The sequence below is a fragment of the Geminisphaera colitermitum TAV2 genome, assembly GCF_000171235.2.
Classification (GTDB): Bacteria; Verrucomicrobiota; Verrucomicrobiia; order Opitutales; family Opitutaceae; genus Geminisphaera; species Geminisphaera colitermitum.
Map to the genome: position 1 here is coordinate 55,985 of NZ_ABEA03000176.1, position 54,689 is coordinate 110,673.

53 protein-coding genes, 21 tRNA genes and 3 pseudogenes (2 of these 77 running past the window's edge) are annotated in these 54,689 nt (G+C 59.6%); 31 read left to right on the forward strand and 46 right to left on the reverse strand.

Annotation, left to right across the window (positions count from 1 at the left end; genetic code table 11):
* A pseudogene (locus OBACDRAFT_RS27020) lies at positions 1-14 on the forward strand (IS5 family transposase); it begins 750 nt to the left of the window's first position.
* A 302-nt stretch (positions 15-316) separates the two neighbouring features.
* Positions 317-1,567: a ThiF family adenylyltransferase gene (locus tag OBACDRAFT_RS20225; protein ID WP_052362304.1), complete on the forward strand. Its 1,251-nt coding sequence runs from the start codon at positions 317-319 to the stop codon at positions 1,565-1,567.
* A gap of 354 nt (positions 1,568-1,921) precedes the next feature.
* Here the strand turns inward: OBACDRAFT_RS20225 and OBACDRAFT_RS20230 are convergent, their stop codons facing one another.
* The 6 genes from OBACDRAFT_RS20230 to OBACDRAFT_RS20255 form a co-directional block, all read right to left on the reverse strand.
* Entirely contained in the window at positions 1,922-3,253 is a 1,332-nt protein-coding gene (locus OBACDRAFT_RS20230; protein ID WP_043588721.1) for an IS5-like element ISOpb2 family transposase, read from the reverse strand.
* 170 nt (positions 3,254-3,423) lie between these two features.
* Entirely contained in the window at positions 3,424-5,295 is a 1,872-nt protein-coding gene (locus tag OBACDRAFT_RS20235; RefSeq protein WP_043588722.1) for a DUF2357 domain-containing protein, read from the reverse strand.
* Positions 5,292-7,025 (reverse strand): McrB family protein, encoded by a 1,734-nt coding sequence (locus OBACDRAFT_RS20240; protein WP_157837221.1) that lies wholly within the window; start codon positions 7,023-7,025, stop codon positions 5,292-5,294. Before OBACDRAFT_RS20240 ends, OBACDRAFT_RS20235 begins: the two co-directional genes overlap by 4 nt.
* A 4-nt stretch (positions 7,026-7,029) precedes the next feature.
* On the reverse strand, positions 7,030-8,337 hold the full coding sequence (locus tag OBACDRAFT_RS20245) for a DNA adenine methylase (RefSeq protein ID WP_198529956.1): 1,308 nt from the start codon (positions 8,335-8,337) through the stop codon (positions 7,030-7,032).
* The gene (locus tag OBACDRAFT_RS20250) at positions 8,334-8,639 is read right to left on the reverse strand and encodes a hypothetical protein (RefSeq protein WP_043588725.1); all 306 of its coding nucleotides are present in this window, start codon (positions 8,637-8,639) and stop codon (positions 8,334-8,336) included. Before OBACDRAFT_RS20250 ends, OBACDRAFT_RS20245 begins: the two co-directional genes overlap by 4 nt.
* A gap of 55 nt (positions 8,640-8,694) precedes the next feature.
* Positions 8,695-8,958, reverse strand: a complete 264-nt coding sequence (locus OBACDRAFT_RS20255; protein WP_157837222.1) for a hypothetical protein — start codon at positions 8,956-8,958, stop codon at positions 8,695-8,697.
* Between the two features lie 333 nt (positions 8,959-9,291).
* Between OBACDRAFT_RS20255 and OBACDRAFT_RS31135 the strand changes: the two genes are divergently transcribed.
* Positions 9,292-10,421, forward strand: a protein-coding gene (locus tag OBACDRAFT_RS31135) for an IS630 family transposase (protein ID WP_112787792.1) whose coding sequence is annotated in 2 segments (ribosomal slippage) — positions 9,292-9,718 and positions 9,718-10,421 — 1,131 coding nt in all. Because the reading frame shifts where the segments join, the coding sequence is not laid out codon by codon here.
* A 183-nt stretch (positions 10,422-10,604) separates the two neighbouring features.
* On the forward strand, positions 10,605-10,934 hold the full coding sequence (locus OBACDRAFT_RS20270) for a hypothetical protein (RefSeq protein WP_043588731.1): 330 nt from the start codon (positions 10,605-10,607) through the stop codon (positions 10,932-10,934).
* Positions 10,935-11,007: 73 nt separating this feature from the next.
* Here the strand turns inward: OBACDRAFT_RS20270 and OBACDRAFT_RS20275 are convergent, their stop codons facing one another.
* From OBACDRAFT_RS20275 to OBACDRAFT_RS20380, 28 genes are all read right to left on the reverse strand, one after another.
* Positions 11,008-12,540, reverse strand: coding sequence for an RtcB family protein (locus OBACDRAFT_RS20275; RefSeq protein ID WP_043588733.1), 1,533 nt, complete (start codon positions 12,538-12,540; stop codon positions 11,008-11,010).
* 234 nt (positions 12,541-12,774) lie between these two features.
* On the reverse strand, positions 12,775-13,263 hold the full coding sequence (locus OBACDRAFT_RS20280; RefSeq protein ID WP_043588734.1) for a hypothetical protein: 489 nt from the start codon (positions 13,261-13,263) through the stop codon (positions 12,775-12,777).
* A gap of 102 nt (positions 13,264-13,365) precedes the next feature.
* Entirely contained in the window at positions 13,366-13,557 is a 192-nt protein-coding gene (locus OBACDRAFT_RS20285) for a hypothetical protein (RefSeq protein ID WP_043588735.1), read from the reverse strand.
* A 15-nt stretch (positions 13,558-13,572) separates the two neighbouring features.
* Positions 13,573-14,016 carry a hypothetical protein gene (locus OBACDRAFT_RS20290; protein WP_043588736.1) on the reverse strand — a complete coding sequence of 148 codons (444 nt, stop codon included), beginning with the start codon at positions 14,014-14,016 and terminating at the stop codon, positions 13,573-13,575.
* Positions 13,958-14,737 carry a sigma-70 domain-containing protein gene (locus OBACDRAFT_RS25865; RefSeq protein ID WP_198529957.1) on the reverse strand — a complete coding sequence of 260 codons (780 nt, stop codon included), beginning with the start codon at positions 14,735-14,737 and terminating at the stop codon, positions 13,958-13,960. Before OBACDRAFT_RS25865 ends, OBACDRAFT_RS20290 begins: the two co-directional genes overlap by 59 nt.
* Before the next feature lie 69 nt (positions 14,738-14,806).
* A complete protein-coding gene (locus OBACDRAFT_RS30195) occupies positions 14,807-15,208 on the reverse strand; it encodes an HNH endonuclease (protein ID WP_232767457.1) in 402 nt (133 codons plus the stop codon).
* A gap of 21 nt (positions 15,209-15,229) precedes the next feature.
* Positions 15,230-15,439 carry a hypothetical protein gene (locus tag OBACDRAFT_RS30200; protein WP_232767459.1) on the reverse strand — a complete coding sequence of 70 codons (210 nt, stop codon included), beginning with the start codon at positions 15,437-15,439 and terminating at the stop codon, positions 15,230-15,232.
* A gap of 265 nt (positions 15,440-15,704) precedes the next feature.
* Positions 15,705-15,778: transfer RNA gene (locus OBACDRAFT_RS20305), tRNA-Gln, on the reverse strand.
* A gap of 94 nt (positions 15,779-15,872) precedes the next feature.
* Positions 15,873-15,946: transfer RNA gene (locus OBACDRAFT_RS20310), tRNA-Ile, on the reverse strand.
* 188 nt (positions 15,947-16,134) lie between these two features.
* Positions 16,135-16,210 (reverse strand) — tRNA-Arg (locus tag OBACDRAFT_RS20315).
* Between the two features lie 164 nt (positions 16,211-16,374).
* A tRNA-Thr gene (locus OBACDRAFT_RS28640) sits at positions 16,375-16,450 on the reverse strand.
* 99 nt (positions 16,451-16,549) lie between these two features.
* Positions 16,550-16,626 (reverse strand) — tRNA-Glu (locus OBACDRAFT_RS20320).
* Between the two features lie 5 nt (positions 16,627-16,631).
* Positions 16,632-16,716 (reverse strand) — tRNA-Leu (locus OBACDRAFT_RS20325).
* 6 nt (positions 16,717-16,722) lie between these two features.
* Positions 16,723-16,811: transfer RNA gene (locus OBACDRAFT_RS28645), tRNA-Leu, on the reverse strand.
* 2 nt (positions 16,812-16,813) lie between these two features.
* Positions 16,814-16,902, reverse strand: a tRNA-Leu gene (locus OBACDRAFT_RS20330).
* Between the two features lie 4 nt (positions 16,903-16,906).
* Positions 16,907-16,992: transfer RNA gene (locus tag OBACDRAFT_RS20335), tRNA-Leu, on the reverse strand.
* A gap of 84 nt (positions 16,993-17,076) precedes the next feature.
* Positions 17,077-17,163 (reverse strand) — tRNA-Tyr (locus tag OBACDRAFT_RS20340).
* A gap of 376 nt (positions 17,164-17,539) precedes the next feature.
* Positions 17,540-17,614, reverse strand: a tRNA-Gln gene (locus OBACDRAFT_RS20350).
* 84 nt (positions 17,615-17,698) lie between these two features.
* Positions 17,699-17,773: transfer RNA gene (locus OBACDRAFT_RS20355), tRNA-Asn, on the reverse strand.
* Position 17,774: 1 nt separating this feature from the next.
* Positions 17,775-17,849, reverse strand: a tRNA-Val gene (locus OBACDRAFT_RS20360).
* Between the two features lie 151 nt (positions 17,850-18,000).
* Positions 18,001-18,076: transfer RNA gene (locus OBACDRAFT_RS20365), tRNA-His, on the reverse strand.
* 83 nt (positions 18,077-18,159) lie between these two features.
* A tRNA-Pro gene (locus OBACDRAFT_RS28650) sits at positions 18,160-18,234 on the reverse strand.
* An 86-nt stretch (positions 18,235-18,320) separates the two neighbouring features.
* Positions 18,321-18,396: transfer RNA gene (locus OBACDRAFT_RS28655), tRNA-Phe, on the reverse strand.
* Positions 18,397-18,405: 9 nt separating this feature from the next.
* Positions 18,406-18,480 (reverse strand) — tRNA-OTHER (locus OBACDRAFT_RS28660).
* An 82-nt stretch (positions 18,481-18,562) separates the two neighbouring features.
* Positions 18,563-18,637 (reverse strand) — tRNA-Ala (locus OBACDRAFT_RS28665).
* Positions 18,638-18,642: 5 nt separating this feature from the next.
* Positions 18,643-18,718 (reverse strand) — tRNA-Cys (locus OBACDRAFT_RS20370).
* A gap of 82 nt (positions 18,719-18,800) precedes the next feature.
* Positions 18,801-18,876, reverse strand: a tRNA-Lys gene (locus OBACDRAFT_RS20375).
* A 7-nt stretch (positions 18,877-18,883) separates the two neighbouring features.
* Positions 18,884-18,957, reverse strand: a tRNA-Gly gene (locus OBACDRAFT_RS20380).
* 901 nt (positions 18,958-19,858) lie between these two features.
* Here OBACDRAFT_RS20380 and OBACDRAFT_RS20390 point away from each other — a divergent pair.
* The gene (locus tag OBACDRAFT_RS20390) at positions 19,859-20,770 is read left to right on the forward strand and encodes a LysR family transcriptional regulator (protein WP_043588737.1); all 912 of its coding nucleotides are present in this window, start codon (positions 19,859-19,861) and stop codon (positions 20,768-20,770) included.
* 43 nt (positions 20,771-20,813) lie between these two features.
* The gene (locus OBACDRAFT_RS20395; RefSeq protein WP_043588738.1) at positions 20,814-21,563 is read left to right on the forward strand and encodes a metallophosphoesterase family protein; all 750 of its coding nucleotides are present in this window, start codon (positions 20,814-20,816) and stop codon (positions 21,561-21,563) included.
* Positions 21,564-22,228: 665 nt separating this feature from the next.
* On the opposite strand, the gene OBACDRAFT_RS20400 is transcribed toward OBACDRAFT_RS20395, so the two are convergent.
* Positions 22,229-23,107 (reverse strand): AraC family transcriptional regulator, encoded by an 879-nt coding sequence (locus OBACDRAFT_RS20400; protein WP_043588797.1) that lies wholly within the window; start codon positions 23,105-23,107, stop codon positions 22,229-22,231.
* A gap of 180 nt (positions 23,108-23,287) precedes the next feature.
* On the opposite strand from OBACDRAFT_RS20400, the pseudogene OBACDRAFT_RS20405 reads away from it, so the two are divergent.
* Together OBACDRAFT_RS20405 and OBACDRAFT_RS20410 are read left to right on the forward strand one after the other, a co-directional pair.
* Positions 23,288-24,150: pseudogene (locus OBACDRAFT_RS20405) on the forward strand (oxidoreductase).
* A 136-nt stretch (positions 24,151-24,286) separates the two neighbouring features.
* Positions 24,287-24,787: a nuclear transport factor 2 family protein gene (locus OBACDRAFT_RS20410; RefSeq protein WP_043588739.1), complete on the forward strand. Its 501-nt coding sequence runs from the start codon at positions 24,287-24,289 to the stop codon at positions 24,785-24,787.
* A gap of 63 nt (positions 24,788-24,850) precedes the next feature.
* Here OBACDRAFT_RS20410 and OBACDRAFT_RS20415 read toward each other — a convergent pair whose 3' ends face one another.
* Together OBACDRAFT_RS20415 and OBACDRAFT_RS20420 are read right to left on the reverse strand one after the other, a co-directional pair.
* Positions 24,851-25,336 (reverse strand): VOC family protein, encoded by a 486-nt coding sequence (locus OBACDRAFT_RS20415; RefSeq protein WP_043588740.1) that lies wholly within the window; start codon positions 25,334-25,336, stop codon positions 24,851-24,853.
* 55 nt (positions 25,337-25,391) lie between these two features.
* Complete coding sequence (locus tag OBACDRAFT_RS20420) at positions 25,392-25,733, reverse strand: YciI family protein (protein ID WP_043588741.1); 342 nt, start codon at positions 25,731-25,733, stop codon at positions 25,392-25,394.
* 137 nt (positions 25,734-25,870) lie between these two features.
* Here OBACDRAFT_RS20420 and OBACDRAFT_RS28670 point away from each other — a divergent pair, with 137 nt between their 5' ends.
* The gene (locus OBACDRAFT_RS28670) at positions 25,871-26,272 is read left to right on the forward strand and encodes a hypothetical protein (RefSeq protein ID WP_157837223.1); all 402 of its coding nucleotides are present in this window, start codon (positions 25,871-25,873) and stop codon (positions 26,270-26,272) included.
* Here OBACDRAFT_RS28670 and OBACDRAFT_RS25870 read toward each other — a convergent pair.
* Positions 26,254-26,880, reverse strand: coding sequence for a type IV toxin-antitoxin system AbiEi family antitoxin domain-containing protein (locus OBACDRAFT_RS25870; protein ID WP_052362307.1), 627 nt, complete (start codon positions 26,878-26,880; stop codon positions 26,254-26,256). The genes OBACDRAFT_RS28670 and OBACDRAFT_RS25870 overlap by 19 nt on opposite strands.
* Before the next feature lie 213 nt (positions 26,881-27,093).
* On the opposite strand from OBACDRAFT_RS25870, the gene OBACDRAFT_RS20430 reads away from it, so the two are divergent.
* The 3 genes from OBACDRAFT_RS20430 (at position 27,094) to OBACDRAFT_RS20440 (ending at position 30,184) form a co-directional block, all read left to right on the forward strand.
* Complete coding sequence (locus tag OBACDRAFT_RS20430; RefSeq protein ID WP_043588742.1) at positions 27,094-28,143, forward strand: IS630 family transposase; 1,050 nt, start codon at positions 27,094-27,096, stop codon at positions 28,141-28,143.
* Between the two features lie 491 nt (positions 28,144-28,634).
* Positions 28,635-28,931 carry a helix-turn-helix domain-containing protein gene (locus tag OBACDRAFT_RS20435; protein ID WP_043588743.1) on the forward strand — a complete coding sequence of 99 codons (297 nt, stop codon included), beginning with the start codon at positions 28,635-28,637 and terminating at the stop codon, positions 28,929-28,931.
* A complete protein-coding gene (locus OBACDRAFT_RS20440) occupies positions 28,928-30,184 on the forward strand; it encodes a type II toxin-antitoxin system HipA family toxin (RefSeq protein WP_052362308.1) in 1,257 nt (418 codons plus the stop codon). The genes OBACDRAFT_RS20435 and OBACDRAFT_RS20440 overlap by 4 nt, the downstream gene beginning before the upstream one ends.
* A gap of 253 nt (positions 30,185-30,437) precedes the next feature.
* On the opposite strand, the gene OBACDRAFT_RS20445 is transcribed toward OBACDRAFT_RS20440, so the two are convergent.
* Positions 30,438-30,863 (reverse strand): hypothetical protein, encoded by a 426-nt coding sequence (locus OBACDRAFT_RS20445; RefSeq protein WP_112787791.1) that lies wholly within the window; start codon positions 30,861-30,863, stop codon positions 30,438-30,440.
* A 407-nt stretch (positions 30,864-31,270) separates the two neighbouring features.
* On the opposite strand from OBACDRAFT_RS20445, the gene OBACDRAFT_RS28675 reads away from it, so the two are divergent.
* The 3 genes from OBACDRAFT_RS28675 to OBACDRAFT_RS20455 all read left to right on the forward strand — a co-directional run bounded on the left by OBACDRAFT_RS28675 (position 31,271) and on the right by OBACDRAFT_RS20455 (position 33,475).
* Positions 31,271-31,468, forward strand: coding sequence for a hypothetical protein (locus tag OBACDRAFT_RS28675; protein ID WP_157837224.1), 198 nt, complete (start codon positions 31,271-31,273; stop codon positions 31,466-31,468).
* A 159-nt stretch (positions 31,469-31,627) separates the two neighbouring features.
* Positions 31,628-32,632 carry a type IV toxin-antitoxin system AbiEi family antitoxin gene (locus OBACDRAFT_RS20450; protein WP_157837225.1) on the forward strand — a complete coding sequence of 335 codons (1,005 nt, stop codon included), beginning with the start codon at positions 31,628-31,630 and terminating at the stop codon, positions 32,630-32,632.
* Between the two features lie 303 nt (positions 32,633-32,935).
* Positions 32,936-33,475 carry a hypothetical protein gene (locus tag OBACDRAFT_RS20455; protein ID WP_043588746.1) on the forward strand — a complete coding sequence of 180 codons (540 nt, stop codon included), beginning with the start codon at positions 32,936-32,938 and terminating at the stop codon, positions 33,473-33,475.
* A gap of 328 nt (positions 33,476-33,803) precedes the next feature.
* Here OBACDRAFT_RS20455 and OBACDRAFT_RS20465 read toward each other — a convergent pair whose 3' ends face one another.
* The 4 genes from OBACDRAFT_RS20465 to OBACDRAFT_RS20480 are packed head-to-tail and all read right to left on the reverse strand — an operon-like array spanning position 33,804 to position 37,126.
* Positions 33,804-34,157 (reverse strand): metal-sulfur cluster assembly factor, encoded by a 354-nt coding sequence (locus OBACDRAFT_RS20465; protein WP_043588748.1) that lies wholly within the window; start codon positions 34,155-34,157, stop codon positions 33,804-33,806.
* An 18-nt stretch (positions 34,158-34,175) separates the two neighbouring features.
* Positions 34,176-35,522, reverse strand: coding sequence for a hypothetical protein (locus tag OBACDRAFT_RS20470; RefSeq protein ID WP_043588749.1), 1,347 nt, complete (start codon positions 35,520-35,522; stop codon positions 34,176-34,178).
* Positions 35,523-35,571: 49 nt separating this feature from the next.
* Positions 35,572-36,156 carry a DUF2249 domain-containing protein gene (locus OBACDRAFT_RS25875; protein ID WP_052362321.1) on the reverse strand — a complete coding sequence of 195 codons (585 nt, stop codon included), beginning with the start codon at positions 36,154-36,156 and terminating at the stop codon, positions 35,572-35,574.
* Positions 36,157-36,211: 55 nt separating this feature from the next.
* Entirely contained in the window at positions 36,212-37,126 is a 915-nt protein-coding gene (locus tag OBACDRAFT_RS20480) for an SCO family protein (RefSeq protein WP_052362310.1), read from the reverse strand.
* Between the two features lie 86 nt (positions 37,127-37,212).
* Here OBACDRAFT_RS20480 and OBACDRAFT_RS27025 point away from each other — a divergent pair, with 86 nt between their 5' ends.
* The 14 genes and pseudogenes from OBACDRAFT_RS27025 to OBACDRAFT_RS27030 all read left to right on the forward strand — a co-directional run.
* Positions 37,213-37,767: a plastocyanin/azurin family copper-binding protein gene (locus OBACDRAFT_RS27025; RefSeq protein WP_043588750.1), complete on the forward strand. Its 555-nt coding sequence runs from the start codon at positions 37,213-37,215 to the stop codon at positions 37,765-37,767.
* Between the two features lie 41 nt (positions 37,768-37,808).
* A complete protein-coding gene (gene nosZ / locus OBACDRAFT_RS20490) occupies positions 37,809-39,725 on the forward strand; it encodes a Sec-dependent nitrous-oxide reductase (protein WP_052362323.1) in 1,917 nt (638 codons plus the stop codon).
* Positions 39,726-39,771: 46 nt separating this feature from the next.
* A complete protein-coding gene (locus OBACDRAFT_RS20495; protein WP_081722231.1) occupies positions 39,772-40,401 on the forward strand; it encodes a hypothetical protein in 630 nt (209 codons plus the stop codon).
* Positions 40,398-41,771 carry a NosD domain-containing protein gene (locus OBACDRAFT_RS20500; protein ID WP_052362311.1) on the forward strand — a complete coding sequence of 458 codons (1,374 nt, stop codon included), beginning with the start codon at positions 40,398-40,400 and terminating at the stop codon, positions 41,769-41,771. Before OBACDRAFT_RS20495 ends, OBACDRAFT_RS20500 begins: the two co-directional genes overlap by 4 nt.
* Entirely contained in the window at positions 41,768-42,541 is a 774-nt protein-coding gene (locus tag OBACDRAFT_RS20505) for an ABC transporter ATP-binding protein (protein ID WP_081722232.1), read from the forward strand. Before OBACDRAFT_RS20500 ends, OBACDRAFT_RS20505 begins: the two co-directional genes overlap by 4 nt.
* Complete coding sequence (locus tag OBACDRAFT_RS20510) at positions 42,538-43,353, forward strand: hypothetical protein (protein ID WP_052362312.1); 816 nt, start codon at positions 42,538-42,540, stop codon at positions 43,351-43,353. The genes OBACDRAFT_RS20505 and OBACDRAFT_RS20510 overlap by 4 nt, the downstream gene beginning before the upstream one ends.
* A 232-nt stretch (positions 43,354-43,585) precedes the next feature.
* Entirely contained in the window at positions 43,586-44,209 is a 624-nt protein-coding gene (gene nrfH, locus OBACDRAFT_RS20515) for a cytochrome c nitrite reductase small subunit (RefSeq protein ID WP_081722233.1), read from the forward strand.
* Positions 44,206-45,711, forward strand: coding sequence for an ammonia-forming cytochrome c nitrite reductase (gene nrfA / locus OBACDRAFT_RS20520; protein WP_043588751.1), 1,506 nt, complete (start codon positions 44,206-44,208; stop codon positions 45,709-45,711). Before nrfH ends, nrfA begins: the two co-directional genes overlap by 4 nt.
* A 40-nt stretch (positions 45,712-45,751) precedes the next feature.
* Positions 45,752-47,119, forward strand: coding sequence for a cytochrome c biogenesis ResB family protein (locus tag OBACDRAFT_RS20525; RefSeq protein ID WP_043588752.1), 1,368 nt, complete (start codon positions 45,752-45,754; stop codon positions 47,117-47,119).
* A complete protein-coding gene (locus OBACDRAFT_RS20530; RefSeq protein WP_043588753.1) occupies positions 47,109-47,915 on the forward strand; it encodes a cytochrome c biogenesis protein in 807 nt (268 codons plus the stop codon). The genes OBACDRAFT_RS20525 and OBACDRAFT_RS20530 overlap by 11 nt, the downstream gene beginning before the upstream one ends.
* A 69-nt stretch (positions 47,916-47,984) precedes the next feature.
* Complete coding sequence (locus OBACDRAFT_RS20535) at positions 47,985-48,452, forward strand: MarR family winged helix-turn-helix transcriptional regulator (RefSeq protein WP_081722234.1); 468 nt, start codon at positions 47,985-47,987, stop codon at positions 48,450-48,452.
* Positions 48,453-48,457: 5 nt separating this feature from the next.
* Positions 48,458-48,925, forward strand: a complete 468-nt coding sequence (locus OBACDRAFT_RS20540; RefSeq protein WP_043588809.1) for a DUF488 domain-containing protein — start codon at positions 48,458-48,460, stop codon at positions 48,923-48,925.
* A gap of 17 nt (positions 48,926-48,942) precedes the next feature.
* Entirely contained in the window at positions 48,943-49,683 is a 741-nt protein-coding gene (locus OBACDRAFT_RS20545) for a Crp/Fnr family transcriptional regulator (protein WP_043588754.1), read from the forward strand.
* Between the two features lie 235 nt (positions 49,684-49,918).
* Positions 49,919-50,164, forward strand: a pseudogene (locus tag OBACDRAFT_RS27030) (IS481 family transposase); the annotation flags it as partial.
* A 164-nt stretch (positions 50,165-50,328) separates the two neighbouring features.
* Here OBACDRAFT_RS27030 and OBACDRAFT_RS20550 read toward each other — a convergent pair.
* The 3 genes from OBACDRAFT_RS20550 to OBACDRAFT_RS20560 form a co-directional block, all read right to left on the reverse strand.
* Positions 50,329-51,669 carry a type II toxin-antitoxin system HipA family toxin gene (locus OBACDRAFT_RS20550; protein ID WP_043588755.1) on the reverse strand — a complete coding sequence of 447 codons (1,341 nt, stop codon included), beginning with the start codon at positions 51,667-51,669 and terminating at the stop codon, positions 50,329-50,331.
* Between the two features lie 12 nt (positions 51,670-51,681).
* Positions 51,682-51,972, reverse strand: coding sequence for a helix-turn-helix domain-containing protein (locus OBACDRAFT_RS20555; RefSeq protein WP_232767467.1), 291 nt, complete (start codon positions 51,970-51,972; stop codon positions 51,682-51,684).
* Positions 51,973-52,234: 262 nt separating this feature from the next.
* A complete protein-coding gene (locus OBACDRAFT_RS20560) occupies positions 52,235-53,641 on the reverse strand; it encodes an ATP-binding protein (protein WP_043588756.1) in 1,407 nt (468 codons plus the stop codon).
* Positions 53,642-53,675: 34 nt separating this feature from the next.
* On the opposite strand from OBACDRAFT_RS20560, the gene OBACDRAFT_RS20565 reads away from it, so the two are divergent.
* Both OBACDRAFT_RS20565 and OBACDRAFT_RS20570 read left to right on the forward strand, forming a co-directional pair.
* Positions 53,676-54,062 (forward strand): hypothetical protein, encoded by a 387-nt coding sequence (locus OBACDRAFT_RS20565; protein WP_043588757.1) that lies wholly within the window; start codon positions 53,676-53,678, stop codon positions 54,060-54,062.
* Positions 54,037-54,689, forward strand: the 5' portion of a protein-coding gene (locus OBACDRAFT_RS20570; RefSeq protein WP_052362263.1) for a hypothetical protein. Its footprint extends 409 nt past the window's final position; 653 of the gene's 1,062 nt are visible here — the first part of the coding sequence; its start codon is at positions 54,037-54,039; its stop codon lies beyond the right edge, outside the window. Before OBACDRAFT_RS20565 ends, OBACDRAFT_RS20570 begins: the two co-directional genes overlap by 26 nt.

Sequence of the window (54,689 nt, forward strand, 5' to 3'; positions counted from 1 at the left end):
CTTCAATCTCGTGACTACATGCTCTAGTCCGTGAAATTGACCTCGGTCCCAAATACTCGCCGCAAAATGTGTGGGTAGGATTTCAGATCGTCTTCCAGTATCCGTTTGCGGACGTGTATCCGCATTATTTCCCGGCCGAACTTCGCAGGACAGACGGAAACGGTTTGGGCGAAGGGTTTCACGCCAACAACACCTTCACACGGCCCTCGGGCAGCGAGACTGCCATGATGGTATCCCGCCGTTCCAACAAGCGCGATCCGGCGACGGAGACCGCAGCCATTAAATTAGCCAAAGTCATTGATTGGATCCGTTCCCGATGAAAACTCACGAGTTTCGTATTTCGCAGGTAATGTTTGATGAGCTTAGCGCTCATCTCTTCCCCGGTGACCATGATGAACATGGCGCCGTAATCGCTGCCGGCATCTGCCGCAGCAAACGAGGAACCCGTTTTCTTGCCCGTAAGTTATTTCTTGCACGCGAGGGGATTGACTATGTCCCAAGTAAATATGGTTATCGCGCGCTTAGCGCAGAATTCGTGGCCCGCGTTTCGGGTTACTGCTCGCAGCACAAATTGGCTTACTTCGCCATTCACTGTCACGGTGGCCGTGACGAAGTGGCCTTTTCTAGTGTGGATTTGGAGTCCCACAAACGTAGCTACCCCGCACTCCTTGATATTACCGAGGGAGTTCCGGTCGGAGCACTGGTATTTGCGACCAATGCAGTCGCTGGAGAAATCTGGACGCCAGACGGAATCGAGCGGTTAACCAGCATGGTTATTGTTGGGATGAACCATCGCCGACTTTACCCGCAGTTACCCCGCGTTCCCGAGGTGCTAAGTGAAATATATCATCGGCAGTCGTTGCTTTTTGGAGCCCGAGGACAAGCGATTCTAAAAGGCACCAAGGTCGGAGTGATCGGCATGGGCGGTGTTGGCTCCCTCGTGAGTGAGTGGTTGGCACGTCTCGGTGTTGGGGAGATAGTCGCCATCGACTACGACAAGTTGGAGCCAAGCAACCAATCCAGAGTCATGGGAGCCCGCTGGTGGGATGCGCCGGAATTTTTGCTGAATTCACGCCTTCCGCTTTTGAGAAAACTCGGCACAAAACTCTCGACCTATAAAGTCAGTATCGGCGAGCGTGTAGCGCGAGCCGCGAATCCACGCGTCAAATACCAAGCGATTATTGGCAGCATCGTCACCGAGGAAGTCGCGCTTCAATTGAAGGATGCGGATTACATCTTTCTGTGCGCAGACTCGATGCAGAGTCGGCTGGTTTTTAATGCATTGGTGCATCAGTTCTTGGTTCCTGGGGTGCAGATCGGTTCGAAGGTTTCCGTTGATCGAGACACCGGCGACATTACTGACATTTTCTGTGTTACGCGCCCGGTGCTACCTCAAGCGGGAGGAGGGTGCCTGTGGTGCAATCAACTGATCTCTTCCAGCAAACTCCAGGAAGAGGTCATGTCCGTCCGATCAATTGAAGCGTCAGCAGTATGTCACGGACCCCGTGGTGAGCGCACCAAGCGTCGTGACGCTCAATGCCGTTGGCTCTGCCCAGGTCGTAAATGAATTTTTTTTATCGATGGTGGGGCTTCACGACGATGATGGCACCACCATCGGAGGCCGACTGGCTTCGCCAAGAGCTCGCAAATGGGTGAAAGTGGCAAACTCACATGAGCCAAATTGATTACATTGCGGAGAAAAAGTGGGGGCGACCTTGGGCAAGGGTGACTTGGTTATGCTTCCCTGCACGAAATAGTCGGTAATCTGCCGACGCGTCGTAGGCGGAACCAGCTCAGGTCTATACTCCTTTCCAATTTATTTGCTCCTGCTTCCAAAAGAACCAGATCGCTTCTCCTCCAACCCTCACCACCTCTTCCCGGGACTAAACAGTGACATAGTCGGTGCTGAGGAAGGGCGGTATTAAGCGAGTTTGAAGCATGGCGAGGTGCGCAAGGCGGGAAAAAGCGCGAGCAGAAGGCGGGAAAAAAAGGCCAAAAGAAAAGCCAGGAGCTTTCCGAAGTTCATCGCGGCGGCGCTGAGGATGGCATTGACCTTGTCTCCGATCAATCCGCGTAACTTGTTGCGCTCCATACGACGTTCATTCTTGAGATGTCCGATTGCCGGCTCAATGGCGGCACGGCGTTTCATCCAGCGCCAGACTCGTTTGGGGATTTTCCCTCGCCTGCGTTTGTCCACGATCACCTCCACCGGCCCCTCATAATTGTGCCCTCGATAACCCATGTCCACGTGCGCCGTTTTCGACCCCTGTTTTTCAATATAGAGCCGTTTTACCTGCTCCATTTGCGCTTCAAGCGTGTGCCCATCATACGGATTGTCTGGCATACATAACGCTCCCAACAGCCAACCTCCCTTGCTCGTCGATGCCACACTTACCTTCTGTCCAAATTCATATTTCTTTCCCGATTTCCCTTTCGATATGCATTCCACCTTTGGCTCATGCACACTATACACTTTGTTTTTGTCTGCTGTCTTTTGTTTGTAAATTTGCTTGCTCGTCTCCAGCAACCCTTGCAATGCCGCCACAGGCTTTTGTCTCTCTATCTCTCGTATCACACGGCCCAGATTCGTCCTCAGTTTCCTGACACATGCCTTCGCTCTCTTCATCTTTCGGCTATGCATATAGCGCCCGGCCATCATCAATAATCCCCTCCCTACCCGTTCATAACTCTGCTTCACTTTCAGCCCGGCTTTCCGCGCTTCCTTCACCAGCCTCTCCCTCGCCCGATCATACGATCTCGCATCGGTCGGATAATAACGTATCTCCTCGGTTTGCACCGTCGTGTCAACGTTGATATGCACCACCTGCACCGGCTTTAACCCCTTCATCCTCACCGCGCTCTCTATCGTCTGCTTGAGCATCTGTTCGGCTCCACTCTCCCCCAATCTCTTCCTCCACCTCGTCATGCTCGACGAGTCTATCGGCTTCTCATGCTCAAAATACTGCCTCCCCGATAAATATTGCCAATATGGATTCTCCACCCAATGCTCCAGCACCTCTTCGTCGCTCAGATCATATTGATACTTCAAATAGTGTAACGACACCATCAACCTTGTCCCCAACCCGGGCTGCCCCAACCTCTCATGATACGTCGGCCCCAAATGCTTGTCAAACTCGGCCCAGTTTATATTCCCGGCCAGCTTCACCATCGGATGGTTCATGTTCACCAACATTATTAACTCCATCTTGAACATTTCCCTCTGTCTCTCGTGCTTGTTTTCCTTTGGCTTCATCTTTTTCCCAGATTTTCTTTATAAATTGCCCTTTTCTGGGAAAATCTCACTCCAGTCTCAAGCGTTAAATTGCTCCTTGATAGGAAATTAAATGGTTCTTCAGCACCGACTACTTAGTTTCCTTAACCCATACCTCTAACGATAGTTCAGGCTTGCATTGAATCGAGGTTTCAAAACCTAAATCCTTCTTCTTCCGAATAGCTCGATGCTGTGACGACGGTCTCTAAAAGCTGGGCCATGTAGGCTACTAATTGTGATAGATCTGTCGAACCATCATCACTAGGGATCAATCCGAACGCTCCGACACCGGGCCCGGGATTTGAATCCCGGTATTGAGAGTCTATGTGACGGACAAAAATTTCTGGCTGTGCTTGTCCCGGATATAGAATGAAACTGCCGCGTGTGCCCAAGAGTGCATCACGGTAACCATGCATCGTGTGGAGATCTTCACCCTTATATGCATGGGTTTCTTTGTCGTTAGCATCCAAGGCAGCTCTCCATTTGGTGATATCCAATCTATATTTTGCATCGAAATGTACCCAGTGAGTCATCTCTTTACACCGAATTTCAATACTGAAATCAGGATGGAATAACGTGGAGTAAGATTCTGTCCAGTTTTTGCTTGAGGAGTCGATACGCCAAAAATTACGGTTGTAATAGAGGTTCACGACAACCGGCACTTCTGAATATGTGCATGGATACTTTACCGCCGAACCGGTTCCTTTTTTAAGATCCACCCGGTAGTCCTTTTCCGTGATGATATGGCTCAATGTTGGACGACCTTCACTCTTGCAGGTAGCTTCGATAGCTTTGCGAAGTTGGAAGTAGCACCACAACTCGTATAAATCGTGGACCGGCTTTAGGTCTCCCGATGTTGGGTCGTATTCCCCCACTGTCGTATTGAGGAGCAGACCGAAATCGAACACCAAGATGTTGCGGACGAAGTCCCGATATCCATGTCTCCGTTGCAATGTCATGGAGTTGGGCAAGGAGTCTGTGTAACCGACATTCTCCCAGAGGGGATTTTGCAAGATCTCCTCCAGTTCTCTCGACCACCGGGCGAGCGCAACATGTGTTGCTGCATATTTCTCAGGGATTCTGAGGTCGAGACTCGCGATGCGAGCGTGAAGCAAGCGAAGCGATGTCTTTACGAATCGATTTTCGATGGTGTCGTAAGTCCTCTCGATTGTATGGGCCGGCATCAGCTCCGGGGTGAATCCGCGAAAGACAGCGGCCAGAGGCCCATCTGGCTGCCATTGGCAATCTGCTGGATTAGCCGCCATCTCGACGAGATCCGGATCCGTCACAAAGGCGAGGGGATTGGTTTTACGGTGGTTCCTATACTTGAAATGCGGTTGGGACAGGATCGCGGCCATCGACTGAGGAAGGCAGGATTCCCGGAAAAGGCGCCGCAGATGGAATATCTGCATTTGGTCCGATGCTGCCTGATCCAAGTTTTCCCGCAGGACAACCTCGGTCGCCCCATCCATATTCAAAATGATCTCCGCATGGATGTCTGCCAGCTGCTCAAGCAATTTTTGGAACTCGGTTTCATACCCGATCTTGGTAGAGACAACATCCACCAAGAGCTCGATGCCCAACCCATCGACAAATGATAACTCCGCCTTGCCCGCATAACCACGAAAATTGATTCTCCCCGTCAGGCGATATCGTCCGCCGGGGAGGACGGTGCATGCGTCTTCCCCATTAAATGAAAGTGAATTCGCAAGTTTATCCGCCCTGAATGGATAAACCGGATTGGTCGCCCTCTCGCGAGCAATCGCCTCCTCACTCGAGCGAAGCGTCGCGGTGAAATCATACTCGGTGTTCTCCCGGAGCCGTACGGGTTCGAACAGGCCGATTTCCGTATCTTCGATCGCAAGCGGCGGTATGGCTTCCCCCTCAACGCCTGCATCGCGGACTGCGATCCCTGCGATGCCGGGAATGGGAAAGGGGGGGGCAGCCGCTCGCGAACCGCTGTTTGGTGCCAACGTTAACTCGCTGGCTCCTGTCCGTAGGGAGATTTTGGCGACGGGGATCACGCAAAATAGTTGGTGAATCCCAAACTTTTCAACGTGCCAAGCATCGTATCGATCTTCGTCGTCGAAAGCAGCAATTTGTTAGCCGCCGAATACTTCGAGAGCTCGTCAAGAACAGCTAGGATTTGCGAACGATTGCCGTGCAATTTCGGAAGCACTTTTTGCATGCTCAGCCGGTCGAGGATCGCCTCATCTTCGGCAAATTTTCCCGGATGCTTCCCTATGGTGGCCAGCTTCCTACTCGCGGCAATGTAGCGGTGGCATTCGGTGGTCACGCGGGGACCGAATCGATAGCGGCCAAGGAGCGCGTAAATAGCGTCGAGTTTCTCATCAAAGCTCCTGTCGGGCTCGTTCGTCCTGCCCTTCAGAAGGAATTGGGCGAGTTCCTTGGCATCAATCGCGGAGCGGTCTTCTTCCGGCAAGGCGAAGGATGTCCCCGTCTCCGACGGCTTGATCGCCGGGCACTCCAAGACAAATGCGCGATCCAGCACTTTCGGTGAGAACATGTGGGTCGTCTCGTCTACATTGACTGTGCCGATGATGAAGACGTTGCGCGTCAGGAACAGTCCCCTCTGATCCAGCGCCGACTTGGCGTAGGTCGTCACGACTGGGTCGCTCATGCTCGCTGCGTGCAGGAGCTCCAACTCGTATTCTCCCAGCAGCGATTCCGGCGCACTCCCTGCCGTTTCCATGACAGACAGGAACCGAGAAAAATACATTTCCACGTGAGAGAGATTCATTTCATCCAAGATTACGAAGAACGGGATGGATGCATAATCAGGATAGTTAGCCTTGAGAAGCAACTGAATGAGCGGGGTAGAACTGTAGGTCTCGCCGCTTTTCCCGAACGGATTTTTATAGCCCAAGAGATGTCGTCCGTCCATCCAGCCGGCTTCAACGGGGATAAAGACATGATTGAACGAGTCCGGCACGCCATCGGGTTTCAGGTTAGATGCGAGCTGTCGGGCGGTCATGGTTTTTCCCGTCCCAGTCGGTCCAGATATGATGACAAACGGCTTTGCGGCCAAGGCGGTAATCAGGGTGGTGCTCACCGTGGCAGTCCGTGGTGATAACACGGCTACTGGTGGTTTCTCGTATTCGACAGTAAGGCCTTCTAGCCAGTCATGAAACTGCTTCGGCGAGATCGCCAACGTGTCATGAAATCCATAGAATGCGCATTGTTCGTAAAAATCGCGCAGGAATATATATCCTTCCGCGGGCTCTTTCCATTCGGTTTTTTCCAGTTTGAGTTTGAGAAGTCTTTTGGCGAGCGGACCAATTTGGAGCTCTCGAAAAAGCGGGGCCAAATTATAAGGAACCTCCGTTGCTCCGTTTTTTACAGTACACAGTCCCATGGATCCCATGGAATAAACAAGATTGGTGAAGACTTTCTCACCGTAATCCTCGCGCCTGAGAACTCCCTGCATCTCTGCGGTTCGCGATCTTGCCAAGCCCGTGATCAACGTATGGTGGCTGAAAATGATCGAGATGAAGGTGAGCGCTCGAATAGCTTGGGGACCCATTGCCCGGACCTCATTCCAGAGCTCGGGCAGCCTGTTGCTTGCATCTGCCGATAGCATGTTAGCCACTTGGGAATCGGCAAGGCGCACATCCTCAATCTGCCCCCCTAAATTCGAAAGAACTTGATCTGCAGGAACGGCTTCCAGCACCTTGGCCACTTTGAAATAGCCGTTTTTGGTCAAAGAGACAATGAGATTTTCTAGTCCGGGCATGGCGTTATTTTTTTCTGGCCGTAATCAGGCACTCCTTAACGTTGCGTTGCCGATCATTCCGACGACCCATTGTCATGTGAATATGATCGAAGTCAACCACTTCAATCTTGTAAGATTTTCCCAAGATGTTGCTTGCGATGGACTCAAGCTCGCTCAATCCTATCATCCCAGTATTGCTGTAGCTGAGGACCAGATTCGAGCCTGAACTCTGAATTCCCCGAAACATGTCAGCAAAGGCGCCGCGCACCTGCGTTTGGATGCAGAAAGGGGATTGGTGACGGTATTCGCGATATCGACCCTTCACGAATTTCCCCTTTTCCCGTTGAATGGGTGGAAAGTCATAAAGAACCAAGGTTTCCAGCGCGTGGTAAAACCGGCTGTAGTGGACGAAACAGTAAGGCGGATCAGCGTAAACGGTAGCAGGCGGGATGCTGGCCAGGCATTCTTTGTAGTCCAACACGGAAATGGCATGTGGATGGTCCGGTGCTCGCGTGGGTAGGGCAGCAAAGGCAACCGAGTATTTTTTTAGGAAATAATCTCGCAAGCTGCGTGCGCGATAGACCGCGATGTCTAACATGGAGGATTGAGAAGTGGCGTTGCGGAATTGAGCGTAATGCCCCGTCCCTTGGCTGACGTATGCCATCGCGTGCATGAGCGAGGTGAGAATGACAGGGTAAAAAGGCTGCTGCCGATGTTGCTCTGCAACCTCTCGTAAGGCGTCAATCCACAGGCATTGCTCTGCGGACCACCAGGTGCCCGCGTAATATTTTGTAAAAAGATGGTAGTGATAGCCGAACGTAGCATCCACGAGTTGCCGGTTGCGGTCCTCGCAGGCATTGAAGTCTGAGATTGTCCGGGTGTGCCGGGTTGAATCCAAATCTTCAGGGAGGTACCCGATTCGCTCGTTCACGAGAGCCTCGGCGGCTGATACAATCTCCTCGGGCGAGCCTCCCGTGCTGTTTTCCCGATGTGCGGTAAGGTAGGCGGCGGCTAGGATGCCGGAATATGCCTGGATATCATTGGAGATGACCGGCACTGCATGTCCAATGGCACCCGATAGACTGCAGGAACCCGCAAAAAGATCGCAGATGGGACGTCCCGGCTTGTGCATCGCGGCGATTCCCTGAACCACAAGGGGTAATAGCTTCGACTTGGAACCCATGTACTTAACATACTGTGGATAGTCACGGATCGTCAGGTTAAATGGATCCTTCTTTTTGCGCTCAGCGCGCTGGTTGGTTACGGCTTTGGGCCCGACATGCATACATTGCGTCATCGAAACAACTGAAAGTAAAACAAGGGGGGAAATCAACGTTCCCGGAAAAGATCGTGTCTGTCAGAGAGCGAGGACACCGAATTCAGCGTGGAGTCTATTCTCACCGGCTTCCCGGACCTGACGCGTACGCTCGCGTGAGACACCGAGTTCGACGGGCGGATCTCGTCGGGCGTGGCGTCTTCCGGGTAGTAGCGGCGAAGCGCCAGTGCTTGGTTGGGCGTCAGGCGCTCGAACGCCGCGTCGAGGCTGTCGCGGACGTCGTCGAGTTCGACGACTTCGGCGGGCGAGGGCAGTGCGCAAGTTCTCGTCCGACCGGAAGCTGACCAGTTCGCCCGCATCGATGCCTGAAAAGCGGGAGGGGGGCATGAAATAGAATGGGTGGGTCGGCGCGAGCTATACGGCCAGCGACCGGAGTAGCGAGGCTTTCTTGGTGCCCGGATTGCCGCTGAGAATCGAGGGGCCGTAACGACGGTCGTTCAGTTTTTCGATCCAGCCATCGATCCAGTCGGTGATGGTGTCTCTGCAGTAGAGATGCGTGTCGTGGCGTGGGACGATCTGTGTTCCCGCTGGCGGGAACGCGGCCGATTTCCAGCGAACCATAGTTGAATTGAGCAGACCGATGCATGGGCCGGCAGTACCTGCGTCGTGCTGGCGCATGGCGAGAAAGCGCCACCGCATCCGGACGAGAAGCGCACAGGTCTCCGCCATACGGGGAGAAAAAATACGCGGGCGATAACGCGGGAGCGGATCGAGGTCGTTGTTGCGGAGCCGGATGAGTTGGACGAATGCGTCCTGTTCCGGCCAGAAGCCGGCCAGCGAGAGGGAGCTTGGGGTCGCGAATTACCCTCGTTATCTCCGTTGTCGGACGCGAAGAAGCTGAGCCAGAGGCGTCCGGAACCGATGTGCGCGGCGATGCGAGCGGCATCCTAGTATCTTGTAACACAATATATTTCGTATTGATCTCGGAGTCAGAAAGCAATTATGTCCGGCATGGTCAACCGATACAAAGTCACGCTTACGCAGGCGGAGAGGGATCAGCTAACCGAGCTTGCCCGCAGTGGTAAATCCACGGCGGCAAAGTTCATCTACGCCCGGGCGTTGCTGCTATGCGACGAAGGGAAGCGTGATGATCCCTGGAAGGTTGGGGACGTGGCCGCTGCCCTGGGTGTGAGCACGCGTACCATCGAGCACCTCAAGCAGCGCTTCGTCGAAGAAGGATTGTCGGCGGCGCTCGTACGCAAGCCGCAGCGCAAGCCCAGGGCGGCGGCTTTTGATGGTGAGTTCGACGCCCGTCTGACTGCCTTGGCCTGTTCGCAGGCTCCGAGCGGATACCAACGGTGGACCGTCAGGCTTCTGGCCGATAAATTGGTCGAGCTAAAGATTGCCGATTCGGTTTCCGCGATGACCGTGCACCGGTCGCTAAAAAAAACGAACTGCAGCCTCACCTGAGCAAGTATTGGAAGATTCCGCCGGACAACAATGCGGCCTTCGCCGCCGCGATGGAGGATGTCCTGGAGGTGTATCGCCTGCCGCACGATCCACGCTTTCCGGTCGTTTGCATGGACGAATCAAGCAAGCAGATGGTCGGCGAGGTAAAGCCGCCGATCCCCGCCGCACCCGGGCACGCGCAGATCATTGATCACGAGTATGTGCGCAACGGCGTCGCCAGGCTTTTGGTGGAAGTTGAACCGTTGACCGGCCGCCGCCACGTCGAGGTGAGCGAACGTCGCACGCAGCAAGACTGGGCGCGCTTCATCAAGGGCATGCTCGACGAACGATACCCCAAGGCGGCCAAGGTGCGTCTGGTTGTGGATAACCTCAACATCCACAGCATTGCCTCGCTCTACGAAACGTTCCCGCCTGCCGAGGCTCGTCGCCTCGCCGAAAAACTCGAAATTCACTACACCCCCATCCATGGCAGCTGGCTGAACATCGCCGAGATCGAACTAAGCGCCTTGAGTCGTCAGTGTCTGGATCGCCGCATCCCCGACATCACTGCCATGCGCCGCGAAGTCGCCGCCTGGCAACAGCACCGCAACCAGCGCGGCGCCCCCATCAACTGGCGTTTCACCACCGAGGACGCTCGCATCAAACTCATTCGTCTTTATCCGAAACTTTAACTGTTACAGGATGCTAGGCATCCTCGACATCGCAGAGTTCCTCGTAAGCGGAGGCCGGCAATGGTTTGGTTGATTTCAGGAGGGATTCTGAGTTCATGGGCTTGGAGGAGGAAGCGCGCGCGCCGCTCATCTGCCCGATCAGTCGGCGGCCGGATAGTTTCGTGGAGCACGCCTCCCTCCGCATTGCGCACGGACTTTTTCCCGGAGTTGATCAACCTTCATGGCATCCTCGGGTCCAAACACGATGTCATTGGGACGTTCCTCGATATAAAGGAATCCCGCCTCACCGGTTTTGCGCGGAAACATCCTCAAGCGAAGATAGGTCATCAAATCATCAAGTGCTTCGTTACAGAGGTGAAATTGATAGCGGACTCCGTCACGGTCGCTTCCGTATCCGCACCAGATTTCGACATGGGTCGGAGTCGAGTCACCGAGGGCGCGGTTGGAAAAATCGCAGGAGAGTTCCGCTTTTTCAAAAACATGCCTTTCCGGGCGCAGGAAGGTGTTTCATAAGCTGGGGAATGATTGGATAATGGCAATTAGGGCGACGGTGGCGCACGGCCCGCCGTGCCCGGGATCGTTTTGATCAAAGCTGGGACTCCGCCTGACCTTCGCGGCGCTCGCTCTTGTGGACGGCGCGCTTTTCGCGGCAGGCACGCTGCCAGTGCGGCTCGGGAGCTTCGCCGGCCATGATGCAGCCTTGCGGCTGGATTTCGCCGACCACAGTCGCGAGGCCGAAGCGGGCGATCTGGGCCTTCACTTTGGTCGCGTCTTTGTAGCCGAGCGGGGACTCGGAGAGGTCGGGCGTGCCGTTGAACCAGCGCACGTCGATGCCCTGTGTCACCGCGGAGAGGACTTCCTTCACGCGGGCCGGATCGATCTCGCCATCGGCATCCTTGTAGGGACGCAGCATGGCGGTGCGCGAGAGGTTGCGGCCGGCGCCGTGCGGGCAAAATGACAGGTAGTCGGCGTTGTCCGCGCCGAGCACGAGGAGGATTTCGCGGGCCATGTTGAGCGGGATCAGGCCGAGCAGCAGCCGGCCTTGGCCGTCGCGCCAGGCGGGCGTGGCGCCCTTGCCGTGCAGGAACACGTCACCGCGCTTCCACACGAAGTTATGCTCGTTGCCGATCTGCACGAGGGCGCGCTGGCCGGTGCGACTCAGGAAAGCGTCATGGATCACGGCGTGGTTGGCGCGAGTCCAGCGGGAGATGTATTGCAGCGCTTCCCAGTAGGCCACGCCTTCACGCGAATCGGCGGGCAACCAGACGGCGGCGTCCGGGATGCCCTTGGCGTTCTCGTTGCACCAGGCACGGGCGGCTTTCTGGCCGCGCTTGTAGAGGTCCGCGCCGATACCGCGCGAACCGTGATGGGTCACGAGGACGTTGAACTTGCCTTCACGACGCACGATCCACTCGGCCAGTTCGACGTAGCCGGCGGATTCGAGCACGGTGCGCTGTGTATCTGTGAACTGGATATGGCCGATATAGGCAAAGTGGTTGCCGTCGCCTTGCGTGCCGAGGAAATCTTGGGCGCGGCTGCGCAGGCCGGAGAGGAACGGGTTGTCCCACACCGGCTCGTCGAGCACGGCCGCCGTGAACTGCTGGCCGCGAGGACGACCGCCTACGCCGAAATGCGTCACGTTTTGCAGGTGGTTCATGAGTTCTTCGACTGGATGGTTGTCGGCGAAGAAGGTGGCGAACATCGAGCAGCAGATATCGGCCGAGTGAGCGCCCGGGATGATGGCGTTTTCCACGGCGATGGCACCTCCGACCGGAATGGTCGCGGTGCCGCCGCCGGACGGACAAGTATCGGGCATGAGCACGCCGCGCTGGATCACGGGCATATGCAGGAGTTCCTTCATGCGCTGGCGGGCGGAGGCGACGTTGGCGATTTCCTCGTCGGTCTCGGCTTCGACAGCCTCGGCGAGTGACGCACTGGAGGCACGTGGCAGGATCAGCGGAGGCTGTTTCGGAAACTCCTGTTCGAGCTGGGCGAAGATGAGTGCGCGGTCGAGGCTGGTGGCGTCGAGTTCGCGGGCGCGGCGGAGGGCGGAGCCGAGGCGGTGGCCTTCAAGCCAGCCGGCGGCGAGCAGGTCGCGGGCTTTGATTTCCATGGTCATGATAAAAGAGAGTGGATCGGGACACCAGCCTGAGGCGATGACGGACAGAAACAGGCGGCAAAGGTTTGAGCCTTCAGGTGTGAGGTTTGCTTTTTGAGACGTTGAACGATAACGGTTAACAATCAGGTCGGTATCGTTTGGACAAACGGCTCATGGAGCCGTTCGAAGGCACCCGAGGATGCCGATAATACCTGTGTCGGCCAGCCGTCACTCAAGCCGGGCCCGAAAGTAAAGTTAAACGGCGAGAGGGATGCGCGTGGCCACATTAAATTCGTCGATCTCGTCCTGAAGACGTTCGATTTCGGCTTGGTAGGCCACGGTCAGGCGGTCCACCTCGTCGCGTGTGATCGTGGCGACGTAAACCGTGCGGGTGGCCTCGTCGCGGCTCAGGAAGCCGACGTGCTCGACCTCCTCGCCCTCCTTGGTGTTGAGCGCCTTGATGAAGACCAGCAGGCCGCGAAGCTCGGCCTGGAGGTTGAGCTTGCCGTAGATGCCGTGGTCGAGACCCGTCACGCCGGCATTGGCGGCGGCGAGGGCACCCTTGAAGGCGGCCAGTTCGCGGGAACGGATCACGCTTTCATCGAACGCGGCGCGCACGTCGGCGCGGGCAGGCTGGGTTTCCTTGCGGGAATTTTCGCGCTGCACGATTTCGCGCAGACGGGCGACTTCACCGGCGAGGCGGTTCTTGTGCTTCAGAGCGTGGGACAGGGTGATGGTTTTCATGTTCGTTTGGTTTGGTTGAGTTGGAGAATAGAGATTTCGAAAGGATCGAGGTAGAGGAGAGGGCACAGCATACCTGACTATTTGATCAGGTCTTGTCGGGCCTCACTCATGGAGATCATGTAAAGCCAGTTCATCCCGGACGGGCGCGATTCGTGGATTGTCAAAACGCCACCAATTCCTGCGGCCGTGGAGACGATTGAGACGCTCCCGGCCGCGCATGTGCTCCATGTGTGCATCGATCTCGGCCAGGCGGCGTCGCACTTCGGGAAGTTCGACGCGCTGGTGCGTGATCATTCGTGGCTGAACGTCCTATTCCAACCACCACGGATTGCGGATGGTGAAACCGATATACAGCCGGCGATGGCGAAACCACCGGCGCGGCAGGGTTTCGTCCTCCCAATGCCCGTAGGAGAAGAGATTCCGATGGCTCGCCGGCCAGCCGAGGCGGTTCCATTCGAGCGGCGGAAGGATGCGAGGACGCAGGTTATACGGACGGCCGTCGGGCTGGATGAAATCACGGGAACGAGACCAGATCCGGCGGTTGATGACCGCGAGGACGGTGCGGAACACCGCAACGTCAGCGCGACGGCGGATGTCGTCGCGAAGCACGTAGGTCTTGGTCCAGCCGCGCTGGTAAGGCTCGGCCAGTGGAACCACCGGCGCGTCGTGGAGCGCTTGGTGGAGCTGATCGTATTCACGTTCGAGGCGGAGGAGTGTCTTGTCCCGGGCGGTGTGTTTGTCGAGAAAACGCATGGTGAAAGGCAGCCGGGAGGATCAGTCCCGGCTGCGGTTGACGAAGGATTGCCAGAGGGCGAGGACGACGAAGTCGGTGCGGAGCTTCTTTTCGCCGGCTTCGCGGACCTGACGCGCACGCTCGCGCGAGACGCCGAGTTCGGCGGCGATCTCGTCGAGCGTGGCATCCTCCAGGTAGGTAGCGACGAAGCGCCAGCGCTTGGTTGGGCGGCAGGCGGTCGAGCGCGATACCGAGGCTGGCACGGACGTCGTCGAGTTCGACGACTTCGGCAGGCGAAGGCAGTTGCGTGTCCGGGATCGAGTCCCACTCGATTTCGGTGGCGTCAGCGGCCTGCGCGGCTGCGTCGATTGCCGAGGAGACTTCGGCCATTGTAAGCTGGGTAGCCGAGGCGATTTCGCTCAGGGTCGGAGCGCGGCCGAGGCGGTTGGCCAGCTCGGTGCGTACGCGAGCGATGACGCCGACGCGGTCGCGTTGGCGGCGGCTCAGCGGGTCGAGGCGGCGGAGTTCGTCGAGCATGGCGCCGCGCACGCGCACGTAGCAGTAGGCGCGCACGTCGTCTGGCTCGCCCTGGCGTTGCCCGAGGGCGGCGATGAGCGCGAGTTTGCCGACAGACGCGAGGTCGTCGCGCGTGACGTTGACCGGCAGACGCCGGGTGAGGGTGGCGAGCGCCGTTTCGACGATGTCGAGGCACTCGGCGAGCGCCATGGGAAGGGAGGACACGCAGGTCATGGGTGGGCGGCAGCCCGCAGAGGGAGGAAGGAAATGCGCCTCCTCACCTGCGGGCTGCCGTCAGGGCGTGAGGAAGTGTCGCCAGTCCGGGTGTCGGGCTTCGCGGATCGCCATGGAGGCCGGCAGCGGTGCGGGGGCCTTGGGCCTGCGCAGCAACCGGAGTCCGGCTTCGTGCGGGAGTCGGTTGGCCTTGAGGGAGTTGATCTCCCGCTTGGCCCACACGAGGTTCTCGAAGGTGTCGCGTCCGCCGCGGTCGCGGGGGACGACGTGATCGAGGTTGCCGCCGTGCTTGCCGACGCGTTCGCCGGTGTATTGGCAGACGCCGCCGTCGCGTTCGAAGATGGCCTCGCGCGTGAGCCGCGGAATGCGGATCGGCATTTTCGCGAACTGGGTCGCGACGATGACGGTGGGCACTCGGATGCGGAGCTTCGGCGTGCTGATCGCGAAATCGAAATCGCGCACCGGCAGTTCGATCCACTCGCTCTAGGGAAGCGGGTTGAGGAAGAGCGGGCGGTCGAAGTTCCATGAGCCGTCGTCGAGTTTCGGATACGCGATGTCGAGGCCGAGCGCGGGCGGCAGGTCGGCGTTTCCGCCATTGAGGGCCACGAGGGCCTGCTTGACGGTGCGATGGCCGATAACCTGCCAGACGCGGTTGAGCGACAGGACGATGGGCTTGTCGAGGATGTCAGACATGGGAAGGTGTGATGATGGTGAAAAACGAGGGCTCCTCGCGGGGCACGGTTCGGCCAACAACGGTGTGTGTTCTTTTTTGCGATGGAGCGCGCCAGCGCGGAGATGGCGTAGCCGCGAACTCGCGGAGCGAGTGAGTAGTGAGCAGCGCGGGCGCCCGTGAGCACGGGAGGCGCTGCGAACAAGGTGGATCTCCGCGCCGGGCTTGCGCCGGCCTTTGCGGTTTACGAGACCGCTGCATCGCTGCCTATGCTTGCGGAGAGTGAAGTGGCTGCCGGGGCACGAGTCGCACGTGCATCTACGGATTCAGAGACCGTCGTCCTGCTGCTAGACGACCCGGCAATGGCGGAGGGTTGAGGTCCCGCCCCTCAGCGACAGAGTGTCGCCGCACGCGTTAGCACCGCGGCTTCCGACTTTCGGAATTAACCCTCCAAGATGGTCCCCCCACCTGGAGTCGCACCAAGGTCTGCCGATTATCAGTCGGCTGCTCTGCTATTAAGCTATGGGTGGAAAAATTGGCGGACGGAGCGCGCAGCGCGGAGATGGCGAAGCCCCGAACAAACGTGAGGGGTGAGCCGTGCGGGTGCCTGCGAAGCGGGCGGCACGGCGAACAAAGCGGAGGTCTTGCGCCCCAATCGGGTTGGCCGATCCATCTGTTTTCGAGACAGCGTCCGCGCCTCGGCGGATTCACTCTCCAATGGTCCCCGCGGCAGGAGTTGCACCTGCGTCGGTCCGCTTAGAAGGCGGAGGCCTGAGCTGCTCGGCCACGCGGAGATAGCTGGACCTCGCGGCGGGACTCCCACCCGCAACGTCGCGTTCGAAGCGCGGCATGATATGTTTTTCACCACGCGAGGAAAATGGTCCTCCTGCCAGGACTTGCACCTGGACCTCGACCTTCGCACGGCCGTGTGATGGCTTTTTCACCACAGGAAGAAAACTGGAGCCCGCCGCCGGAGTCGCACCGGCCTCGTCCGGCTTACAAGGCCGGCACGTCGCTGCCTACGTCTGACGGGCACTGGTCGCCGCGCCGGGTAACGCTCCCGGTCCTGGCGCTCATCTAGCGCGATTCCGGGTATAAACCGGACGGTTCACTTTAAACTACACGGCGAAAATTGGTCGCCTCGACGGGATTTGCACCCGTGTTGTCCGCTTGAGAGGCGGGTCTCCTGAACTCGCTAGAGGACGAGGCGAAAAATGGTCGGCGGGACAGGACTCGCACCTGCACGGGCTCGCGCCCACGAGTTTCTGAGACTCGCGTGTATGCATTCCACCACCCACCGAAAAACTGGTGCGGCCGGGGCGACTTGCACGCCCACGCGCCCGGGGGCGCGGCGGTTTTTAGAACCGCCCGGTCTTCTATTCCACACACGGCCGCTTTGGTCGCGGCGGCCGGAGTTGCACCGGCACGGGCGTTGAGCCCAGCGGAGTTTGAGTCCGCCGTGTCTGCTGATTCCAACCACGCCGCGAAACTGGTGCGGACGGAGGGAGTCGCACCCTCATGAGCTTGCGCTCACCGGCATCTCGGGCCGGCGCGTATGCTGTTCCGCCACGTCCGCGGAGAAAATGGATCCGGCACGGAGACTTGCGCTCCGCTCTTCCCGATACCAACGGGATGCGTCGCTTCCTACGCTTTGCCGGTATGGTCGAGACGGAAGGACTTGCACCTCCGCAGTCCGTGAGGACCGCGCGTTTACAGCGCGCTGCAATTGCTGCTCTGCCACGTCTCGAAAAATTGGGGGCTCGGGCGGGATTCGCACCCGCACGGACACGGCGTACGAAACCGTCGCACTGCTGTTGTGCTACCGAGCTGAGATGGTGGGTCGTCCCGGCGAAGCGGAGCGGCCAACGAGCAGGTTGGGGGCAAGGCCCCGAGCGCAAAGCGCGAGTCAAATGCTCCGGGTTCTGCCGGTCAAGAGCCGGTTGCTTCACGGTTAAAGCTTACGACCCGTGAAAATGGTGGAGCCGCGGCAACGACGCGCGGAGCGGCGCACTGTAGGTGCGGGGCGAAGCCCCGAGCTTCGTAATGCGAAGCGAGTCAATCGCACCCGCCTGAATTTCTTCCTGCCAGGAAGACGACCACGCTGCGCAGTCCCAGATCCCGAATGGCTGCGGCGGGAGGATTCGCACCTCCATTCACGGGTTCAAAGCCCGCTGTCCTGCTGGTTAAACGACACCGCAAAAACTGGTCGTCGGCCCGGGAGTTGCACCCGGCCTTCCTGCATGTCGGGCAGGCGTGGTCACTGGCTTACTCGCCGACGAAAATGGCTGCCGGGGTGGGACTCGCACCTACATCTCGCCGCTTAACAGGCGGCTGCTCTGCTGTTGAGCTACCCGGCAATGGTGGGCAGACACGGATTCGCACCGTGATCTCCTCTGTGTGGGAGAGGTGTCCTGACTATTGGACGATCCGCCCGGAACTGGCGCTCGTGACCGGACTCGCACCGGCTGACTTCCCTTCGACAGAGGGCTGATTGGCTCGCTGCGCTCGGGGCCTTTACCCTCCGCCTGCGGCGGCCCCATCTCCGCTGCGCTCCGTCGACTCCTTCATCTCCACGAGCAAAAGTTGGTCAGGTGGGTGGGACTTGCACCCACTTCCCCGGCTTCACGGGCCGGTGCCCCGCTGACTGGGCCACGCACCTGACGAAGCATGACCAGCAGGTCACGCGAAGATGGGCACGCCGGCAGGCGCGGGGCGAAGCCCCGAGCGCCAGCGAGTCAAAAAATGGTCGGAGCGGCGTGATTCGCACACACGTGATCTCGGTCCCAAGCCGAGTGCCTGACTTCTAGGCTACGCTCCGAAAAAGGGGTGCGGGTGCCGGAGTCGCACCGACGGGCATCGTGGCTTATGAGACCAGATGGAGACCTCGCTCTACCCGCATAAAATTGGTGGAGGCTCACGGTTTCGCTCCGCGCTCTCGTGGTCTTCAGCCACGCGCCATCACTAGATCGGCTTAACCTCCGTGGAAATCTGGCAGGCCCTGAGGGACTCGCACCCTCCCGGTCGGATTTGTAGACCAACCCGTCCGCTTGGACATCTAGGACCTATGGTACCCGAGGCCGGTAGCGCTCCGGCTCCTTCTGTTTGGAAGACAGCCGTGCATCTATGGAACACCTCTCGGGCGAAACTGGTGGAGCTGGACGGTAACGCTCCGTCTCCTCCGCGTTGCGGGCGCGGCGTGCTGCTTTTAGCACTACAACCCCAAAAGTGGACACGACGGTGGGACTTGCACCCGCGAACCTCGGCTTTGCAGGCCGGTCCCTTCGCTGCTCGGGCACGTCGTGAGAAAACCTGTGGCTCAGGTTGCTCGGCGTCGGAAGACTTCTCCGGCGTCCGCCCTCAATGACCTGACCACAGGGTAAGTGTTGGTGGAGCCGGCGGGAGTTGCACCCGCACCGTGCGGATTAAAAGTCCGCTGTGCTGCTGTTGACACCACAGCTCCATGAAAATGGTGCGCTCGGGGAGATTCGCACTCCCGACTCCGGACTGGCAGACCGGCGCGTTGCTCCTACGCTACGAACGCATCTGAAATTAACCCCTGCCGGGCTTCGGCCGCCGACTGGCTTCGGTGAAATCCGGCAGGACTCGCACGGACCGGTCCCGGATCAAGAACCGGGCGCTCCTTGTGAAAGAAATGGCCGCCTCGACGGGAGTCGCACCCGCATCCCTCGGCTTGAAAGACCGGGATCCTGAACTGTTAGACGACAGGGCGGAGAAAAATGAAACGCACGGCCGGCATCACCGTTTGACACCCATCGGGTGCACCGTGCGCGTTGATCAGCAGGAACCGTTTGAGACGGCTCCTGCAATTGTTCGGAGCGTCGTCAGCTTTTCGCTGCGCGCTCCGTCGCAAAAAAGAACACACACCGTCGTCCCTTTCGCCCGACCGAGGTCGGGTGGTTTGGACGGCCGCAGGATTTTGTGCGGACGTTGGCTGATTGGCTGGGCTCAGCGATGAGGCCGCTTACGGAATATGGAAAACGAGTATGAACCCGGCTTCCCGGAAGCGGCCTGCCTGAGGCACAAAAAACCCACTTCCGGGGAGAAGTGGGCCGCGTGAGGCTATGAAAAGCCCTCGATGCTAAAGAGCGCCACTTCGATGATTGCCTGCGTAATCGGGTCGAAAACCGACCGGTTCGCTACGCATGGTCGTTTTGCTAATCTGCGGATTCGCACACGACCAATGCCGCTCCGGTTGCCGGAGGACCAAGGCAGTTATAAGTCGTGTGGATTGATTCATGGCAGAAGGCAGAGACGATTAAGTGTTCGTAGAGTTACAACGGTTTCGTCGGTTCTAAAATCAAGAGGGACTTTGAAAAAACCTTTCTCAATCCTGGAACCCGCAAAGAACGTTGTGCCGGCAACCTACCAGAAAGACCGGTGCTTGCCATGTCTGAAGATGCAGGATACCTGACTTTGAAATCATGTTTGAAAAACTCTTTTCCGAACGCGGTCTGTCGCTGGATCGCATGCGTGTATTGGTCGAGGTACACGACGCCGGCAGCATCGCCCAGGCGGCGCCGGGCGACCCGATCCGCCAGAGCCAATACAGCCGGCAGCTTCGGGAACTGTCCGAGTTCTTCGGCTGCGAAGTGGCGCAGCGGCAAGGCAAGCTGCTCAAGCTCACCGGGCAGGGACGACGGTTGGCCGATCTGGCCCGGGAACATTTTCGCTCGCTGGAAGATTTTCGCGCAGAGTGTGCGACCGAGAATCTGGACTACACGATCGCCGCCGGTGACAGCCTGCTGCACTGGCTGGTGATTCCGCGGCTCGGCGCATTGACCTCGGGCAAGCAGCCTGTGCGCTTCGTAACCACGAGCCTGCGAACCAACGATGTCGTGCAACATCTCGCCGACGGTCGCGCCGACTTCGGTGTGATCCGGCAGGACGCCGTGACCGCCGCACTCGACTCGGCCCCGCTGGGAGAACTCGGTTACGTTGCCGTCGTCCCCAAAGCGCTCATCGGTCGCGGCAAGACCCCAACACTCAAAGATGTTATCGGCCAACTGCCGCTGGCATCGCAGACGGCGGACGGGCAATTCACGCAACGTGTCCGCCAGATCGCCGACAGCCTCAAAGTGGAATTCCGTCCGGCACTTGCTTGCCAGTCCTTCCCGCAGACGGTGAGTGCCGTCCGGTCGGGTGGCTTTGCCGCCATTCTTCCGTCGCTGGCCCTCGCTGAATTGCCAGCCGGCACTTATGTCAGCGTAATCGACCCTGCGCTGAAACGATTGAAGCGAAAGCTCGCCCTGGTCTGGAATCCGCGTGTGTCCCAAGTGCGTTCGGGAGCCAGCCGGCTCATCGGACAACTGAAAAATACGCTGCGGATTGAGTGAAGGGTCTTGTGCGCGGCATTGCGGAATCCGTTGTTCAATTTGCATGCGTATTCATCTGCTCAGCGATCTGCACCTCGAATTTGCGCCCTTCGTTTCACCCCGGATCGAGGTCGATTGCGTGGTGCTGGCCGGCGATATCGGTACGCGGGCGACGGGGCTTCGGTGGATTCGGGAGACCTACAGTGGCGTTCCGGTCATCTACGTCTTGGGCAACCATGAGTTCTATGGTGAACGACTGCCTCGCCTGACGGAGAAGTTCATCGAGCAGGCGGCCGGCACGAACGTGCATATCCTGGAAAATAGCAGTATCGAGATCGGTGGCTTCCGATTTTTCGGCGCCACACTCTGGACGGATTTCATGTTACTCGATGCGCCGGTGGAGGCGAGTGCCGCGGCTATAGCCGACATGAACGATTATGCACGGGTTCGCCACTGGCCCTCGCATCGCAAGCTGAGGCCTCATCATACCCGTGAGGCTCATGCGCACTCACGCCGTGCACTGGAGGAGTTTTTAACCACGGGGGATCCGGTGAAATCAATCGTGGTGACTCATCATGCTCCTTCCCTGTCATCATTGCCCGAATACCGCCAGACCGACCTGATCAGCAGTGCGTATGCCTCCCGTCTCGATGACCTCATCCTTCGCCATCAACCGGCGTTGTGGGTTCATGGTCACATCCATCACGCCAGCGATTACCGGATCGGGCGAACACGTGTGGTCAGCAACCCGCGCGGTTATCCGGACGAACCTGTGCCCGGTTTCCAGGCCGACAGGGTTCTCGACGTGGGATAGCGCCCCCTTGTCAGTCCGAAGCGCCCTCATCCTCAAGTATTCGCTATTCTTGAATAGTGAATATCTGGATACGGAAAATTGATTAGGCCATAGCTGGAGGGCGCGGCGGGTGAGTCGGTTGGGAGCCACACCGACTTCACCAATATGCGGCAAGCCGTAGGCGGCTTGCCGGCCCTGCTGCCGTCACGACAGACTATCTCAAAATGGTAAGAGGATTTGACCATCTGTGGGTAGTAACTTGGTTTTACTATCTTTCAGTAGTCTTCCAGCCAGAACCGAATCTGGTGAAAGGTTGGTAAGCCGTTCGCCTCCTGATGAAATCTCCCTTGCTTACGGAGCAACTCGGTTGATCCCCTTGGATCGACCTCTGTCATGATGGGTCGGAACATGCCAGCCCACGTATGCGTATCGGCCTAAACCTACTTTTTCCAGGTGAGCCACTGGGAGATTTGGCCGATGCCCATCGTGATGATGAGGGGCTGCTGATGGAAGAGGAACATTTGCCCGTGCGAATCAAAATCTCATCGAGATCCCTGTGAAGCCGGCTATACTGGGGGGGCTGGTGAGCGACTGCCTGAATATAACAACGCGACAGACCATCAGCACGACAATCGAACGCGAGGAAGTGGATGAACCAGGCCGTTGACCGCGTTTTGCGATGAATCCTAACTCACCGCCATGGGTTCGAGCAGCCGACGGCGCGCCTCGCTCGCGTCGCGCCGCGGCGGGGCGCCGAACATCCGCCGATACTCGCGGCTGAACTGCGAGGGACTCTCGTAGCCCACGTCGAAGGCGATGCTCGCCGCGTCCGCGCGTTCGGCCAGCAACCGCCGCCGCGCTTCCTCGAGTCGCAACCGTTTCTGAAACTGCAGCGGGCTCAGATTCGTGACCGCCCGGAAATGCCGGTGAAACGTCGGCGCGCTCATCCCCGCCGCTTTTGCCGCGCGCCCGACCCGCATCGTTTCGTTGTAGTGCTCGCGTATCCAGTCGATGCCCCGTCGCACCTGCGACAGCGGACTCGCCGGCGCCCCGAGCTGTCGGATGGTGTCGGCGTGCGGCCCTTGCAGCAGGTGAAACAGGATCTCCCGCTCGATCATCGGCGCCATGATCGGAATATGCAGCGGCCGGTCCAGCAGCCGCAGCAGGCGCCCCACCGCGTCGAACAACTCGTCCTCGGCCCGCGCCACCGCCACCGCCTTCGACGGCACGCGTCCCGGATCGGCCTTTGGCAACTTGAGCAAAATCTCCGCAATCACCTCGGGATCGAGCGCGAACGCGAAACCCAGATACGGCGCCTCGATCACCTGCGCCACCAGCGGCAGCTCGGCCGACGTGATCAGGTAATCGCGCGGCCCATAGACGAACTCCTGCCGCCCGAGCCACACCCGCTTGCGACCGCTGGCCAGCATGCAAAAGAGCGGCGCGTAACTCACCGCCGACGGCTCGTTGACAACATCGGACCTCAACAGGGTCAGCTTCGGAATCGGGCTTGTCACCGACTCTCCACTACAATGCCGGCGCAGGATATCCCTCGGTTCGCTCATGTGCCCCATCCTGCGATTCCGCATCGTCGGCGTCAAAACCCTTCCGCGCCCGAAATTCATTTCGTGATCGTTTTAGGCAATTTTGTGAGAGGCCCGTTCTACCGCTTCGCGAAACGCTTCCGCTATTATGGGCACCGTCAGATCACTCAAACCTTCCAACCGCAAAATAAAGGAACACCCATGAATCAGGATACCACCACATCGAAAGTCTGGATCATCACTGGCGCCGCCCGCGGCTTCGGTCTCGAAATCAGCCGTGCCGCGCTCGCCTCCGGCGACACGGTCGTCGCCACCGTCCGCAACCGCCCCGAGGAACTCGCCGCCCGGCTCGGCAATCACCCGCGCCTGCACGTCGCTCTGCTCGACATCGCCGACGAGGCGCAGGCCCGACAGGTCGCCGCCGACACCGTGGCGCGCTTCGGCCGCATCGACGTCCTTGTCAACAACGCCGGCGCCGGCCTGCTCAGCGCCGTCGAGGAAGCCACCAACGAAGAAGTCCGCCGGTCAACGTCTTCAGTCTCCTCAAGGTGACCCGCGCTGTCCTCCCTCACCTGCGCCGCCAGCGCTCCGGCCACATCATCAACTTCTCCTCGATTGGCGGTCTCTCTGCCTCTGCCGGCTGGGGTCTCTACTGCTCCACCAAATTCGCCGTCGAAGGTCTCACCGAGGCCCTCGCCATCGAACTCGCTCCGCTCGGCATTCACGCCACCGTTGTCGCGCCCGGCTATTTCCGCACCGACTTCCTCGAAGGCTCCTCGCTCACCCGGGCCGCGCAGGTCATCCCTGATTATGCCGCCACTTCCGGGCGCATGCGCGAACTCGCCGCGCAGATCAACCACCGCCAGCCCGGCGACCCGAAAAAACTCGCCGCCGCCATCGTGTGCCTCGCCGCCTCACCCAAGCCCCCCGTGCACCTGCCCCTGGGCAACGACACCCTGGCCGCCTACCGTCGCAAGGTCGCGGCCTTCGACCGCGAGATCGCCGAGTGGCACGACATCGCCACCGGCACCGACCACGACGATGTTGCCGCCGACGCCGTCTGATTCCCGATCACATCAAACCTGTCCACCGAACCGACCGCAAGGAAGTGCAGGAGTCGCAAAAACAGACCCTTCGTTTTACGTCTCCTGCGCATCGTTGCGGTGCAAATGCAGATCACCCACCACCACCTCTCTCATCATGAAAACATCCACCCGCCTCCTCTCCCTTGTCCTCCTCGCCCTCGCCGGCCTCGCGCCAGCCGTCACCGCCACCGCCTCGACCGAAACCGAAGCCCGAAACAAGGCCGCCATCCAGGCCGCCTTCGACGCCTGGCGTGCGGGCACCGGCGGCCCCTTCGCGCTCCTCGCGCCCGACGCCGTCTGGACGATCACCGGTAATTCCCTGGCCGCGAAAACCTACCGCTCCCGCGACGAGTTCATCGACACGGTGATCAAACCCTTCAATGCCCGGCTGACCAGGCCGCTCGTCCCCACCGTCCGCAGCCTGCATGGCGACGGCGATACGGTCATCATCCTGTTCGACGGCGAGGCCACCGCGCTCGATGGCAAACCCTATCGAAACACCTACGCCTGGTTCATGAAGCTGCGCGACGGCCGCATCGTCGAGGTCACTGCCTTCTTCGACTCCATCGCCTTCGACGAATTCTGGCGACGTGTGCAGCCCAGGAAAGCTCTCTAGACGGTCGGCACGCGTGCTTCCGGACGCCGGCTGAGGCGCGGAACGGGCAGTCATCGTCCGACTTCACCCACGCCGCGCGGCTTCGATTTTCGCGATGTCGATTTTCCCCATGTCCATCATCGCTTCAAAGGCACGCTTGGCCTCCGCACCGCCTGCCGCTATCGCGCGGGTGAGGGCGCGGGGAGTGATCTGCCAGGACAATCCCCAGCGATCCTTGCACCAGCCACAGGCGCTTTCCCGGCCACCGTTGCCGACAATCGCGTTCCAGTAGCGGTCGGTTTCCTCCTGGGTGTCGGTCGCGACCTGAAACGAAAAAGCCTCACTGTGCGGAAAAGCCGGCCCGCCATTCAGGCCGAGACAGGGAATGCCGAGGACGGTGAACTCCACCGTAAGGACATCGCCCGCTTTACCCGACGGGTAGTCGCCCGGCGCGTGGTGCACCGCGGTCACCTGGCTGTCCGGGAAGGTCGCCGCATAAAAACGCGCAGCGTCCAGAGCGTCCTTGTTGTACCAAAGGCAGATCGTATTTTTGGGGATCGGGTTGTTCATGGAAGAATTTTGGATCACGACAGGCACCAATGAAAAGCTTCCGCTGGGTCTTCCGTCAGTGAAACGGGCGCACCTCGACCGGTGTCCGACAGGCGATGGTGGCCTTGTGCCCCCATGCCAACGCCTCGTCCAGGTCAGCGGCTTCCAGCACCCACAAACCGCCCACGTGTTCCCGGGTCTTCAGGTACGAACCGTCGGTGACGAGCACCTTGCCATCGGGCTGCGCCCGCAGCGATTTTGCACTGTTTGCCGGATACAGGCCGCCAACGAAAATCCTGATACCGGCAGCCACCATCTCGTCGTTGAGCGCGTCGATCGCGCGGTCCATCGCTTCGTCTTCGGCAACGGACGGGTCATAGTTGTCGGGGTGGTAAATGGTCACCAGATACTTCGGCATAAGCTCTCCTGTTACAGTTTCGGGCGGGCCGGTTGCCCTATACGCGCTAACATCTTTTCAATCGCCACGCATTTCTTGAGATTATTTCAGCAGAAAACAGCGATTTTTAGATTTAAAAGGCTGGTTTGAATCAAAAAATGAAGAAAAAAACGAAACATGTTAGCGCGTATAGGCCGGTTGCCCTGCCTTCACTCTCTCAACGAACGGCGGGGCCGCAATTGGACAAATCGTCCAGGAAATTCCGGTTTTTTTCGCGCTTTGGCATACTGGACATCGGTGACCGAACCAGTTGCGACTTTGAAGCCAGGGTTGCATTCCGCTTCCGCGGGAAAACCCTTCGCCGTCGCATCCGCACCATCGTCATGACATTTAAAATACTCGATATGGATATTTCAAATGTGTTTATGCTGCAGGCCTGTTCATCTTCCTTTTCAGGCGTATCGTTGAAGCGCCTCTTTGACGGCGTGGCTGCGCATCGGCAGAGGGACCGCCTTTGCGGCTCCAATGATGTAGTCGATGTTCATGCGGCCTGGAGGTAGGTTGTGAGATTTTCCGCCGCACGGATGAGGCGTGGCTGGTTCCAGCGGCGGGCAAATGCACGCAGGCGATCGGGATTCACGCGTTGAAACGGATCCTGAATACGCCAACGTTCAAACTCCTGCTTGTTCCACTCGCCCTTGTGCCACCAAAAGAAGTCGAGAAGGGCTTTTTCCGGCAACGCGACGCGAACTTCATAGCCGCCGGCATCCGGCCGGACTTCATAGCCGAAGAATCCACGTGGCTGGATGTGCTGGTAGGTGTAGCGGCCAAGCGGTGTGTCGAAGTCCGCGGGGTTGCCGAGGGTAGCATTGGTTACTTCGGTAACACCCTCCGGAATCAGGCCGAACTGGTTCAATAACCAGAGGCCGGTGACATAGGTGTCCTTCCGGATCTGGTTGGCCGTTCTTTCTGCTGTCATGGGATTTTTCGCGATGTCTTCCGGAAACGCGTAAAGACCTCTGCGAAGAGGCAAAATCAGGCCAGCGGTGGCCCAACGATGGAGCGTGACCTTGACCGTGGCCTTCTTCTCCTGCGTAAGCGCCAGCAAATTCGGGAGTTCAAAGAACCCGAACATTCCGAAATGATGGAGGATGTCCGGGTATTTCATAAGAGTATGATATGGGTTTCAGTTATTTGTGCCGGAGGCCGCAGTACAACTTGTATCCCTCTCGTGTTTTGATCCGACTGCCCGCCGGAACGGCCTGCTTGCCCGCCCTCATGAAATAGAAACAAGCAGACCGGTTGTTTTCATTGAAGCCTGATACCAACATCCCGACGCTATTAGACTTTACAGTAGGGGAAGAGAAGATGAACTGAAGGGATGGGACGAACATTACCGCGATTAGGAGAGGAACTGGTGGGGCAGATTGAAAGGGCGTGGGCAAAGCGGCAGGAGCCGTGGGCGCGCAAGCGACTGCAAGTGGTGAGATTAGTGGCGCAACACGAGCTTACGGTGGCGCAAATCATGAAGGTATGCGATGTGAGCAGGCAGACAGTGTTCACATATCGCGACACGGTGGTGAGCGAGGGAGTGGAAGGCCTGCTGCGGCGCAAATGGGCAGGCGGAGTAACACCAGTGCTGAGAGGAGCGTTGGAGGAGGAGTTTGTAGAGAGGTTTGAAGAGGGGAGGTTCAGGCGTGCTGCCGATGCGCAGGCATGGATACGCAAACGCACCCGCAAGCACATGAGCGAAAGCGGAGTGCGAAAAGTGCTTCGGCGACTGGGCGGCAAATTGAAAGTGCCGCGCAAAAGCCACGCCAAGAAAAACAAAGCCAGGATGGAGCAGTTCAAGCAGCAGTTGCCCGCAAAATTAAGCGTCCTGGCGGCCAACGAGCCATCAGTGCGCATATGGGTGCTCGACGAGCACCGTTATGGCTTGCTGCCGGTGATCCGCCGGGTGTGGGCACGACCAGGCACAAGAGTAACAGCCCCCTACCAGACACGCTACAAATGGGGATACCTGCACGAGGCATTGGAAGTGGATGGAGCGCATGCGTGCGAGTTGCTTTTCACACCTTCGGTTGACCGGGACATCCATGCGATTTTTCTGCAACAGATAGCGCAAAGCGATCCGGGGAGCATGCACGTGATCATAGAAGATCAAGCAGGCTTTCATCTGCCCGAAAATGACGCGCGCATACCCGGCAATGTGCGAATCCTGCCATTGCCGCCCTACAGTCCCGAACTCAACCCGGTGGAACGCTTTGGCGGTTTGATCAAGCAAGCGGTGAGCAACCGGCTCTATCCAACGCTTGAACGACTCGAAAAACACATTGAAGCGGCCGCCCGCCAATGGGCAAAGCCCGACAAAGTAGCAGGATTGATTCATCAGTGGCTCGCTGACAAAGCAAACTGTGGCGCTCCAACCTAAAGTCTAATTCCTAAGGGACGTTGGTATGAAAACGGAATAACGACTCCCGCTATTTCCATCATCTGCATTTTGCCACCACCGGGAAAACCGCCAGAGCCTGCGGATCTTGTGCGGCATTCCTGTGCCCAGACTCGGAAGGTGGCTGGCGAATTTGATTCCGCCTTATGTCCGACGAATCCGAAAAACGGATTCTGAGCTACCTTGCGGTCGTCAGGACCGCGTCCTCCCGGGATTTTTAGGTTGCGCCGGAGATGTCCCACGCGATGAGTTGCCCACAAATTGGAACCGCGCCGCGCTGGTAATCTTGCGGCCGTCTCAGGCAAAACGAATGTAGTGCGCAATACCTTGGTTCACTCGACCATGCCGTAGTGACAAATCCTTCCGAGCGCCCCTTGCAAAGTTTCTTTGGGCTGAAATAGCCTTTGAATATACAACTAACATTTTATTTGATATTCTGTTTAATCCCGCATAGCAACTAGTATTTTAATTAAATGATTCTGCTTTCACCCAAGGAGTTCATACGGGACATCGCCAAAAAGGTCCGGGCGCTCCGGCTCCAGCTCGGCTGGAGTCAGCAAGAGCTGGCCCGGAGGGCGGGCATATCCTTTGGCACTTACCAGCTTTTCGAGCAAACCGGCAAGATCACCCTCGAACGGCTCTTCCTCATATCGGTGGCCTTGGGACGCGAGGACGATTTCAAGAACCTCTTCGCCCCTCTTCCGATCCGCGCCATCGAAGAACTTGAAGCCAGACCGGTTCGCAAACGCGGCAGAACCATCAAGCCATGAACCTGAAAGTCACCCTCCACGAAAGGACAGTCGGACGATTTGCCGACGATCCGGCCTCCGGGCGCGTCTATTTCCAGTATGACAAGGACTGGCCTTCGTCAGGGCTGGAAATCTCGCCCCTGCAACTTCCTGCTGCCAAACAGGGACCCTACACGCACCCGGCCCCGACCTTTTCCGGGCTCCCCGGCGTTTTTGCCGACAGCTTGCCGGATCATTGGGGCCAATCCCTCCTGAATCTCCGTCTGAAAGAGGCCGGGATCGACCCGGAAACCGCGTCCCCGCTCATCCGGCTTGGCTACATTGGCACAAGTGGCATGGGGGCGCTCGAATACCATCCGGCCATCGACTCGTCGTCTTCTCTTTCGCAGGCGGTCACGCTCGCTCAGGTGGACAGGGAGGCCTCCTTCCTGCAAGACGACAGGCCCGTCGTCGGCCCCCCTGCCGCCACCCTTGCCCTTTTTCACTCCGGTTGTTCCGCCGGTGGCGCCAAGCCCAAGGTGCTCGCGGCGTTGCTTCCCGGCGGGAATCTGCGCATCGGCACGGACATCCCCGACGGAGCGCAGGGGTGGCTGATCAAACTTTCGACGGTTCCTTTCGAGAACAAGGACTCCCGGCAGGAGGGCCGGCTGGAATATGCCTATTCGCTGATGGCAAAAGCTTCGGGTATTGAGATGTCCGATACCCGGCTTTTCGAGATCGACGCTCCCAAGGGTAAACGCGGGCTTTTTGGCATACGGCGTTTTGACCGGGACGGTTCCAGGAAACTCCACACTCATTCGCTGTCGGGTCTTTTGCACCAATCCTGGCTGCTGTGCTCCTATGAAGACCTGGCCAAGGTCGCTCACCGGCTCACCCGGGACCACGGCACGCTCACCGCGATATTCCGCCGTCTGTGCTTCAACGTCCTCGCCCGGAACTGCGACGACCACGGGAAAAACTTCTCGTTCACCATGAGCGAAACCGGCCAGTGGACGCTTTCTCCGGCCTTCGATCTGACGCACAGCCCGGGTCCCAACAAAATGGGAGTCCATGCGATGACCGTTCAGAGAAATCGAAACCCCTCCCGCATTGATCTGCTCAGGTTTGCGTCCGAATTCCGGATCAAGGATGCCGCCGCAGTTCTGGATCAGGTCCATCACGCCATCGGACGCTGGCCGGAGTTTGCGAACCAGGCCGGCCTCAAGGAGGCAATCGCTGACCGGCTCGCCCTCGAGTTCGCGGAATCCCTGAAACTCAATGCTGCCTCGCACTAGGCAAGGTCACAGTCCGGGCAGGAGCGGAATGGTATCAGCCATTCCCCTTCGATCGGGATATGATCTCTGTGGTTCAGAATGCATTCACCGGACCGGCAAATTTTGGAGCAAGCCGGTCCGGTCAAGCTGGCGAAGACACCGCCGGAGAAAGATCGGGATGATCCAGCAAGAGATTCACGATGGAACCGCCAGGAAAGGTGTATTCAAGGCCGAGGCTGTCGAGGCGATCCGCCACGGCACGGAGGGACTCGGGTTAGGGGGAGGCATGAACGTTCAGGCGTCGGGTGATTTCCTTTTCAGCGAGCGCGCGTTCGCGGGCCCGCCCGATGCGCAGGGCGTCCACCAAGGCGAGCAAGGCGTAAAGCTCCGGATCGCGGCGGGCGGCGCCGGGCGCGCTTGAGTAGAGCGGCCGGACGGCGGCGCCTTGCACATGGCCATCAGGATCAGGCCAGACCGGCGGGACTTGCTCGGCTACGGTGAATTTGCCAGACATCACCGAAGCAGCCCAGGCCGTCGGCATGCCGCGGGTGACTTCTTTCGGACGTGCGGGAAAGGCGTAGGGCACACCATGAATCAGGAAATTGCGCAGCAGTTCCCGACGGACTTCCCTGGTTTCGGGATCGAGCAAATGAGCCTCGCCCAAACGCCGGACGGCCGCATGGACTTCCGATGCGCTCATACCCAATTCCCGCCCTAACTCGGCGTAGCTCTGCCGACTTCCCTCCAAAGCGAGTTTTAAAGCGACGATGATATCTTATGCTTTGGTAAAGATGAGAATACGCTATTCGCAAATAGCGAATACACAAGCCGGAATAATTCGGGTGTTCCATCGAGCATGCACTCCATTCTGCCAGTAGAACTCAGGACAGATCAAGCGGAGCGGCCAAGACATCGGGGTTGGTCAGCAGCGTGCTGCAACTCGGGCAGGTCGCGGGCAGGGGCATTTTTCGTAACCTGAAGCATAGATGTTCGGGCGCGTTGCGACTGTCGTAATTGCGGGGCTTATTGGGGCCTATTGAGGCTTATTAGGGCTTATTGGGGATAAGCATAATTGATCGGGGAAGTTACCGGGCCGATATTGTCGCCATGACCGCTAAAGCCAAAGCCACTATCAAGCAGTTCCATTCGCGGCAATTTGCGCTACGGGACAAGGTCGCGGCTCGCTCGGCCAGGGCAATTCCCGATGACCGCCTCAGGGTTCTGGTGAGTGCTGGCATTTTGACCAGAGCCGGAAAATTGACTTCCGCGTATCGTCCCGGATCCGTCTCGACCTCCGGGTCGTAACCCGATCGCAAACAGGAACAAACAAGGGCACGCAATAGATTCTTACCCCAAGCAGGCTTTTTATTGGTGGATAAGAGATTGTCTTTTTACTCAAGATACCATCCTTTACTGATCAGTAAGATCATGGTAACCGGTAAGACATCCGCCATTCGACACGAAGTGGAACTCGTCCGCGAGTTTGTAAACTTGGTAGCGCATGACACCCGGATCAAGCAACTTGCGCTGAATTCTCCCCACAATCCCACCGAAGCGCTCCTGCATCTGGATGGCCGCCAGTTTCGCTTCGCCCTCAAGTTCCTGCTTGTTCCGACTGTTGAGAATCTGCTTTCGGCCAAGACCAACGGGACAACACAACCATTGTTCGTGGTACCTCGTCTTACTCCCGCTTTTCTGCAAGCCTGCTGGCAAAACGGGACCAGCGTGGCCGACCTCAATGGGCAGCTTTTTCTCCGCGGCCCCGGCTTGCTCGTTTCGTTACCAGGCCTGCCCGGTCGCCACTTCCGCTTCGAGCAGGAACCGCACAACATTTTCGTCGGGAAAAGCGCCAGAATCGTGCGCGCGCTCCTTTCCGATGTGGAGCGCACGTGGCAACAATCCGAATTGATCAAACGCACCGGGGCAACCTCTGGATTGGTCTCGCGCATCGTCACGTATCTCACCCGGCAAGGCCACCTCAAGAAGGTCGATGCACGCCGGTTTCATGTTGTATCGCCTCTGGGCCTGCTGGATGTGTGGGTTCAGGCTGATGACTTTTCCCGCCGTGCGACTACCTATCGCTTTGCCGCGCTCAACAACGACCCCGTGAGGCTCGCCAGAACCATCCGTAACGTGCTTGCGCATGACAGTTCTCCCTTCGCGTTCACTCAATGGATCGCTGCCTGGCTGCGCCATCCCTATGCGGAGCCCGCGATCGTTTCGCTTTACGTCCAACAATTGCCGACACAGGACCTGCTCGACCAACTCGGCCTGCAGCCCGTCAACGAGGCGGGACGCGTCTGGTTTCACCTTCCGAATGACGAAGGCGTTTTTCAGGAGTGCCGCTTTGTCCAGGATCTTCCTCTGGTCACCGACGCCCAAATTTATCTTGATCTCCTGAAGACCGGCTTGCGCGGTCCGGAGCAGGCCAAAGCGCTGCGCGAATGGTCAGGATTCTGCCGCCCATGAAATACGATACTTATGACGAATACGATCCCCGGGCGGTAGCCCAGACCCAACCGACTTTTCTCACAGTATGGTCGGGCTTGGGCAGTTACCACGACGATCTCGTTCTGCTCGGAGGGCTGGTGCCGCACTATAATCTGTCGGCATCCCTCCGGTAGCTCCTCGCTTCCCCGGCCAGCGACGCTGGATGTCGATTTCGGCGTCGCGCTGGGCGCTTCGGCCGGACAATACGGCAGTCTTTCCAGCGATCTCCGGGCGCAAGGCTTCAAACCGAGCGAGAAATACCCGGGGCGCTTCGAAAAGGTCATGGGTGGCTTCACGCTCTACATCGATTTTTTAGTCGAAGACGGCGTGCATGATCGAGGCACGCGTATGGTGGATGATGTGCCTGCCAGCGTCATGCCGGGTGTGGTGCGGGCCTTGGAAACCGCCCGAAAGATGCCCATTGAGGGCAAGGACCTGTTCGACGCTCAACAGAAACTCACAGCCCGCGTCTGCGAAGTCGGCCCGTTTCTGGTTCTCAAACTCCGGGCGTTCCTGTATCGGCAACAAGGCAAAGACACTTTCGATCTACTCTACACACTACTTCATTATGACGGTGGGACAGAGGCTGCCGTGCAGGCTTTCACCCGGGAAGCGAAGGAGAATAACCCTGCGTTCCCCGATGCCAGGATCTCCCTGGAGACGTTGTTCGCCACCGAAGATAGTCATGGGCCCGTGAAAGCCGCTCACTTTGCCTTCGGGCCGCCGAGCGTTAGCGACAGCGCCGACATTCGCATGCGGCGACTGCAGGTGCAGCAGGATACGTTCGTGGCTGGCCGAACTCTGCGGAAGGCAATTGCTTAGCCGATACAGATATTTTTAGAGTTATGGTACGATTGTATTGAAAGATCCGAATGGAGGGTCCATTTTTCTGTATCCACATGTTCGAACCGGATGCGAGAATTCTGGCGATGAGCCAAACCGGGCTTTTCTCCGTCGGGGAAATTTCCACGTATCCATGTTTGGACTTCCTGATAAATTATCACCTCCCCGCCAGTTTCTGGAGTCTCCGAACTCTGGAGGAGGATCATTAAAATCCTCCACTCTTGTTTTCGTCACACAAAGTAACGGGGTCGAGGCCAACAGGATCGCCCTTCCACAACGGGCGGCCATGCGCCTGCCGGACAAAATCCTACTCCGATGGCGAAGGATCACTCCACCCGAGGTGGCGTCGCGCTTCTTGACTAATGCGGTCGGGGGTCCAGGCCGGCGTCCATACGAGTGACACCTCGGCCCGCATTACTCCCGGAACAGCCTCCGCCGCGGATTGCACGCCGGCGAGAATCACCTCGCCGGCCGGGCAATACATCGATGTGAGCGTCACCTCGATCACCGCCACGCCGTCGCACCCGACAGAAACGCCGTAGATCAAACCGAGAGCCTCAACGCTCACGCCGAATTCGGGATCATACACATGCCGGAATGCAGCACGAAGGGCATCGGCGGACGGCGGAGGCGGATTGGTTTCCTGAATTTTTGTATCCATAGATCAGCGACGTAAAACTTATGGGCGCTGCGGGCGCCACAAGTGGGCGACCACGCGCAGCGTATTGACGAGAAACAGCCCGCCTCCAACTGCCAGCGCCAGGCAGCCGACGGCCATGATGAATGGTGACGAAACGGCGACTCCCGCTGTCATCAGCACGATGCCGGCTAGATGAGCGGCAAACCATCCGTTTTCGAATCGTCGCGAGGCGAGTGACGTGGCGACGGGCACGGGCTGCTTTCCCACTCGCGGCCCGTAAGCGCGCATCCAGACAAGGAAAGGCACGATTTTGCACAACATGCCAAGGATCGTGAAACCCAGCCCGCCTCCGATCACCAGAATCCCGTAAGCAACAACCGCCCGCAACCCCAACTCCGTTCCATCCGGGAGAAACACCAGCGCGAGCCCCGCCATGGCGGCGACTGCAAAGAATCCCGATCCTGTGACGAAAGCCCGGATACCCGGATCCAGTTTCCTCCTCCGCCGTGATGCCAGCGTCGCCCGCAGGGCTTCGCCACTACAGGCCAGACCTCCTGCCAACGCCAGCGTTCCAAGATGCTCCAGACGCTCGATTCGCCAAGCCAGTCCGGGTGCCAGCAACAGTAATCCCAATTGCGTGCCCAGCAGACCCGCCCACACAAGGCGTGGCCGCCGCATCTCGCCCATGGTGAACATCGGGACGAGTTGAAACGCGGTTCCCTGCAGCAGTGTTAAAAAGAAACCGGCCAACCCGAGGTGGGCATGCGCCTGCAGGAGGCCGGTTACGGGCAGGGGCAGAGTCGCCCAAGACCAGCGTCGGGACAGCGCGAGCAGCACGCCGAGCAACACGGTCGCGCCCAGCCAGCTTGCGGCCAGCGGGAAACTCCATGCAGCCGCATCACGCCGCTCCGAGCGAAGGAATGTCCTCCACACGGCGGAGACCATGATGCCAACGCCTGCGGCAACCAGAACGCCGCCGCCGGCCACCCATTCAAAGCGGGCGAAAAGGAATCCCACAACGAGTCCTGCCGCGCCCGCCGCATGCAGACCGAGATGCATCCACAAGGATCGATTCGATGACCGTAACGGACTTCCGCATACAACCGGCATCAATTGGTAGATCGCCCCCAAGCAAATGCTGAGCAGAAACCCCGGCAGCCACAGATGCGCGAGCGCGATCATCCGGGGATGAATATACGGCCACGACAGCAACGACGGCTGCGCTGCCATCCATCCCGAGCCTGCTGCAAACGCGATCAATCCCAGCGCAATGAATGACAGAGGGAGCCGCGCCCCAGCCACCAGCGGCACGCCAGTCGTGATGCGTGGCGCAGGGGCGGGGCGGGGGGGGGGGGGGACGGTTGTGCCGGCGTCGGCCATTGGCATCGCGTGACGGATATGTCTCAAACCGGGGAAAAAGGCTTCCCCGATTGTCTCAGCGCCTGGTCAGTGTGGTTTTCCAGCTTCCGTCGGCTTGCCGGTCACTGAGGTGAGCCACACCCCTTGTATCGAGTTCTGGATACAGGTGAATCGGCTGGCGGTCGGTTAACGCCACCAGACTTTCCCCTGCCGCCAGCGATTCCACAGCCTCGAGGATTCGCAACATCGGCTCAGGCGGTTCCAGCCCGCGGGCATCCACGTCTACCGTTTCCTTTTCTCCGGCGCTCGCTTGATCCTGCTCGCTGCGATGCGAGCAGGCCGGGACTTCCGGCCTCGGCGGAGGCGCGATTGGCGGAACGTCCGGCGAAGCAGTCAGGCGTGTAATCTTGACCGCAAATTCGTCCGGCCCCGCCACCAGGTATTCCCATGTAAATGCACCGGGAAACTGGGCGGCGAACTGGTAGTAGAGCGGCACGGGATCGTGATCGTTCACGAGCACGAAATGCGAGCCGACCGGCAGGGCGGTCCAGCGTTGGAATATCTGCGCGTGCTTCACGCGGCAGGGGATCTTGCGCACGTCGAAACGCGTCAGGTCCACTGTGGCCGCCGCGGTATCGTTGGAGTGAGTCGTGTTGTTCATCGGTTTCTGAAAGATGCAGTATGCCCGGTCGTCCGGCATCACGCCTTGATTTGTATCAAGGCGCGGTGGGGTTCTCCGCATTTTTGTTTCTCACGCATGCGAGAATCTCGTCGGCAGTCCATTTGTTGCCGCGCCAGATTTCAACGATGCGGCCATCCGGGCGGACAAGTGCGGTGGCGAGCGTGTGGTCGAGCATCACGCCATTTTTTTCCCGATACACGGCGAATGCCTTTACAAGCGCGTCGATCTGCGGCTTGTCACCCGTGGCAAAATTCCAGACCGCCGGGTCCGCTCTCATTGCCTCACCGTAAGCCTTCAGGATCTCCGGGCGGTCAAATTCAGGATCGAGCGTGATCGCCAATAGGCGCGTCTTTCCGATGGTCTCCGTCTGCGATGAGATGGCCGATTGGAGTTGTTTGAACTTCAGCGAAATCGCCGGGCAGAATTCCGGCACAGGACAGCGCGTGAAAATAAAAGTCACCACGGTAAATCGTCCCTGCAATGTTTCAGCGGTGAGAGGCTGGCCGCGTTCGTCGATCAACGAGAACGCCGGCACTTCATCGCCCTCGCGCAAACGTCCGGAATATTTTCCGTTCCGTTTCGCGTCCGTCGTAATCGGCGTCGTTTGCGACTTCGATGCAGGAACGCGTGAGATGACGACAAACTCCTCCGCCACCGATCGTCCGCTCCCCACCCGCAGGCGAAACCGCACGCGATCATTCACCACCAGCCCGGCGGCCTCCCTGCTGTCGGTTGGGGAAAACGCCATCGTCATCGCCGGCATGAACCCGGGGATTTCCTCATGTTCGATGACGATCTGGCCGTCATCGAGAAGAGCGCGAATGGCGCCCGTTACCGCGAAAATGCGTTCCTCTCCCTGGGGAGACGCAGGGGCGGCGATGGCGGAAACGGCCAGCGTCACACTCGCAAATATCCAGGAAAACGGAGCAAAAAAAGATTGGGTCTGCATCACGCCAGTATGGCCCGCATTCCCGGACATTTCCTTGATGCACATCAAGGCGCCCCGCATCCGTTCGCGTTATAGTCGCCCCGCTCATGAAAACCATCAACCACCTCTACCACCTGTTCCTGATCGCGGCTGCCGGTGCGGCCCTGATTCTTCTTTCCGGCTGCGGACCATCCTCCGGTCCTCCGGATGCCGGGAAAAACTCGCCGACGCCCGGCGTCCCCGCGGCGTCTTCACCCACCCGTGCATCAGCGCCCGTCACGGGACGTGTTATCGAGATCACCGCCGATGACTCGATGAAATTCAGCGTCACTGAAGTCCGGGCAAAGCCCGGCGAGGCCCTTTCGATCATACTAAAAAACATCGGTACCATGCCCAAGCTTTCCATGGGGCACAACCTTGTGGTGCTCGCGGCCGGCCTCGATCCGGTGACTTTCGCCAACGACGCCGCCCAAGCCGTGAAGACCGATTATATCCCGGCCAAGTACAAGAGCCGCATCATCGCGTCCACCAAGCTCCTCGGTCCTGGAGAAAGCGATACAACGACTTTCAAGGCGCCCAATATGCCCGGACGCTACCCATTCATTTGCTCCTACCCCGGACATTTCCAAGTCGGGATGAGGGGGGAACTCATCGTCGAGTGACAATCACCACCTTCCACCTCAGCTCACATCGCCCACCTGCCATGAAAACACCCTTTGCTCATCACATTTTTCACAGCGACGCGACAACCCTTGCCCTCGCCGCTGTGCTCGTCTCCACGCTCCTTCTCTCCGGTTGCAACCCGCCCGGCTCTTCATCCTCAGGGGCATCCGGGAAGTCCGGCTTCGCCGGTTCCGCCGCCGCCCGCACCTGGGTGGGACCTGGTGAAATGGACGAATATTACCTCTTTTATTCAGGAGGCCACTCCGGCCAGGTGTTTGTCGCCGGCCTGCCTTCCATGCGTCACATCGCCACCATTCCCGTCTTCGCTCCGTATCCGGGAACCGGCTACGGGTATGACGAGGAAACCAAAGGCATGCTCGGAGGCTTCACCTGGGGAGACGTCCATCATCCCGGCCTTTCCCAGACCGGCAGCCTCTACGACGGCCGCTGGCTCTTCGTGAACGACAACGCCAACAACCGCATCGCGCGCATTGATCTCCGCGACTTCAAAACGCACCAGATCCTCGGCCCCATCCCCAATTCCAGCGGCAACCACGGCTCGTCTTTCGTCACTGAAAACACCGAATACGTTCTCGTCGCCACCCGCTTCTCCGTTCCCCTCCCGAAGGGACGTTTTGCCGATCCTGCCGACTACGAAAAGGAATTCAACGGCATGGTCAGTGGCATTCGTGTTGATCCGGCAACCGGGACAATGAGTGTCGGCTGGCAGATTCTCACTCCGCCCTTCAACTGGGATCTCGGCTCCACCGGCAAGGGCCCCAGCAGCGGCTGGGCCTTTTGGACATCTTACAACACCGAGATGGCGCACGAAACCCTCGAAGCCACCTCCACGCAACGTGACCGCGATTATGCCGCCGTGGTCAACTGGCGCGCCGCCGAGGCCGCCGTCCGGGATGGCCGCGCCACGCTTCTCTCCGGAGTGCCCGTGATCGATCCGGCAAAAGTTCCCGGCGTAATCTATTTCCTGCCCGTGCCCAAGTCACCCCACGGCATCGACACCGATCCGTCGGGACGCTGGATCGCAGCCTCCGGAAAACTCCAGCCTGTGACTTCCGTTTTCGATTTTGAAAAACTCCGGGCTGTCATCGACAGGAAGGAATTCGAAACCGAATTTCGCGGAGTGCCCGTCATTCGCTACGAATCGGTGCTCGAAGGCGAGGTGCCAGTCGGCCTCGGTCCCCTCCACACGCAGTATGACGGCCAGGGCAACGCCTACACCTCGCTCTACATCGAGTCTGCCGTAGCCAAATGGAAACTGCCGCCATGGAGTGATGCCGAGCGGGCCGACCTCAACCAGGTCGTCACCGACAAAATCGACGTCCACTACAACATCGGCCACCTTGTCGTCGGAGGCAGCGACACCCGCCAGCCTTACGGCAAATACCTCGTTGCGATGAATAAACTTTCCAAAGGCCGCCACATCTCAGTCGGACCTTCCCAGCCCGAGTCGAGCCAGCTCATCGACATCACCGGTGCAAAAATGGAAATGATCTATGAAGCCTTCACCGAACCCGAGCCGCACTTCGCCCAAATCCTCAAGGCCGACGCCATCAAACCCATCGAGGTTTATCCCCGGGCCGAAAGCACGCACCCGCACGCCATTTGGGATGCCAAGGACGCCTCCGTCACCCGCCGGGTATCCAGTGTTGAAGTCAAGATGATCGTCATTCGCAGCCGTTTCATCCCCGACCGCATCGACGTCAACGAGGGCGATGAACTTGTTATTCACGTGACCAACGTCGAACAGACGACCGACATGATTCACGGCCTCGCCCTCGTGGAGCAGGATGTCAACATCATCATTGATCCCGGCGAGACGAAGACGCTTCGCCTCATCGTGAAAAAGCCCGGGGTCTTTCCCTTCTATTGCACGAACTTTTGCTCCGCGCTCCACCAGGAGATGCAGGGCTACCTGACGGTGAAACCCAAATCCTGATACCTCCCGCGCGTTGTTTTCGCCTGCATCGCATCGTCCGCCCGCCATGATCAAAAAATTCCTCGTTCACGAATACCGTTTCCTGCGTCGTCCGCTCAATCTGGCATCGCGGCTGTTCCTGGTTGCGGTGGCGGCGGTGCTGGTGTCGGCGGCTTTTCTACCGCTCTGGAAAATTCATCTGGTGGCCCCGCAGTACCGCGAAGGTCTCGTTTTGCACATCTACGCCCATAAACTCATCGGCGGCAACGGCGGACAGGATCTCAACGAAATCAACACGCTCAACCACTACATCGGCATGAAGCCGATCTCCCAGGCCGACTTCGCAGAGATGACGTGGCTTCCCTTTGCCTTTGGCATTTTCGCCCTGCTTGCCCTCCGCGCCGCGTTCATCGGCCGCATGCAGAGCCTCGTCGATCTCGGGGTGCTCTTCATTTACTTCACGACCTTCTCCCTCGGAAATTTTTATCTGCGCCTCTACAACTACGGCCACCAACTCGATCCCCGGGCGCCCATGACCATCGAGCCCTTCACTCCGGTCATGCTTGGCAGCCAGAAAATCGCCAACTTCATCCAGACCAGTCTCCCGCAGTCCGGCGCGCTGTGCCTCGCGCTCGTGCCGCTCCTGATCTCCTTCGCCATGTGGTGCTCCCGCCGGGAAACCTTGCCTGAACCATGAGAGCCCTGCGCCGCCATCTGTTGTGCCTGATATTCGGTCTCGTCGCAGGCGAAGGTCAGTCCGTATGTGTCGCCCGGCCCTCAGCTCCGGGGGACGAACTCCGCGCCCGCATCGAAGCCGCCATTCCTGGCGACACCCTTATCGTTGCGCCTGGCGATTACCAGGGACCTTTTGTCATCGAAAAATCATTACGTTTGCTGGCTGCTCCTCCCGCATCTGCCGGTGATGCCCCCGTCATTCTTCGCGGCGACCGCCGCACCCACGTCGTCGCCATCCGCGCGCCGGATGTCGAGATAAGCGGTTTCACCTTTCGCGGCTCCGGGCGCGAGCTTTCCGCCGATCACGCCGCCATCCACATCACCGCCCCGCGTGCATTCATTCATGACAACCGCATCCTCGACAGCCTTCATGGCATTTATGTGCGCAAGGCCGCCGACTGCCGGATCGAAAACAACGTTATCATCGGCGACGGAACCCTTGCCGCTTCCATCGCCGGCGTTGCCGATCCCCTTGCCGCCGGCATCCGGCCCGGCGAGGCCGAACTCTGTGAAATCGAGTCCGTCCAAGACCGCCGTGGCAACGGCATCCATCTTTGGAACTCCGCCGGACACCTCATTGTTGGCAACACCATCAGCGGCACCCGCGACGGCATCTACTTTTCCTTCACCGACGCCACCATCGTGCGAAGCAACATCATTACCGGTGTGCGCTACGGGCTCCACTACATGTATTCTGACGACAACATTTTTGAGCAAAATACCTTTTCGACCAATGCCGCCGGCGCTGCCCTCATGTATTCAAAAAACCTCAGCCTGCGAGGCAACCGCTTCACCGCCAACCGCAGCCATCGCGCCTACGGCCTGCTCCTCCAGTCCGTGGATGACACCCGCATCGAACAAAACCTCATCGAGGGCAACACACTCGGGCTCTTCATGGAAAACTCCAACCACAACACCATCCGAGCCAATCGCATCCTCAACAACTATGTTGGCCTTCGCGTCAGCGACAGCACCCGCGACACTGTGTTTTCCGAAAACACATTTTCGGGCAACATCCACCCCGTCGAGACCAGCGGTCGCAACACCGGCAACATCTGGTCCGTGAACCGACGCGGCAACCACTGGCACGGAGCCGCCACTCTTGATCTCGATCGCGATGGTGTTGCCGACCTTCCCCATCGCGAACCTGATCTCTTCGGCCCGTGGCGGCGTAGCTTTCCCGCCATTGGCCTGCTCTCGGCCAGCCCCGGGGAACGCCTGCTCCGCTTCATCCACAGCCGTCTGGCACTGCCCGGCATCAGCGGCATCACTGATCCCTCGCCACTCACCAGCGCGCCACCGCCAATAGCCGCCGATTCTGCCACGCCATGATTCACACAATTGGCCTCACCAAATCCTTCGGACATCGTCGCGTGCTCCGCGGCCTCGACTTCGCCGCCGAGTCTGGCGCCATCACACTCTTCATCGGCGCAAATGGAGCAGGCAAGACAACCACCCTCCGCCTTCTCGCCGGGTTGAGCGCGCCCGACGCCGGTTCCATCCGCATCGCCGGCCATGATCTGCAAGGCTCGCGGCGTCACGCGCTCGCCTGCCTTTCCTACCTGCCGCAAGCACCCCGTTTCCATCCGCGGCTCACTGTCAGTCAGGTCGCCATGTTTCACGCCCGGCTTCGCGGACGCTCTCCTGGCGCCGCTTCCATTGCGCTCGATGCCTGGGGGCTCATCGATTTTTCCGACGTGCCCACGGGGAAACTCTCCGGCGGCCTTCGACAGCGCCTTGGCATTGCCGTCTTTGCCCTCGCCGACGCCCCCGTGCTTCTGCTCGACGAACCCGGCCTCAGCCTTGATCCCGAATGGCGGGAAGCCTTGCAGGATTTTCTCACCGGCGAAGCCCGCCGCGGTCGCACCATCCTCATGGCCACGCACCTGCTTGGCGAATGGGAAAATCGCACCGACCGTTGCGTGCTCCTCGCCGACGGACGCTCCGGCGGCGAGATTCCACCCGGCGAACTCCGCCGCCACTACCACGCCTTCCTCCGCCACATCCTTCCGGTACCCGGCACGCGGCACACTCCGGCAGTGACGACATGCACGTCTCCACATTCGCCTCCGTGCCTCACGTGTGAATCCACTTTCCCATGACACCCGCCCCGCCCGTTCTGCCCGCCTTCACGCAAATCACCCGCGCCGCCGCCGGACGCGAATGGCTCAGCCACCGGCTCAACCGTTTCCTCCATGCGCACCTTGCCCTGGTGCTCGCCGCTGGCCTGCTCCCGCTCCTCACACCGGGTGACGCCCTCGCACGTGGCGCCGCATGGTGGCTGCTGCATGCGGTGCTCTATGCGGTCTCGCTTTCCGCGCTCCTGCTCGGCCTCAGTTCCGCTCAGGCCGAGACCGACGAATTTCCCTGGCTTCTCGCGCAACCTGCCGGCATTGGTCCGTGGCTGGCCGGCAAGGCGGCCATGCTCGCCCTCCTCGCTGCCGTCTCTGCCGGCCTGCTTGCTCTCCCGACCGCCCTTGCCGGGGCAGGCTCGCCCGAACTGCTCCTCACCACCGCGGGCGCCGCCGGCGTGAGCTCGGTGTGCGCACTGACCGGGCTTGCCACCGGATTCTGGATACGCGACAGCGTGCGCGGCCTGATCGTCGCGATGGCCACATGGCTCGTAATCCTTTTCGGCGCCGATCTCCTGCTGCTGGCTCTGGCCGGCGCACCGTTCATGCAAAACCATCCCGATCTCTGGGTGCTGCCGCTCATGCTCAACCCGCTCGATGCCTTTCGCATCACGGTGCTCTTTGCGGCGGAGCGCGCCGCCTTCAGTGGCATCGAGGCCGGCCGTCTCACCGGCTGGTGGGTGACGCATGCCGCCGGCTGGCTCGCCACGCTGACCGCCGCCTGGTCGGCCCTCGCCCTCGTCGCCGCGTGGCTCGGTGCCAGGCGGCAACTGGATGGCTGACCCCTGTCGGACGGACGTGGCAATATCCGGGCCACCTCGGGGAGGCCGTATTTTTTGTCACGCAACCAGCAAAAATCCTTATCTTCCCGACAAGGACTTGATCTAGATCAAGCCGTTCGTCTTTTCCCCGAATCCGACCCTTGCCGATCCCTCTCCTGCCGGGCCAGCATCCTCCCCAACCAAGACCACTTTCCCTCGCCATCCGCTTCCCTGGCGGACGGCTTGCCCGATCATGCTGCGCCCTTGCAGAAAACTTTTTTACGCCCTCATGCTCGCCGGAGGCTGCCTCGCCGGCGTGACGGGTTTTCTCGTCTACATCTCCAACGCCGCCTCCTACCTCTCCGACGAGCCAAAAACCTGTGTCAACTGTCACGTCATGGGGCCGTATTACGCCAGTTACGCGCACAGCTCCCACGCCCTCGTCGCCACCTGCAACGACTGCCATGTGCCCCACGACAACATTCTGAAAAAATACGCCTTCAAGGCGCAGGACGGCCTCTATCACTCCACAATCTTCACCCTCCGCGCCGAGCCGCAGGTCATCCGCATCAAGGAGGCCGGAGCCAATGTCGTGCAGGCCAACTGCGAACGCTGTCACAACCACCTTAACGAAAAAGTCACTACCACCGGCACCACGCTCGCCAGCCGGGCTCACGGCGATGGACGTTTCTGCTGGGACTGCCACCGCGAAGTCCCGCACGGCACGCGCAACAGCCTTTCCGCCACGCCCAACGCTCGCGTCCCCTACCCCGCCTCGCCCGTGCCCGACTGGCTCCGCGAACTCCAAGCCCACCCCTCGACGCCTCCCTCCTCTTCAACCTCCTCCGACATCCAAAGTTTTCCTTCCTCGCCATGAAAAACAAAACACTCCTCGGCTGGCTCCTCTTCGCCGGCACCATGGTTGCCGTCTTCCTCCTCGGTCTGCTCGCCGCCTCGGTCATCGAACGCCGCGCCGAGATCATCGCCGTCACTACGCCCGGCAAGCCCGTGAAATCCTTCGAGGCGCGCAATTCCGAATGGGGCAAGTCGTGGCCTCGCGAATACGACACCCTGATGGAAACCGCCGATATGAGCTTCACCCCGCCCGTCGTCGGCGCGCACGGACTCGACGCCCTCGACGAAAACCCCCGTCAGGTCATCCTCTGGGCCGGCTACGCCTTCTCCAAGGACTACAATCACCCCCGCGGCCACGTTTACGCCGTCGAGGACGTGCGCAACACCCTCCGCACCGGCGCGCCCATGCAGGCAGGCGAAGGCCCGCAACCCTCCAGTTGCTGGGTCTGCAAATCCCCTGACGTGCCCCGCATGATGAACCAACTCGGGCACGACGAGTTTTTCCGCAAGAAATGGTCTGATCTCGGCCACGAGATCACCAACCCCATCGGTTGTGCCGACTGCCACGATCCGGTCACGATGAATCTCACCATCACCCGCCCCCACCTGCGCACCGCGTATCAGGAACTCACCGGCAAGGACATCGCCAAAGCCTCCCACCAAGAGATGCGTTCGCTCGTCTGCGCGCAGTGCCATGTCGAATACTACTTCGACAAAGCCAAAGTCCCCGGCGGCCAGGTAGTCACTCTCCCTTGGAAAAACGGCGGCAGCGTCGAGGACATGGAAACGTATTACGACGCCATCGAATTCACCGACTTCGTCAACGCCGTCAGCCGCACGCCGATCATCAAGGCCCAGCATCCGGACTTCGAACTCTGGAGGCTCGGCATCCACGGCCAGCGCGGCGTCTCCTGCGCCGATTGCCACATGCCCTACAAGACCGAAGGCGGCCAGAAATTCACCAATCACAAGATCCAGAGTCCCCTCGCCAACATCAGCGAATCCTGCCAGGTCTGCCATCGGCAGGACGCCGCTGTGCTCGTGCAAAACGTCACCGATCGCCAGCGCCAGATCGTGGACATGATGGCCCGCATCGAACAACAACTCGTCCGCGCCCACTTCGAGGCGAAAGCCGCCTGGGACAAGGGCGCGACCGAGGCTGGGATGGTACCCGTCCTCAAACTCATCCGCCAAGCCCAGTGGCGCTGGGATTTTGTCGCCGCCTCCCACGGGGCCGGATTCCACGCTCCGCTCGAATGCGCCCGCATCCTCGACGCCGGACTCGAACGCGTCGCCGAAGCCCGCCTGCAACTCTCCCGCGTGCTCGCCGCGCACGGTCACAACAGCCCCGTGGAGCTTCCCGACATCTCGACAAAGGAAAAAGCCCAACTCGCTATCGGCCTCACGAAGATGGACGAAGAGCGCGCGAAGAAAGCCGAATTCCGCCGCACCGTCGTCCCACGCTGGCTGGAGGAAGCCCGCAGGAACAGCACCCTCGACGAATCCCCGCGCGCGAGACTCTAAACAGAGCCTCGCCAACAACCGCTCGCCGCACTTCCCGCCCATGACCCGCGCCTGGTGGCAACAGCCTTGGTCTTACCGCGAATCCTTCGTCACCGCCGCCGGTCTGGCGGTCGCGGGCGGTGCGCTCCAGCTTGCCCTGCACGGCCGCGGCGTGCCCGAGATCGCGAGTCCCGCCAACCTCATCCTTCTCACCGCGTTCATCCTCTTCATCGGAGCCCTGCACTTTCTTGCCGGTTCCACCGCGACCGTCCGCTGGCTGCGCTCCGTCCCCGTTGCCATCGGCGCCCTCACCCTCCTGCTCGCGCAGGCCGTCGTGCTCGGCATCGTCCCGCAACACGCGCCGCATCCCGGCCACGTCGCGCACGCGACGCACTCCCTTGCCGAACACCTCGGTTTCACGGACGTCGTCCACAGTTGGGCCTTCGTTTTCATGCTTGCCTGGCTGCTCCTCAACCTCGGCCTCACCACCCTCGCCCGCGCCTTTCCCTTCCGCCGAGCCAACCTCTGCTTTCTCCTCAACCACCTCGGTCTCTGGATCGCGCTCGCCGCCGGCATGCTCGGCGCCGGCGACCTCCACCGCCTTACCATGGATCTGCGCCTCGGCGCCACCGAATGGCGGGCGCTCGAAACCGCGTCCGGCGCCACCCACGCCGGCCACCTTCTGGAAATGCCTTTCGCGCTCGAGCTCACGCGCTTCGACATGGAAACCTTCCCACCGCGTCTCGCGCTCGCCGATCCCCGCACCGGCGACATCGTGCAACGCCACGCCGGCGAAACTCCCCGCCAGATCACCGACCTGCTGCCGCCGGACGATGCCACACCCGATCCCGCTTCCTCCGCCGCGCACATTTTCGGCGACTGGACTGTCGATATTCTCGAATACCACCCGTGGGCCCGCGATTTTGGCGGACGCTACCACGGCATCCCCGAATCTCTCGCGCACAACGAACCGGGCGCAGCCCCCGCCGCCCTCATCCGCGCGACCCGCCGCGCCGATGGCCATGCCGTCACCGGCTGGGTCAGTTGCGGGTCTTTCGCCGTCAACCCTGCGCTCCTTGCGCTCGACAACGACAACGCGCTCGCCCTCGGCATGCTCCCGCCCGAACCGAAGAAATACAGCTCCGCGGTCAACACCTACGTCCGCAACCGCGACGGCTCCGGCGCGCGCACCGGTTCCGCCATGATCGAGGTCAACAAACCGCTCACACTCGCCGGCTGGAAAATCTATCAACTCAGCTACGACGACCGCCTCGGCCGCTGGTCGCCTCTCAGCGTCGTCGAACTCGTCCGCGACCCGTGGCTGCCCGCCATCTACACCGGTATCTTCATGATGATCGCCGGAGCCATCGGCCTCATGTTCAAAAGCAAGGCCTCCCCCCCCCCCCCCCGACCGACGCATGACCCCTAACTACTGGCAAACCCTTCCCGCCCACGCCGCCGCCGCCGGACTCGCCTGGCTGCTCTGCATCGCCGCGCAGTGCCATCCCGCCACCCGCTCGCGCCGCTTGCCCATCACCGCGCTCGCGCTGCTCGGCGGCGTCATCCTCGCCGCCTTTGCCGCCGGACTCTGGCTGCACCTTGGCCGCCCGCCCATGCGCACACTCGGTGAAACCCGCCTCTGGTATGTCGTGTTTACTCCGGCCATCGGCGCTTTTCTGTATCATCAATTTCGTTACCGATGGCTGCTCAACTACAGCCTGGGCATGGCGGCGCTGTTCCTCGTTATCTGTCTGCTACGCCCCGACAGCTACAACAAGGCGCTCATGCCCGCGTTGCAAAGCGTGTGGTTCGTGCCGCACGTGCTCGTTTACCTTTTTTCCTACGCGATTTTCGCCGTCTCGTCCGGCATCGCGGTTTTTGGTCTGGTGCAGACGGCGCGCCGCCGTTTCGACCCTGCCTCGCTCGAACTCGCCAACCGCCTCGTTTACCTCGGCTTCGCCTTCCTTTCGCTCGGTCTCCTCTTCGGCGCGCTCTGGGCCAAGGAAGCGTGGGGACACTACTGGACCTGGGACCCCAAGGAAACCTGGGCCATGCTTACCTGGCTCGGCTATCTCCTCTACATCCACATCCGGCACCGCCACCCCGAGTCCACCCGCGCCTCGCTCTGGATTCTCGCGCTGGCCTTCGTGGTGCTTCTCCTCTGCTGGTTCGGCGTCAACTACATGCCCTCCGCCACGCAAAGCGTGCACACCTACACACAGTGAGAAAAGGTATCGTCCCTGCCGGTCGCGTGGAGAATCCGGGAAAACGTACAATCCGCCTTGTCAGTGGCCATGAATATCGTAAAACGATACTTCATGGTCCGATCATCGAATGCCGCCGGCCTTTCCAAGGCCGATTACGAGCTGCTTTCGGCGTTCCGTTACACGCTGCGCAGATTTCTTGGTTTCAGCGAGGCGGCCGCAGTCAGCCACGGGCTTACCCCGCAACAATACCAAGCGCTTCTCTCTATTCAGGGTTTTCCGGGCAGGGATTGGGTGACGATCGGCGAACTGGCCGAGCAAATGCAAATCGCCCACCACAGCGCGGTCGGACTCACGGACCGCATGGAAACGCTCCGGCTCGTGCGTCGTTCGCCATCGAAGGAAGACCGGCGGCGCGTGCAGGTCTCGCTCACGGCCAAGGGGCTGAAGATCCTGGAAAAACTCTATCGCATCCATCGCGCCGAGTTGCATTCGACCGGGCCGCAACTGGCGCGGCTGCTTCACCGCGCGGCGAAGCAAATGCCCGAAGGAACATGATCCCGATGCAACTGAAGCTGCACACTTATCGTTACGGAGAGGCAGGCGGCTTGCCCGGGCTCTCGCTCGGCGTAGCCCGGTTTCTGCCCAGAAACATCCGCCGTGAAGACTATGCCGCGAGAGGCTATTTTGACGTATGGCTGCCGCTTTTGGCTCCAAGCCGCGAACTCGTGGCCGCCTACCGGAAGGGAAGCATCGACCATGAGGTGTTTGCCTCCCGCTATCGCAAGGAGATGAAAGAAAGCGCGCCGGCGCAGGTCATTCGCCTGCTCGCGGTCCAGACGGCGCACACACGCATCAATCTCGGATGCTTTTGCGAGGACGCCTCCCGATGCCATCGCACAGTGCTGGCCGCCTTGATTCAAGAAGCCGCATCCACGCTGCCCGATCATCCGCCTCCGGCTTCGGCAACAGCGCCTCCTGTATCCAAATTTTCGAGTCCCGCCTGCTCCATGCCTGAAATCGAAGACTAACCGGCAAACCCGCTTCCATGAACAACGCACCGACATCTCTTCATTCCGCAACCGCCAATCCGCATCGCCTGACTGCATTGATCGCCACGCTCAGGCAGAGCCGGATGTTCGCCGACCTGGCACCCGCCAACCTAGCCGCAGTGGCCGAGGGCTGCTCCATCAAAACACTGCAAAAGGGCGAAATCCTGTTTCACGAAGGAGAGAAGGCCGATGGATTTTTCGTTCTCCAGAGCGGACGGATCAGCATCTTCCGGCTCACGCCCGACGGTCGTGAACAGATCATTTGCGTATTCAGCCCTCCAGAGAGTTTCGCCGAGGTTGTGCTCGCCAGCGCCGAGCGCTACCCGGCCAACGCCATGGCTTTGGAAGCCTCTCAGGTGATCCGCGTCGGCAAGGACCATTTTCGCGACCTGATTCGCCAAAATCCCGAACTGGCCCTGCACATGCTCGCCTCGATGAGCATACACCTGAAGCACCTCATGCAGTCGCTGCACGAGATCAAGGGACTCCAGATTGAGAGCCGGCTCGCCGCCTGGCTGCTCGAACACAGCCCGGCGGATGACGGAGCGGGCGGCCCCGTGTCGTTCGTGCTGCCCGTCAGCAAAAAAATTCTGGCCGGTCAACTTGGCGTCACCAGCGAGACGCTTTCCCGCACCTTCGCCCGCTTCCGAAAAGACGGCTCCATCCGGGTTGAAGGCACCGTTCTGCATCTGCTCGACCGCCAGACCCTGAAGTCCCATGCCGACGGACTCGCCTGAAGCCGGGGGGCGTCAGTGCCTCCATTCCTACGGCTGTCGGGCAACGGAACCTTGCTCTGAAGATCGCGGACAATCACGCGGCTTTATTTATATCGTAAGGCGATGGAATTGGCTGATCCGTAAAATTCCGGTTCTTTTGATCCCCACCTTTTTCATATTTCCCGCTTTTGTTTAGATGGTTAGTCTCGGGGAGAGGTGGTGAGGGTTGGAACAATAAACCAACCTCAGAAGAACTATGGGGCAGATACTACACGGTTGCGCCCGAACGACAGCGACGGTGCGTCGGGTGATCCAGCATAGTCAAGAGAGCCTAAAGACGCTGGCTGAACGTTACGGGATCAATCCGAAGACGGTGCAGAAGTGGCGGAAGCGCTCTTTCGTTGAGGATGCCCTGCAGTCGACAATTCCACATCTGACCCGATCCAGACTGCACCGCTGTTTTGTGCGTCATGGGATCAATCGGCTGCCTTGCGCGCGCGGCTGCGCGCTGCGATTGCGCCCTCGACACGCCCCCTCTTTGGCCGCGCGGAGCGCAGGGAAACCGCCCGACTCGTCACACGAACTTCTCGTCCTAGTTCGGAGAAAAGGAGTTCTTCCTGCGGGCTGCGGTTGGGGGGGGCACGCTGTTTTTGAGCCAGGTCGTTATTAACGTTTCCGTCGGGACGGTTTGGACAACGCTGGCTGTCCAGTCCGGCGCACATCCTCACGCAACGCCTTCGTTTGTGTTTCCATTTCCTTCTTCCAGTAAGCAAAAACAGCAGCGGGGACGCCCGCGTGGCGCGCCGCGGTTTCCCAACCGCCGAGCGTGGCGTCTTCCACTTGCTGATAGATTTCCTTGGCCTGGCGTATGTCGAGTCCGCCAAGTGCAGCGAGTCGGACGAGATCGTCGAAACTCCGGGGGATTTCCTGACGCCCCAGCCACGTCAGGCCGATGAGCACGTTGGCGACGTTGGGATTCAGGTCGTAAGCAGGCGCAAGCGTCCAGGTGCGTGTGGCTTCATCGTAGAGGAAAGCGTGGTTGCGCCCGTGGTCGTCACGGTTGACGGCCAGCAAATTGAAGACAGCTCGACGGAAGCATTCGGCCGCCTCGGTGACTCCGCAAAGGTTGCGCGTGAGGCGAATGAACTCCTCGTAATCAATGGCTCCATCGGAAGCCCGTTTGTGCAACATGCCGCTCAACGTGTGGACGTGACGCCGCCCCCAAGTGTCATCAGGGCGGGCGTGGCGGTCGAACCGTGCGCACGCAAAATGGCGTCGTTCCCGATCCGCCACCAGTGCTGCATGCGGGACGCGAATGCCTGCAGCGCGAGCCATCTGCGACCAGGCAAACTCCACGGCGCCCTCGGCTTCGTCCGACGAGCGGGCAAATTTCAGAATGCAGGGACAGTGCCCGGCAGGCGGTTGTCCTCCGACAAGGATTTTTTGCAGATCCAGCGTATCTCCGGCAAGAGGCAGGTGCGCGGAAATTTTGGGAAATGCTCCGCCCAAGGTGCTGCCACCGCGTGCGAGCACCGTGTTTACCTTCCCGGTATCGAGTGCCACAACCGATGTTCGCAACTCGTCCGCTTTGTCCGCGAGCGCAGCCAGAGAAGTCGTGGTCTGGCGGGTGTCGCCACCGTTGCCCAGCACAGGCTCAAAGGTGATGGCTCCCGGTCCACGCTGTCCGATGGCGGCCAGTTTGCCGATCACCGTTTGCAGTCCGGGCAACTCGATATGCAACATGCGTTCGCCCCAGGCATCGGGGAGCGAATCGGCAATCAGGCCGGGCAAGCCTCCGGTAAAAGGAGTGTCGCCCGGACGAAAAACTTGCGGACCGCGTGCGAGCAGTTCCAACGGCAAATGAAGCGGTGACAGATCGTGACCGCGTTCAAGAAACGACTGGTCGCATTCCAGCGCGAACGCCGGCAAGTCCGCGCGCCACGCGAGGGTGGCCATCGGCTCGCCGAGAAAGTGCAGCTGCAGAAGGGTGGGTTCCTTTAGTGACATGGTATTATGGTGTTAGCGATCGGTCGTTGCCCGTCGCGCCCTGCGCCGGTTTTTGGCAATACCTTCTTTCAGGAAAGCATCGAGACTGGTGATCCGGGACGCGTCCTTTTTCAACGCCTCAAGAAACCTGTCCGCCATTCCAAGGCTGACGAGTAACCTGGCCAGACCCTGAAAGGTGATTTGTCCCGAGCGCTCAAAGCGACGCAGGGTGGCGATAGCGACGCCGCTCCGCTCGGCTAGATCAGTCTGCCGCCAACCAAGAGCAAGTCGCCGCTCCCGGAGAATCTCCGGAACTTCCCGCAAGAGATCAGACTCGACCTTTAGTGATAACATTCGATCACTTTAGACCATTTATTCTGATTTAGAAATCAAAAATGATCTTTTAATTCCATGCGACGGGATCCCCAGCCTCTGCCTGACCGGATCGGTGGGCAAGCGCCAGTCCGGCCGCCGATGCCCGCTTCATGAGTGCCCCGACAGGTTCTCCTTAAATAAGAACCCTTTGATTATCAATGTAATGCTTTCAGGAGAAGGTCGGGCGAGGGATTCCGCTTAAATAAGCCCGTCAGGCCCAAAAAGGAACGTAACGAGCAAACTTGCGCGAACTGGTCTCGTCTTCCACTTTGATCAATCCCGCCTCCACCGTCGCCGCGAGCACCTGCGAAACGACCACGCTCTTGCCTTCAGGCAAGTGAAACCGTGCTCGCAGACTTTGATTGCTGGTTTCCTGACGCATGACGTAACGCAGCGCACAGTGCTGGTAGCAGGCCCGAATCCGGTCATCGCGATCCATGTCGGCAAACTTCTTGGCCCCGGCGATCACCACGAGCGTGCGGCGTAGCCCGGTGCGAAACAGCGGCGCTTGGAGCTGGAATATCTCGGCCGCGTGGATCACCTTGTCGATGCCACTGCTTTTCTCTTCGCAGATGCCTAGGCGGCGCATCAAGTCTGCCAGCCTTTCATTACGAGACTCGTAACCATCGATAAACCGCTCAGTCGGAACTATCGGTTCGCCGGGATTTGAGATTTCCACGCGGCTTGCGTAGATCTCGATCATGACCGAGACGCCGGATAGCAAAAAATCCTGATGAATCAACGCATTCGCAACGAGTTCGCGAATCACAATTTCGGGCACCAGTTTTACCTCCTTCCGAATGGCGTCCTCGATCACCTCGTTTTGCGGAAGCTGGCTCATTATAAGACTGACCAACTCCTTGAACCCGACCGCGTAGCCCTTTACATCTACGTGGTCCAGTTTGGTCTCGAGTTTCGAGTTCCCATTATAAACTACAATGCGCGCAGCTTTGCGTGCCAGTGAGGGAAAATCCTCCAGCTTGCGTGCAAGCAGCAGCGCGCCAAGCCGACTGATCGACCACCCCCGAGCATTCTGAACAATGAGCCGCTCGCCACGAAGATAGTCGATCACCCCGTCGCGGGTCAACGGATACGGACGTTTCAGCAAATCGAAATAAGTCTGCACATCAAGAAGCTGAACCACGGTTTCATCGGTCAGGTTCGTGGCAGCCGGTTCCGCCAGCCAATCCGGGGCTCCTTCACTGAAAATGCGCCGCAACTGATCTTCACTCATCGGGACCAGTTCCGAGCCCGAGCGCATCAGATAGGCTCCCTCGAAATGGTAAGCAGTGCCTTTCGGTCGAGAGGGGATATGAAAGACCAGCACTCGTCCGTCAGGATGGGCGACCTCCTCGATGTCCACGCGGAAGCCCAGCATTTCAAAAAGCCTCGCTTCCATTGCGACGGGATTGTTGAACGCTTGGGTGCCAACAACCTTCCGCGGCGGTTTATCGGCAATCCCAAGCAGCAGATGACCACCGCCTTCGTTGGCTAACGCGACACAGTAGCGAAACAACTTTTGGTTGTCGTATTGGTTCTTCGCCTCCTTAAATTCGAGACGCTGGTACTCCGTGGGTGCGGAACGCCAAAAGTCAATCTGGGCGGGAGTTGTCGGCATATTGAAAGCGAATCTTTTATTGTAACGGCCTGCAATGCTCGTAATCACGGCGGCTGACGCTGTCCGTTCCGAACTCAATCTGCCTGCCGATTGGTTTAACACCGGACCCGCCGACGATTCTTTCTTCCTGTTAGGTTTCCCAACCGGAATCGAGGATCGCCTTACAAACCGCTCCTATGGTCCGGTTCTCACCATCGGGTTTGTCGGCCGCTACGACCAGATTCATTTCAAACTCTATGCCGCTGCCGATCAAGGACCAGGACGCCATGTCGCGGACTTGCGCGACCTGAATCCAACCGCTGACGAATTGCTTGCCGCCGCTCGTTGGACCTGCCTGCAGGATCCGTCGGAGGGTTTTCTCTTCGTGCTTTCCGATCTCCTCCGCCACTTGGGCCATGCCGACCTTGCTGCTCAACTTTAAAAACGAGGCTCGCTCTGCCATCCTCGACCTTCTCTGGCGTCAGTGGATCACGCTGGGCGTTTCCGGCCATGCCGCCCAGGCATCCGGCAAAGCCATCTTGGATCCCGAGGCGTTGCTCCTCGCGTCAACGACGCTCGGCCGGATGGATGCCCGTCTTTTCGACGAGATGCTCGACTGGCTTCAGGACCAGGCCGATTGGATCAATCTTCAGCGCCTCGCCCGCCTGCACAAAGACCACGTGCTCGGTGACGCCTCAATCCTGTCCGTAATCGCGACACGTTTGGCCCGCTTGCCCGCGCACAAAAAATGGAAGGCCATGGAAAAATCGTCCGTCGAGGTTTCTGGCTCCCCTGCGCCGCTCTTTCCCGAGGATGGACACTTCGGAACCGCGGATCAGGACTTTCTTGCGGGAGGCTGGCTGCGCGGTCCGGTGCGCTATCGCGGCCTGTCCGTCGCGCCACGCATGGATCACCCCGGCAACTTACTGCTCAAGCTTCGCGCTTTGTTTGGCCGGCAATCGCGCGCCGAGGTCATGGCATGGTTGCTGGCGCACGAGGCCGGCCACCCCGCCGAAATCGCGCGTCAGATCGGTTACTTCCGCCGGTCCGTTCAGATCACCCTCAACGA

Bases quoted from the DNA above. Each gene is read 5' to 3' on its own strand.
- OBACDRAFT_RS20225 (WP_052362304.1), top strand. From the start codon at position 317: ATGAAAACTCACGAGTTTCGTATTTCGCAGGTAATGTTTGATGAGCTT.
- OBACDRAFT_RS20230 (WP_043588721.1), bottom strand. From the start codon at position 3,253: ATGAAGCCAAAGGAAAACAAGCACGAGAGACAGAGGGAAATGTTCAAG.
- OBACDRAFT_RS20240 (WP_157837221.1), bottom strand. From the start codon at position 7,025: ATGCCCGGACTAGAAAATCTCATTGTCTCTTTGACCAAAAACGGCTAT.
- OBACDRAFT_RS20250 (WP_043588725.1), bottom strand. From the start codon at position 8,639: ATGCGGGCGAACTGGTCAGCTTCCGGTCGGACGAGAACTTGCGCACTG.
- OBACDRAFT_RS20255 (WP_157837222.1), bottom strand. From the start codon at position 8,958: ATGCGCCAGCACGACGCAGGTACTGCCGGCCCATGCATCGGTCTGCTC.
- OBACDRAFT_RS20275 (WP_043588733.1), bottom strand. From the start codon at position 12,540: ATGACCATGGAAATCAAAGCCCGCGACCTGCTCGCCGCCGGCTGGCTT.
- OBACDRAFT_RS20280 (WP_043588734.1), bottom strand. From the start codon at position 13,263: ATGAAAACCATCACCCTGTCCCACGCTCTGAAGCACAAGAACCGCCTC.
- OBACDRAFT_RS20285 (WP_043588735.1), bottom strand. From the start codon at position 13,557: ATGATCACGCACCAGCGCGTCGAACTTCCCGAAGTGCGACGCCGCCTG.
- OBACDRAFT_RS20290 (WP_043588736.1), bottom strand. From the start codon at position 14,016: ATGCGTTTTCTCGACAAACACACCGCCCGGGACAAGACACTCCTCCGC.
- OBACDRAFT_RS30200 (WP_232767459.1), bottom strand. From the start codon at position 15,439: ATGTCTGACATCCTCGACAAGCCCATCGTCCTGTCGCTCAACCGCGTC.
- OBACDRAFT_RS20390 (WP_043588737.1), top strand. From the start codon at position 19,859: ATGTTTGAAAAACTCTTTTCCGAACGCGGTCTGTCGCTGGATCGCATG.
- OBACDRAFT_RS20395 (WP_043588738.1), top strand. From the start codon at position 20,814: ATGCGTATTCATCTGCTCAGCGATCTGCACCTCGAATTTGCGCCCTTC.
- OBACDRAFT_RS20400 (WP_043588797.1), bottom strand. From the start codon at position 23,107: ATGAGCGAACCGAGGGATATCCTGCGCCGGCATTGTAGTGGAGAGTCG.
- OBACDRAFT_RS20410 (WP_043588739.1), top strand. From the start codon at position 24,287: ATGAAAACATCCACCCGCCTCCTCTCCCTTGTCCTCCTCGCCCTCGCC.
- OBACDRAFT_RS20415 (WP_043588740.1), bottom strand. From the start codon at position 25,336: ATGAACAACCCGATCCCCAAAAATACGATCTGCCTTTGGTACAACAAG.
- OBACDRAFT_RS20420 (WP_043588741.1), bottom strand. From the start codon at position 25,733: ATGCCGAAGTATCTGGTGACCATTTACCACCCCGACAACTATGACCCG.
- OBACDRAFT_RS28670 (WP_157837223.1), top strand. From the start codon at position 25,871: ATGAAGAAAAAAACGAAACATGTTAGCGCGTATAGGCCGGTTGCCCTG.
- OBACDRAFT_RS25870 (WP_052362307.1), bottom strand. From the start codon at position 26,880: ATGAAATACCCGGACATCCTCCATCATTTCGGAATGTTCGGGTTCTTT.
- OBACDRAFT_RS20430 (WP_043588742.1), top strand. From the start codon at position 27,094: ATGGGACGAACATTACCGCGATTAGGAGAGGAACTGGTGGGGCAGATT.
- OBACDRAFT_RS20435 (WP_043588743.1), top strand. From the start codon at position 28,635: ATGATTCTGCTTTCACCCAAGGAGTTCATACGGGACATCGCCAAAAAG.
- OBACDRAFT_RS20440 (WP_052362308.1), top strand. From the start codon at position 28,928: ATGAACCTGAAAGTCACCCTCCACGAAAGGACAGTCGGACGATTTGCC.
- OBACDRAFT_RS20445 (WP_112787791.1), bottom strand. From the start codon at position 30,863: ATGAGCGCATCGGAAGTCCATGCGGCCGTCCGGCGTTTGGGCGAGGCT.
- OBACDRAFT_RS28675 (WP_157837224.1), top strand. From the start codon at position 31,271: ATGACCGCTAAAGCCAAAGCCACTATCAAGCAGTTCCATTCGCGGCAA.
- OBACDRAFT_RS20455 (WP_043588746.1), top strand. From the start codon at position 32,936: ATGGGTGGCTTCACGCTCTACATCGATTTTTTAGTCGAAGACGGCGTG.
- OBACDRAFT_RS20465 (WP_043588748.1), bottom strand. From the start codon at position 34,157: ATGGATACAAAAATTCAGGAAACCAATCCGCCTCCGCCGTCCGCCGAT.
- OBACDRAFT_RS20470 (WP_043588749.1), bottom strand. From the start codon at position 35,522: ATGCCAATGGCCGACGCCGGCACAACCGTCCCCCCCCCCCCCCGCCCC.
- OBACDRAFT_RS25875 (WP_052362321.1), bottom strand. From the start codon at position 36,156: ATGAACAACACGACTCACTCCAACGATACCGCGGCGGCCACAGTGGAC.
- OBACDRAFT_RS20480 (WP_052362310.1), bottom strand. From the start codon at position 37,126: ATGCAGACCCAATCTTTTTTTGCTCCGTTTTCCTGGATATTTGCGAGT.
- OBACDRAFT_RS27025 (WP_043588750.1), top strand. From the start codon at position 37,213: ATGAAAACCATCAACCACCTCTACCACCTGTTCCTGATCGCGGCTGCC.
- nosZ (WP_052362323.1), top strand. From the start codon at position 37,809: ATGAAAACACCCTTTGCTCATCACATTTTTCACAGCGACGCGACAACC.
- OBACDRAFT_RS20495 (WP_081722231.1), top strand. From the start codon at position 39,772: ATGATCAAAAAATTCCTCGTTCACGAATACCGTTTCCTGCGTCGTCCG.
- OBACDRAFT_RS20500 (WP_052362311.1), top strand. From the start codon at position 40,398: ATGAGAGCCCTGCGCCGCCATCTGTTGTGCCTGATATTCGGTCTCGTC.
- OBACDRAFT_RS20505 (WP_081722232.1), top strand. From the start codon at position 41,768: ATGATTCACACAATTGGCCTCACCAAATCCTTCGGACATCGTCGCGTG.
- OBACDRAFT_RS20510 (WP_052362312.1), top strand. From the start codon at position 42,538: ATGACACCCGCCCCGCCCGTTCTGCCCGCCTTCACGCAAATCACCCGC.
- nrfH (WP_081722233.1), top strand. From the start codon at position 43,586: ATGCTGCGCCCTTGCAGAAAACTTTTTTACGCCCTCATGCTCGCCGGA.
- nrfA (WP_043588751.1), top strand. From the start codon at position 44,206: ATGAAAAACAAAACACTCCTCGGCTGGCTCCTCTTCGCCGGCACCATG.
- OBACDRAFT_RS20525 (WP_043588752.1), top strand. From the start codon at position 45,752: ATGACCCGCGCCTGGTGGCAACAGCCTTGGTCTTACCGCGAATCCTTC.
- OBACDRAFT_RS20530 (WP_043588753.1), top strand. From the start codon at position 47,109: ATGACCCCTAACTACTGGCAAACCCTTCCCGCCCACGCCGCCGCCGCC.
- OBACDRAFT_RS20535 (WP_081722234.1), top strand. From the start codon at position 47,985: ATGAATATCGTAAAACGATACTTCATGGTCCGATCATCGAATGCCGCC.
- OBACDRAFT_RS20540 (WP_043588809.1), top strand. From the start codon at position 48,458: ATGCAACTGAAGCTGCACACTTATCGTTACGGAGAGGCAGGCGGCTTG.
- OBACDRAFT_RS20545 (WP_043588754.1), top strand. From the start codon at position 48,943: ATGAACAACGCACCGACATCTCTTCATTCCGCAACCGCCAATCCGCAT.
- OBACDRAFT_RS20550 (WP_043588755.1), bottom strand. From the start codon at position 51,669: ATGTCACTAAAGGAACCCACCCTTCTGCAGCTGCACTTTCTCGGCGAG.
- OBACDRAFT_RS20560 (WP_043588756.1), bottom strand. From the start codon at position 53,641: ATGCCGACAACTCCCGCCCAGATTGACTTTTGGCGTTCCGCACCCACG.
- OBACDRAFT_RS20565 (WP_043588757.1), top strand. From the start codon at position 53,676: ATGCTCGTAATCACGGCGGCTGACGCTGTCCGTTCCGAACTCAATCTG.